The 53,067-nt window shown below is 68.9% G+C and carries 61 protein-coding genes and 2 pseudogenes (1 of these 63 only partly in view); 31 read left to right on the top strand and 32 right to left on the bottom strand.

Going from position 1 to position 53,067, the window contains the following annotated elements; all coding sequences use genetic code 11:
• From purH to ACMGFE_RS25545, 7 genes are all read left to right on the top strand, one after another.
• Positions 1 to 157: the final stretch of a bifunctional phosphoribosylaminoimidazolecarboxamide formyltransferase/IMP cyclohydrolase gene (gene purH / locus ACMGFE_RS25575; protein ID WP_436928102.1), read on the top strand. The gene continues 1,457 nt to the left of window position 1, outside the view; 157 of the gene's 1,614 nt are visible here — the last part of the coding sequence; the start codon falls outside the window, past its left edge; it ends in the stop codon at positions 155 to 157.
• Between the two features lie 88 nt (positions 158 to 245).
• Complete coding sequence (locus ACMGFE_RS25570; RefSeq protein WP_436928101.1) at positions 246 to 1,328, top strand: Gfo/Idh/MocA family protein; 1,083 nt, start codon at positions 246 to 248, stop codon at positions 1,326 to 1,328.
• Between the two features lie 94 nt (positions 1,329 to 1,422).
• Positions 1,423 to 1,998, top strand: coding sequence for an SHOCT domain-containing protein (locus tag ACMGFE_RS25565; RefSeq protein WP_436928100.1), 576 nt, complete (start codon positions 1,423 to 1,425; stop codon positions 1,996 to 1,998).
• A gap of 61 nt (positions 1,999 to 2,059) precedes the next feature.
• Positions 2,060 to 2,929: a hypothetical protein gene (locus tag ACMGFE_RS25560; protein ID WP_436928099.1), complete on the top strand. Its 870-nt coding sequence runs from the start codon at positions 2,060 to 2,062 to the stop codon at positions 2,927 to 2,929.
• Positions 2,922 to 3,227, top strand: a complete 306-nt coding sequence (locus tag ACMGFE_RS25555) for a DUF7538 family protein (protein WP_436928098.1) — start codon at positions 2,922 to 2,924, stop codon at positions 3,225 to 3,227. Before ACMGFE_RS25560 ends, ACMGFE_RS25555 begins: the two co-directional genes overlap by 8 nt.
• Before the next feature lie 116 nt (positions 3,228 to 3,343).
• The gene (folP, locus tag ACMGFE_RS25550) at positions 3,344 to 5,908 is read left to right on the top strand and encodes a dihydropteroate synthase (protein ID WP_436928096.1); all 2,565 of its coding nucleotides are present in this window, start codon (positions 3,344 to 3,346) and stop codon (positions 5,906 to 5,908) included.
• Positions 5,909 to 5,981: 73 nt separating this feature from the next.
• Positions 5,982 to 6,650: a class I SAM-dependent methyltransferase gene (locus ACMGFE_RS25545; protein ID WP_436928095.1), complete on the top strand. Its 669-nt coding sequence runs from the start codon at positions 5,982 to 5,984 to the stop codon at positions 6,648 to 6,650.
• Positions 6,651 to 6,763: 113 nt separating this feature from the next.
• On the opposite strand, the gene ACMGFE_RS25540 is transcribed toward ACMGFE_RS25545, so the two are convergent.
• Positions 6,764 to 6,916, bottom strand: coding sequence for a hypothetical protein (locus ACMGFE_RS25540; RefSeq protein WP_436928093.1), 153 nt, complete (start codon positions 6,914 to 6,916; stop codon positions 6,764 to 6,766).
• Between the two features lie 102 nt (positions 6,917 to 7,018).
• Here ACMGFE_RS25540 and ACMGFE_RS25535 point away from each other — a divergent pair, with 102 nt between their 5' ends.
• Positions 7,019 to 7,375, top strand: a complete 357-nt coding sequence (locus ACMGFE_RS25535; RefSeq protein WP_436928092.1) for a VOC family protein — start codon at positions 7,019 to 7,021, stop codon at positions 7,373 to 7,375.
• Positions 7,376 to 7,384: 9 nt separating this feature from the next.
• Here ACMGFE_RS25535 and ACMGFE_RS25530 read toward each other — a convergent pair whose 3' ends face one another.
• Entirely contained in the window at positions 7,385 to 8,443 is a 1,059-nt protein-coding gene (locus ACMGFE_RS25530; RefSeq protein WP_436928090.1) for a glycosyltransferase family 4 protein, read from the bottom strand.
• Positions 8,444 to 8,598: 155 nt separating this feature from the next.
• Here ACMGFE_RS25530 and ACMGFE_RS25525 point away from each other — a divergent pair, with 155 nt between their 5' ends.
• Positions 8,599 to 9,330, top strand: coding sequence for a zinc metalloprotease (locus ACMGFE_RS25525; RefSeq protein WP_436928089.1), 732 nt, complete (start codon positions 8,599 to 8,601; stop codon positions 9,328 to 9,330).
• Between the two features lie 23 nt (positions 9,331 to 9,353).
• Here ACMGFE_RS25525 and ACMGFE_RS25520 read toward each other — a convergent pair whose 3' ends face one another.
• Positions 9,354 to 9,641, bottom strand: a complete 288-nt coding sequence (locus ACMGFE_RS25520; protein WP_436928088.1) for a hypothetical protein — start codon at positions 9,639 to 9,641, stop codon at positions 9,354 to 9,356.
• Between the two features lie 198 nt (positions 9,642 to 9,839).
• On the opposite strand from ACMGFE_RS25520, the gene ACMGFE_RS25515 reads away from it, so the two are divergent.
• The 5 genes from ACMGFE_RS25515 (at position 9,840) to ACMGFE_RS25495 (ending at position 15,294) form a co-directional block, all read left to right on the top strand.
• Positions 9,840 to 11,669, top strand: a complete 1,830-nt coding sequence (locus tag ACMGFE_RS25515; RefSeq protein ID WP_436928087.1) for a S9 family peptidase — start codon at positions 9,840 to 9,842, stop codon at positions 11,667 to 11,669.
• Entirely contained in the window at positions 11,666 to 12,235 is a 570-nt protein-coding gene (locus ACMGFE_RS25510; RefSeq protein WP_436928086.1) for an NUDIX hydrolase, read from the top strand. The genes ACMGFE_RS25515 and ACMGFE_RS25510 overlap by 4 nt, the downstream gene beginning before the upstream one ends.
• Positions 12,236 to 12,312: 77 nt before the next feature.
• Positions 12,313 to 12,879 (top strand): NUDIX hydrolase, encoded by a 567-nt coding sequence (locus tag ACMGFE_RS25505; protein WP_436928085.1) that lies wholly within the window; start codon positions 12,313 to 12,315, stop codon positions 12,877 to 12,879.
• A 73-nt stretch (positions 12,880 to 12,952) separates the two neighbouring features.
• The gene (locus ACMGFE_RS25500) at positions 12,953 to 13,702 is read left to right on the top strand and encodes an ABC transporter ATP-binding protein (RefSeq protein ID WP_436928084.1); all 750 of its coding nucleotides are present in this window, start codon (positions 12,953 to 12,955) and stop codon (positions 13,700 to 13,702) included.
• Positions 13,699 to 15,294 carry a hypothetical protein gene (locus ACMGFE_RS25495; RefSeq protein ID WP_436928083.1) on the top strand — a complete coding sequence of 532 codons (1,596 nt, stop codon included), beginning with the start codon at positions 13,699 to 13,701 and terminating at the stop codon, positions 15,292 to 15,294. Before ACMGFE_RS25500 ends, ACMGFE_RS25495 begins: the two co-directional genes overlap by 4 nt.
• Before the next feature lie 18 nt (positions 15,295 to 15,312).
• Here the strand turns inward: ACMGFE_RS25495 and ACMGFE_RS25490 are convergent, their stop codons facing one another.
• From ACMGFE_RS25490 to ACMGFE_RS25480, 3 genes are all read right to left on the bottom strand, one after another.
• On the bottom strand, positions 15,313 to 15,819 hold the full coding sequence (locus ACMGFE_RS25490) for a hypothetical protein (RefSeq protein ID WP_436928082.1): 507 nt from the start codon (positions 15,817 to 15,819) through the stop codon (positions 15,313 to 15,315).
• Positions 15,820 to 16,004: 185 nt separating this feature from the next.
• The gene (locus tag ACMGFE_RS25485; protein WP_436928081.1) at positions 16,005 to 17,063 is read right to left on the bottom strand and encodes an NAD(P)-dependent glycerol-1-phosphate dehydrogenase; all 1,059 of its coding nucleotides are present in this window, start codon (positions 17,061 to 17,063) and stop codon (positions 16,005 to 16,007) included.
• An 88-nt stretch (positions 17,064 to 17,151) separates the two neighbouring features.
• Entirely contained in the window at positions 17,152 to 18,141 is a 990-nt protein-coding gene (locus tag ACMGFE_RS25480) for an NAD-dependent epimerase/dehydratase family protein (RefSeq protein ID WP_436928080.1), read from the bottom strand.
• A gap of 139 nt (positions 18,142 to 18,280) precedes the next feature.
• Between ACMGFE_RS25480 and ACMGFE_RS25475 the strand changes: the two genes are divergently transcribed.
• Together ACMGFE_RS25475 and ACMGFE_RS25470 are read left to right on the top strand one after the other, a co-directional pair.
• The gene (locus ACMGFE_RS25475; RefSeq protein ID WP_436928079.1) at positions 18,281 to 18,463 is read left to right on the top strand and encodes a hypothetical protein; all 183 of its coding nucleotides are present in this window, start codon (positions 18,281 to 18,283) and stop codon (positions 18,461 to 18,463) included.
• 43 nt (positions 18,464 to 18,506) lie between these two features.
• A complete protein-coding gene (locus tag ACMGFE_RS25470) occupies positions 18,507 to 19,004 on the top strand; it encodes a LabA-like NYN domain-containing protein (protein WP_436928078.1) in 498 nt (165 codons plus the stop codon).
• Positions 19,005 to 19,080: 76 nt separating this feature from the next.
• On the opposite strand, the gene ACMGFE_RS25465 is transcribed toward ACMGFE_RS25470, so the two are convergent.
• Entirely contained in the window at positions 19,081 to 20,613 is a 1,533-nt protein-coding gene (locus tag ACMGFE_RS25465; protein ID WP_436928077.1) for an HVO_2922 family protein, read from the bottom strand.
• 149 nt (positions 20,614 to 20,762) lie between these two features.
• Positions 20,763 to 20,948 carry a hypothetical protein gene (locus ACMGFE_RS25460; RefSeq protein WP_436928076.1) on the bottom strand — a complete coding sequence of 62 codons (186 nt, stop codon included), beginning with the start codon at positions 20,946 to 20,948 and terminating at the stop codon, positions 20,763 to 20,765.
• 182 nt (positions 20,949 to 21,130) lie between these two features.
• On the opposite strand from ACMGFE_RS25460, the gene ACMGFE_RS25455 reads away from it, so the two are divergent.
• Positions 21,131 to 21,613 (top strand): PUA domain-containing protein, encoded by a 483-nt coding sequence (locus tag ACMGFE_RS25455; RefSeq protein ID WP_436928074.1) that lies wholly within the window; start codon positions 21,131 to 21,133, stop codon positions 21,611 to 21,613.
• A 327-nt stretch (positions 21,614 to 21,940) separates the two neighbouring features.
• Here the strand turns inward: ACMGFE_RS25455 and ACMGFE_RS25450 are convergent, their stop codons facing one another.
• Entirely contained in the window at positions 21,941 to 22,306 is a 366-nt protein-coding gene (locus ACMGFE_RS25450) for a DUF7344 domain-containing protein (protein ID WP_436928073.1), read from the bottom strand.
• A gap of 176 nt (positions 22,307 to 22,482) precedes the next feature.
• A complete protein-coding gene (locus tag ACMGFE_RS25445; RefSeq protein ID WP_436928072.1) occupies positions 22,483 to 22,977 on the bottom strand; it encodes an Lrp/AsnC family transcriptional regulator in 495 nt (164 codons plus the stop codon).
• A gap of 144 nt (positions 22,978 to 23,121) precedes the next feature.
• Here ACMGFE_RS25445 and ACMGFE_RS25440 point away from each other — a divergent pair, with 144 nt between their 5' ends.
• Complete coding sequence (locus tag ACMGFE_RS25440; RefSeq protein WP_436928071.1) at positions 23,122 to 23,514, top strand: nascent polypeptide-associated complex protein; 393 nt, start codon at positions 23,122 to 23,124, stop codon at positions 23,512 to 23,514.
• Positions 23,511 to 24,239: a methyltransferase domain-containing protein gene (locus ACMGFE_RS25435; protein WP_436928070.1), complete on the top strand. Its 729-nt coding sequence runs from the start codon at positions 23,511 to 23,513 to the stop codon at positions 24,237 to 24,239. The genes ACMGFE_RS25440 and ACMGFE_RS25435 overlap by 4 nt, the downstream gene beginning before the upstream one ends.
• Positions 24,240 to 24,280: 41 nt before the next feature.
• On the opposite strand, the gene ACMGFE_RS25430 is transcribed toward ACMGFE_RS25435, so the two are convergent.
• The 10 genes and pseudogenes from ACMGFE_RS25430 to ACMGFE_RS25385 all read right to left on the bottom strand — a co-directional run bounded on the left by ACMGFE_RS25430 (position 24,281) and on the right by ACMGFE_RS25385 (position 31,035).
• On the bottom strand, positions 24,281 to 24,910 hold the full coding sequence (locus ACMGFE_RS25430) for a DUF6517 family protein (protein ID WP_436928069.1): 630 nt from the start codon (positions 24,908 to 24,910) through the stop codon (positions 24,281 to 24,283).
• 24 nt (positions 24,911 to 24,934) lie between these two features.
• A complete protein-coding gene (locus ACMGFE_RS25425; RefSeq protein ID WP_415380933.1) occupies positions 24,935 to 25,261 on the bottom strand; it encodes a transcription factor S in 327 nt (108 codons plus the stop codon).
• A gap of 69 nt (positions 25,262 to 25,330) precedes the next feature.
• Positions 25,331 to 26,212 carry a cell division protein CdpA domain-containing protein gene (locus ACMGFE_RS25420; RefSeq protein ID WP_436928068.1) on the bottom strand — a complete coding sequence of 294 codons (882 nt, stop codon included), beginning with the start codon at positions 26,210 to 26,212 and terminating at the stop codon, positions 25,331 to 25,333.
• A 259-nt stretch (positions 26,213 to 26,471) separates the two neighbouring features.
• Positions 26,472 to 26,771, bottom strand: coding sequence for a hypothetical protein (locus ACMGFE_RS25415; protein ID WP_436928067.1), 300 nt, complete (start codon positions 26,769 to 26,771; stop codon positions 26,472 to 26,474).
• A 14-nt stretch (positions 26,772 to 26,785) separates the two neighbouring features.
• Positions 26,786 to 27,310: a DoxX family protein gene (locus tag ACMGFE_RS25410; protein WP_436928066.1), complete on the bottom strand. Its 525-nt coding sequence runs from the start codon at positions 27,308 to 27,310 to the stop codon at positions 26,786 to 26,788.
• Positions 27,311 to 27,570: 260 nt separating this feature from the next.
• Positions 27,571 to 28,056: pseudogene (locus ACMGFE_RS25405) on the bottom strand (alkaline phosphatase family protein); the annotation flags it as partial.
• 306 nt (positions 28,057 to 28,362) lie between these two features.
• Positions 28,363 to 29,478: pseudogene (locus tag ACMGFE_RS25400) on the bottom strand (alkaline phosphatase family protein); the annotation flags it as partial.
• 93 nt (positions 29,479 to 29,571) lie between these two features.
• Positions 29,572 to 29,757: a hypothetical protein gene (locus ACMGFE_RS25395; protein WP_436928065.1), complete on the bottom strand. Its 186-nt coding sequence runs from the start codon at positions 29,755 to 29,757 to the stop codon at positions 29,572 to 29,574.
• Positions 29,758 to 29,911: 154 nt separating this feature from the next.
• Positions 29,912 to 30,082, bottom strand: coding sequence for a hypothetical protein (locus ACMGFE_RS25390; protein WP_436928064.1), 171 nt, complete (start codon positions 30,080 to 30,082; stop codon positions 29,912 to 29,914).
• A gap of 419 nt (positions 30,083 to 30,501) precedes the next feature.
• Positions 30,502 to 31,035 (bottom strand): inorganic diphosphatase, encoded by a 534-nt coding sequence (locus ACMGFE_RS25385; protein ID WP_415380939.1) that lies wholly within the window; start codon positions 31,033 to 31,035, stop codon positions 30,502 to 30,504.
• A gap of 222 nt (positions 31,036 to 31,257) precedes the next feature.
• Here ACMGFE_RS25385 and ACMGFE_RS25380 point away from each other — a divergent pair, with 222 nt between their 5' ends.
• The gene (locus ACMGFE_RS25380) at positions 31,258 to 31,620 is read left to right on the top strand and encodes a PadR family transcriptional regulator (RefSeq protein ID WP_436928063.1); all 363 of its coding nucleotides are present in this window, start codon (positions 31,258 to 31,260) and stop codon (positions 31,618 to 31,620) included.
• 4 nt (positions 31,621 to 31,624) lie between these two features.
• Here ACMGFE_RS25380 and ACMGFE_RS25375 read toward each other — a convergent pair whose 3' ends face one another.
• Positions 31,625 to 32,245, bottom strand: coding sequence for a DUF7108 family protein (locus ACMGFE_RS25375; RefSeq protein WP_436928062.1), 621 nt, complete (start codon positions 32,243 to 32,245; stop codon positions 31,625 to 31,627).
• 4 nt (positions 32,246 to 32,249) lie between these two features.
• Positions 32,250 to 32,843, bottom strand: a complete 594-nt coding sequence (rnhA, locus tag ACMGFE_RS25370; RefSeq protein ID WP_436928061.1) for a ribonuclease HI — start codon at positions 32,841 to 32,843, stop codon at positions 32,250 to 32,252.
• Positions 32,844 to 33,038: 195 nt separating this feature from the next.
• On the opposite strand from rnhA, the gene ACMGFE_RS25365 reads away from it, so the two are divergent.
• The 4 genes from ACMGFE_RS25365 to ACMGFE_RS25350 all read left to right on the top strand — a co-directional run bounded on the left by ACMGFE_RS25365 (position 33,039) and on the right by ACMGFE_RS25350 (position 36,788).
• On the top strand, positions 33,039 to 34,001 hold the full coding sequence (locus ACMGFE_RS25365) for a transcription initiation factor IIB (RefSeq protein WP_436928060.1): 963 nt from the start codon (positions 33,039 to 33,041) through the stop codon (positions 33,999 to 34,001).
• Positions 34,002 to 34,058: 57 nt separating this feature from the next.
• Positions 34,059 to 34,991 carry a M48 family metallopeptidase gene (locus ACMGFE_RS25360; protein WP_436928059.1) on the top strand — a complete coding sequence of 311 codons (933 nt, stop codon included), beginning with the start codon at positions 34,059 to 34,061 and terminating at the stop codon, positions 34,989 to 34,991.
• 112 nt (positions 34,992 to 35,103) lie between these two features.
• Complete coding sequence (nreA, locus tag ACMGFE_RS25355) at positions 35,104 to 36,354, top strand: DNA repair protein NreA (protein ID WP_436928058.1); 1,251 nt, start codon at positions 35,104 to 35,106, stop codon at positions 36,352 to 36,354.
• Between the two features lie 83 nt (positions 36,355 to 36,437).
• On the top strand, positions 36,438 to 36,788 hold the full coding sequence (locus ACMGFE_RS25350; protein ID WP_436928057.1) for a hypothetical protein: 351 nt from the start codon (positions 36,438 to 36,440) through the stop codon (positions 36,786 to 36,788).
• 82 nt (positions 36,789 to 36,870) lie between these two features.
• On the opposite strand, the gene ACMGFE_RS25345 is transcribed toward ACMGFE_RS25350, so the two are convergent.
• Positions 36,871 to 37,323 carry a DUF302 domain-containing protein gene (locus ACMGFE_RS25345; RefSeq protein ID WP_436928056.1) on the bottom strand — a complete coding sequence of 151 codons (453 nt, stop codon included), beginning with the start codon at positions 37,321 to 37,323 and terminating at the stop codon, positions 36,871 to 36,873.
• A 95-nt stretch (positions 37,324 to 37,418) separates the two neighbouring features.
• Entirely contained in the window at positions 37,419 to 37,562 is a 144-nt protein-coding gene (locus ACMGFE_RS25340; RefSeq protein ID WP_436928055.1) for a DUF7331 family protein, read from the bottom strand.
• A gap of 267 nt (positions 37,563 to 37,829) precedes the next feature.
• Here ACMGFE_RS25340 and ACMGFE_RS25335 point away from each other — a divergent pair, with 267 nt between their 5' ends.
• From ACMGFE_RS25335 to ACMGFE_RS25325, 3 genes are all read left to right on the top strand, one after another.
• Entirely contained in the window at positions 37,830 to 39,794 is a 1,965-nt protein-coding gene (locus ACMGFE_RS25335) for a COG1361 S-layer family protein (RefSeq protein WP_436928054.1), read from the top strand.
• 4 nt (positions 39,795 to 39,798) lie between these two features.
• The gene (locus tag ACMGFE_RS25330; protein ID WP_436928053.1) at positions 39,799 to 42,246 is read left to right on the top strand and encodes an efflux RND transporter permease subunit; all 2,448 of its coding nucleotides are present in this window, start codon (positions 39,799 to 39,801) and stop codon (positions 42,244 to 42,246) included.
• Positions 42,247 to 42,362: 116 nt separating this feature from the next.
• Entirely contained in the window at positions 42,363 to 43,769 is a 1,407-nt protein-coding gene (locus ACMGFE_RS25325) for a dihydrolipoyl dehydrogenase family protein (RefSeq protein WP_436928052.1), read from the top strand.
• Positions 43,770 to 44,297: 528 nt separating this feature from the next.
• Here the strand turns inward: ACMGFE_RS25325 and ACMGFE_RS25320 are convergent.
• The 3 genes from ACMGFE_RS25320 to ACMGFE_RS25310 all read right to left on the bottom strand — a co-directional run bounded on the left by ACMGFE_RS25320 (position 44,298) and on the right by ACMGFE_RS25310 (position 46,324).
• Entirely contained in the window at positions 44,298 to 44,855 is a 558-nt protein-coding gene (locus tag ACMGFE_RS25320) for an NAD(P)/FAD-dependent oxidoreductase (RefSeq protein ID WP_436928051.1), read from the bottom strand.
• A 238-nt stretch (positions 44,856 to 45,093) separates the two neighbouring features.
• Positions 45,094 to 45,543, bottom strand: a complete 450-nt coding sequence (locus ACMGFE_RS25315) for a pyridoxamine 5'-phosphate oxidase family protein (RefSeq protein ID WP_436928050.1) — start codon at positions 45,541 to 45,543, stop codon at positions 45,094 to 45,096.
• Positions 45,544 to 45,850: 307 nt separating this feature from the next.
• Positions 45,851 to 46,324: an SRPBCC family protein gene (locus tag ACMGFE_RS25310; protein ID WP_436928049.1), complete on the bottom strand. Its 474-nt coding sequence runs from the start codon at positions 46,322 to 46,324 to the stop codon at positions 45,851 to 45,853.
• A gap of 107 nt (positions 46,325 to 46,431) precedes the next feature.
• On the opposite strand from ACMGFE_RS25310, the gene ACMGFE_RS25305 reads away from it, so the two are divergent.
• The gene (locus tag ACMGFE_RS25305) at positions 46,432 to 46,944 is read left to right on the top strand and encodes a DUF21 domain-containing protein (RefSeq protein WP_436928048.1); all 513 of its coding nucleotides are present in this window, start codon (positions 46,432 to 46,434) and stop codon (positions 46,942 to 46,944) included.
• A 46-nt stretch (positions 46,945 to 46,990) separates the two neighbouring features.
• On the opposite strand, the gene ACMGFE_RS25300 is transcribed toward ACMGFE_RS25305, so the two are convergent.
• Together ACMGFE_RS25300 and ACMGFE_RS25295 are read right to left on the bottom strand one after the other, a co-directional pair.
• The gene (locus tag ACMGFE_RS25300) at positions 46,991 to 48,244 is read right to left on the bottom strand and encodes a Glu/Leu/Phe/Val family dehydrogenase (RefSeq protein ID WP_436928047.1); all 1,254 of its coding nucleotides are present in this window, start codon (positions 48,242 to 48,244) and stop codon (positions 46,991 to 46,993) included.
• Between the two features lie 138 nt (positions 48,245 to 48,382).
• Positions 48,383 to 49,243 (bottom strand): HpcH/HpaI aldolase/citrate lyase family protein, encoded by an 861-nt coding sequence (locus tag ACMGFE_RS25295; RefSeq protein WP_436928046.1) that lies wholly within the window; start codon positions 49,241 to 49,243, stop codon positions 48,383 to 48,385.
• A 99-nt stretch (positions 49,244 to 49,342) separates the two neighbouring features.
• Here ACMGFE_RS25295 and ACMGFE_RS25290 point away from each other — a divergent pair, with 99 nt between their 5' ends.
• A complete protein-coding gene (locus ACMGFE_RS25290; RefSeq protein ID WP_436928045.1) occupies positions 49,343 to 49,807 on the top strand; it encodes a MaoC family dehydratase in 465 nt (154 codons plus the stop codon).
• A gap of 87 nt (positions 49,808 to 49,894) precedes the next feature.
• On the opposite strand, the gene ACMGFE_RS25285 is transcribed toward ACMGFE_RS25290, so the two are convergent.
• The gene (locus tag ACMGFE_RS25285) at positions 49,895 to 50,260 is read right to left on the bottom strand and encodes a DUF5658 family protein (protein ID WP_436928044.1); all 366 of its coding nucleotides are present in this window, start codon (positions 50,258 to 50,260) and stop codon (positions 49,895 to 49,897) included.
• A gap of 173 nt (positions 50,261 to 50,433) precedes the next feature.
• Positions 50,434 to 50,805, bottom strand: a complete 372-nt coding sequence (locus ACMGFE_RS25280) for a DUF5658 family protein (protein WP_436928043.1) — start codon at positions 50,803 to 50,805, stop codon at positions 50,434 to 50,436.
• A gap of 219 nt (positions 50,806 to 51,024) precedes the next feature.
• Here ACMGFE_RS25280 and ACMGFE_RS25275 point away from each other — a divergent pair, with 219 nt between their 5' ends.
• Positions 51,025 to 51,669 carry a chemotaxis protein CheC gene (locus ACMGFE_RS25275; RefSeq protein WP_436928042.1) on the top strand — a complete coding sequence of 215 codons (645 nt, stop codon included), beginning with the start codon at positions 51,025 to 51,027 and terminating at the stop codon, positions 51,667 to 51,669.
• Positions 51,670 to 51,684: 15 nt separating this feature from the next.
• Positions 51,685 to 52,392 (top strand): 5-formyltetrahydrofolate cyclo-ligase, encoded by a 708-nt coding sequence (locus tag ACMGFE_RS25270; RefSeq protein WP_436928041.1) that lies wholly within the window; start codon positions 51,685 to 51,687, stop codon positions 52,390 to 52,392.
• Positions 52,393 to 52,473: 81 nt separating this feature from the next.
• Here the strand turns inward: ACMGFE_RS25270 and ACMGFE_RS25265 are convergent, their stop codons facing one another.
• Positions 52,474 to 52,854, bottom strand: coding sequence for a DUF8147 domain-containing protein (locus tag ACMGFE_RS25265; protein WP_436928040.1), 381 nt, complete (start codon positions 52,852 to 52,854; stop codon positions 52,474 to 52,476).
• Between the last annotated feature and the right edge of the window lie 213 nt (positions 52,855 to 53,067).

Here is a 53,067-nt window from a genome sequence, read left to right as displayed (position 1 = left end):
CCCGTTCCCGGACGGCATCGAGACGGCCGCCGAGGCGGGCATCGAGGCGGTCATCCAGCCCGGCGGGTCGAAGAACGACGACATCGTCGTCGAAGCGGCCGACGAACACGACGTGGCGATGGTCATGACCGGCCAGCGCGCCTTCCGCCACGACTGACCGGCGGGACGGAGTTGCGGTCACACCGGAGCAGGCGGGCGGTTCCGCGATCGCACCATTTACGGTCTGATGGCGTGCGCGATAGGGTATGACGTACCGCGTTATTCAAGTGGGGACCGGCGGGCAGGGCGCCCGCTGGTGCGAATCGTTCCTGCCGCCACACGTCGAACAGGACCGGATCGAGGTCGTCGCCGCTGTCGACGTCGACGCATCGGCGCACGAGAACGCCGTCGAGCATCTCGACCTCGACGAGAGCGACTGTTACACCGACACCGAGACCGCCTTCGCCGAGAACGACGCGGACTTCTGTACCGTCGTGACGCCGCCGTGGACACACGAGGAGGTCGTCGACGCCGCCGTCGAGCACGACCTGGACATCCTCTCGGAGAAACCCATCGCCGACACGCTCGAAGCGTCCGTCCGCATCGCCGAGAAGGTTGACCGCGCGGGCCTGAAGATGGGCGTGACGATGAGCCACCGCTTCGACCAGGACAAGACGACCGTCCGCCGTCGCCTGCGCTCGGGCGAGCCCGGCCCGCTCGACTACCTGGTCGGGCGGTTCACCTGTAACGCTCGCACCTACGGCCGGTGGGGCGCGTTCCGCCACGAGATGGACAACCCGCTGCTCGTCGAGGGCGCGGTCCACCAGCTCGATTTCCTCGCGGACATGGCCGGCGCGAAGTGCGAGCGGCTGTACGCCGACACGTGGCTCCCCGAGTGGGCCGAGTACGAGGACGACGTGCAGGCGACGGTCCAGATGCGCTTCGAGAACGGCGTCCGCGCCACCTGGGAGGGCGCGAAGGCCAACGCGACAACCCTCAACGGCTGGCACAGCGACTACCTCCGCGCCGAGTGCCGGGACGAGACGCTCGTCCTCGACGGCCGGGAGATCACCCGCTACCCGTACGACCAGGACGAGGAGACGGTCGTCGGGACGAACGAAGTCGCTGGCGAAGCGGTCCCGCTGGACGAGCAGGAGTTCTGGGCGAACGCGTGGCTGGTCGAGCAGTTCGTCGAGTGGCTCGACACAGGCGAGCCGATGGCGACCGACGTGGAGTCGAACCTCCAGTCCGTCGCGCTCGTCGAGGCAGCCATCGAGAGCAGCGAACGCGACGAGGCCGTCGACGTGCAGGAGCTGCTCGCCGAAGCGCGCGAGAACGTCGAACTGTAAATTCCGCGGCCGATCGATCGCAGAGCGGTTCCGCCGACCGCCCGACCGTGGACCGGCCGGTGTCCTTAGGTGCGCTCGCGACGTTGGCACGCCCATGGGACTCTCCGACTGGGCGCGCGACCACCTCCTGGCGACGGTCGCGCTCTCGCTCGTCTTCGGCACGCTGACGGCGATTTCGCTGTTCGGTGTCGCCGCGTGGGCGCTCTGGGCGCTGCTCGGCCTCGGCGGCGCGTCGACGCTCGGGACGCTCCTGCCGCTCTTCCTGTTCGGGCTCGTCGTCGGCGTACCGGGGACCGCAGTCGCGCTCGTCGCAGCAGCGGTCGGGCTGGCGACGCGGGCCTCCTCGGCGGTCAGCGACCGGACGGAAGTCGTCGGCGTCCGCGTCGGCCAGGTCGCCTCCTACGTCGAGCGCGAGAGCGAACTCGCGCGGCTCGTCGGCCTCTCGGACCTGGTGGAACACTTCGACTCGCGCTCGCCCGACCGGCGCGCGGACGACCGGATCCAGCGCCTGAAAGACCGCTACGTCTCGGGTGACCTCTCGGAGTTCGAGTTCGAGGAGCGGATGCAGCGGGTCATGGACGAGGAGGGCGTCCACCGCGACCGCGTCTCCGCCATCGACGACGAACTCCGGGCCGCGGTCGACGACCAGCGCGTCGTCGAGCGGAACTGACGGCGGGGCCGGGCCGCGTCGACCACGCAGTTATTTCCGGGAGACGCCCCAACGACGTGACATGGGAAAGACGCTGCTGGGGATCGACCTCGACGAGTCGCCCGTGGGGGGTCTCGTCGAGCGTCTGCTCTCGGAGGAGGAGTTGGAGAAACTCACCGACGGCGGGCGCGATCCGCGCGACGAGAGCGGCGCGAGCGGTCGCCGCGACGCCGACGAATCGATCGACGACTTCGACGCGACCGAAGACCTCGACGCGACCGACGACGCCGGCACCGACCTCGTGGACGACGCCGTCGAATCCGACGACGGATCGGACGCGCGCATCCCGGTGGGAACCACCACTAGCGCGGACGCCGGACCCGACACGCCGAGCCCCGGCGACGAGCCGACGGGACTCACCGGTCGCGTCCCGTCGCCGGGAGACGAGGAGACGGACGACGAGGGCGGCTGGAAGGAGAAGCTCAAACCGATCCTCCTGAAGGGGAGCGTCGCGCTCGCCGTGCTCGCCGTCGTCGGGTTCCTCGCCTACCGCTACCTCGGATCGGCGAAAGACGCCGTGAGCGACAAATTCGGGAGCGACGACGAGGAGTCCACCTCGCCGGCGCCCGAAGACGTCAGCGGCGACGTCCCCGAGGCGCGACGCCGAGCGAAAGCGCCGAGTCGCGACCGGGAGGAGTACGCCGACCGTCCCCTCGACGAGACCGTCCGCCACGCCGAGGACGCGACCGGGGCCGAAGCGGACGAGGAAGGCGAGGGCGAGGACCGCGACGAGCCCGAGACCGTGGGCCGGCCGAGGGACGACTCGGACGTGGGCGCGCTCGTCGGCCTCGCGGCGCTCGCCATCGTCGCGGCGGCGGTCCGGAAGTTCGGCGAGGACCCCCCGCGGGACCCGCTGGTCGACGGACCGGCCGACGACCGCGACGATGAGTGAGGGCCCGGGGAGCGGGGCCGGTTCGAGCGAGTCACTCGGCGGCCTGGCCGAGCGCGAGGGGTGGCGCGTCGAGGGGCCGGCGGCGCGGGTTCACTACGAGGGCGAGGGAGACCGCTACAGCGTCGAATACTACGCCCCGAGCGACTGCGTGATCTACTGGAAGGTGCCGCCCGAGGGCGACGGCGAGACGGCCGTGCCGGTCGGGCGCGACACCGTGCCGACGCCGCTTCGCGAGCGGATACGGCTGGATCTGGACGCAGCGGGGATCGACCCCGGGGTCGAGCGGCGGAACCTGTAGCCGGGGCGCTCGCACCCGGTGTCCGGGGCGGGTCCGTGGCGACTGTGTCGACCGTCGCGACGCACACGTTGGTGAGTCCGACAGGTCTAAGCGGACCCATCTGGAACCGCACGTGCATGGAGTTTCACGAGGCGGCGGACTTTCTCTTCGATCTGCGCCGGTTCGCGCCGCGGCCGGGGTTAGCCCCGACGCGGGAGCTGCTCGCTCACCTCGACGACCCCCACGAGGGCCTGCCGTGCGTCCAGGTCGCGGGGTCGAACGGGAAGGGGAGCACCGCCCGGATGGTCGAGCGCGCGCTCCGGGAGGCCGGACTCTCCGTCGGGCTGTACACCTCGCCCCATCTCTCGGACGTCCGCGAGCGAGTGCGCGTCGACGGCCGGCCGATCACGGAGGCGGCGGTCACCGACTTCGTGGGGGAGTTCCGCGAGTACGCCACCGACCGGGCGGCCGACGGCGAATCGCCCACGTTCTTCGAGACGGTCACCGCGATGGCCTGCTGGGAGTTCGACCGACAGGAGGTGGACGTGGCCGTCCTCGAAGTCGGCATCGGCGGGACGCTCGACGCGACGAGCGTCGTCGATCCGATCGCCAGCGCAGTGACGGCGGTCACGCTCGAACACACCGACCTCCTCGGCGACACCGTCGCGGAGATCGCCCGCGACAAGGCGGGCGTCGCGCCCGCGGACGCGCCGCTCGTGACCGCCGCGACGGGCGACGCGCTGGCGGCTATCCGCGACGAGGTCGACGACGTGGTGACCGTCGCCGACGAGGACTGGACCGAGGCCGAGGACGAGTCCGACGTAATCGTCAGCTACGGCGGCCGCGAGGGACTGGAGGGGGCGGTCGAGATCGACGGCAGTGAGGGCGCCGACGGCACTGCGAACGACGCCTGGCGCGTCGAGACGCACCTCCCGCTCCTGGGGGCTCACCAGGCTCGCAACGCGGGCGTCGCCGCGGCGCTCGTCCGGCAGGTCGCCGATCGTCTCGACGTGGATCTCGCGACCGAGACCGTCGAACGCGGGTTCCGCAACGCCCACTGGCCGGGCCGGTTCGAAGTGATGGGGAGAGACCCGCTCGTCGTCCTCGACGGCGCGCACAACCCCGGGGGGTGCGAGACGACGGCCGACGTGCTGGACTCGTTCGACTACGACGACCTACACCTCGTCGTCGGCGCGATGACCGACAAGGACCACCGCGGCATCGCGGCGGCGTTCGCCGACGCGAGCCTGTCGCGGGTCGTCGCCTGTCGCCCGGACCACGACCGCGCCGAGTCGGAGACGGTCCTCGCGCGTGCCTTCGAGGAAGAGACGGACGCGACCATCGACACGCACGAGGCGGTCGCGGGCGCGCTCGACCGCGCGCTCGACGCGGCCGGCCCGGACGACGCCGTCGTCGTCGCCGGGTCGCTGTACGCCGTCGCCGAGGCAAGGACCCGATGGGCGCGACCCACGATCCCGGCGCGAGTCGACACGCTCGCCGACGCACGGGAGACGCTCGGGCGGGCGCACGTGTCTGAAGCCGACGCGGCCGAGGCGAGCGGCGACGCCGTCCACCGCCTCCTGCGGACGCGGCTCCGCCCCGGGCAGGCGCGTCGACTACAGTCCGAACTCCGCGCGCTCGGCGGCGAGTGCGCGCTCTCGGCGCTGGCCGACCAGGACGAGGAACCGGTCGACGCGGTGCTGATGGCGACGCGGGCGCAGTTCGACCGGCTCGTCACCGACCTGGCCGACCGCGAGGACGACCTCGAACCGCTCGTCGACGAGATCCGGGTCGCGCTGGAGGGACGGCCCGGCCCGAACGACGCGACGGCGGTCGCGGCTCGCGGTGGGGACTCCGGCGCAGACGAGGCCGGGACCGGCGACCGCGAGTACCCCTGGGAGGACGGGACCGCCGTCATGGGCATTCTGAACATCACGCCGGACAGCTTCCACGACGGCGGCGAGTACAACTCGGTCGCCGACGCGCGCGAGCGCGCCGAGCGGATGGTCGAGGCGGGCGTCGAGATCCTCGATATCGGCGGTGAGTCGACCCGGCCCGGCGGCGAACCCGTCCCCGCCGACGAGGAGCTCGACCGCGTCGTCCCGGTGATCGAGGAACTAGCCGACCTCGACGCGATGATCTCCATCGACACCCGCAAGGCCGAGGTGGCTCGCGCGGCGCTCGACGCGGGCGCGGACCTGCTCAACGACGTGTCGGGCCTGGAAGACCCGGAGATGCGGCTGGTCGCCGCCGAGTACGACGCGCCGGTCGTCGTCATGCACAGCATCGAGGCGCCGGTCGACCCGACGACGAGCGTCGAGTACGACGACGTGGTCGACGACGTGATCGACTACCTCGCCGAGCGCGTCCTGCTCGCGGAGAAGGCGGGCCTGGACCGCTCGCAGGTCCTCGTCGACCCCGGTCTCGGGTTCGGCAAGTCCGCGGCGGAGAGTTTCGAGTTGCTCGGTCGCCTGGACGAACTCGCGGCGCTGGGCTGTCCGATTCTGGTGGGTCACTCCCGGAAGTCGATGTTCGAACTCACCGAGAGCGGGCGCGAGGGGGCGCTCGACGAGACGGTGGCGGGGACGGCGCTGGCCGCCGAACGCGGCGCCGACGTGATCCGCGTCCACGACGCCCACGAGAACGTCGCCGCCGTCCGCGTCGCCCAGGCCGCGGCCGACCCCGACCGGTTCGACGACTGAGCGGACCGTCGGCGTGTGACCGGCTGACGGGCGCCCGACAGGCTTTTCTCGCTGTCTTCCGGCACTCGGAGACATGAACGACGAGACGCCGCCCGAGGAGCCGTCGACCGACGACGCGCGCGACCACGACGAGTGGGCGCGCGCCGTCATGCAGGGGTACGACGGCGTGGCCGACGCGTACGACGCGGACCGGGAACCCGCGGCGGAACTGCCGTTCGTCGAATCGATCGCGGCCGACCTCCCGGACGGAGCGCGGGTCCTCGACGCCGGCTGCGGCGGCGGCCGCGCCGTCCTCGAAACGCTCGGCGACGAGTACGAGGCGGTCGGCGTGGACGTCTCTTCGGCGCAACTGGCGCTGGCCGACGAACGCGCTCCGGCGGCGCGTCTGGTCCGCGGCGACCTGGCGAGACTGCCGGTTGACGACGACGCCGTCGACGCGCTCACGGCGCTCCACTCGGTCATCCACGTCCCCCGGGAACACCACGAGGCCGTCTTCCGGGAGTTCGCTCGCGTCCTCCGACCGGGCGGCCGCCTGCTCCTCACCACCGGCGTCGGCGAGTGGGAAGGCGAGACCGACGACTGGCTCGACAGCGGGGCCGGGATGCAGTGGAGCTTCCACGGCCGCGAGCGGAGCCTGGAACTGCTCGACGAGGCGGGTTTCGCGGTGGAAGACGACTCGGTCGTCGACGACGAACTCGGCGGCGGCGAGTGGCTGTTCGTCCGCGCGCGGCTGCGCGAGTGAGCGCCGCGACGGCAGATGCTCGCGTCGATCGAACGGCGACCCGCGGGATCGACGCTGGGGGCCCGACGTCGGCCAGGGACCGACGGCGTGCGGTCACCGTCCGGCCGTCTCCGTTAGTTGAGAACCGGGCTGTCGACCGTCCGGAATCGGTGGGCGCAGCGGGGACACTCGACGAGGCGCCGTCCGTCGTCGTGGACGGTGGCGAAGCTTCGAGACAGGCCCCAGTGGCCGCAGTCCGGACAGCGGCGGACGAACGGGGGGATCATCGGTACTCGCCCTCCCTACGTGCCCGAGCGTGAAGGGCACGTCGGCGACCGAGCGCCCCGTCCGCCCGAACCGTTTTCACGAGGGGGGACCACCCGACGACCATGAGCGGGATCGTGTTCTTCAGGACACAGGACGAGGAGCGGGTCGTCGAGTTCTACCGCGAGCGGGTCGGCGCCGAGATGTGGATCGACCAGGACGGCTGTACGATCCTCCGCCACGGCGAGTTCAAGTTCGGCTTCTGCGGCCGGGAGACGGTCGACGACTGCGGCATCGTGACCTTCTACTACGACGACCGAGAGCGCGTCGACGAGATGTACGAACGCCTCGAAGCCCGGGCCCGCGGCCCGCCCGAAGTCAACGAGCAGTACGACGTATACCAGTTCTTCGCCGAGGACCCGGACGGGCGGACCGTGGAGTTCCAGACGTTCCTGCACCCGTTGCCCGGCGACGGGGAGTGACCGGGCCGGTCAGAACAGGCCGTACTCGGCCTGCAGGTCGCGGTAGGTCTGAAGGTAGCGTTCGAGGACGGGCGTGTGGTCGTAGTCGCTCCAGCTCTCGTCGACCGTGAGGCGTTCGAACTCGCCGGCGTCGACGATGGCGTCGGCGATCTGCTGCGGATTGGTCGTCCGGAAACTCCGCTCGACCCCCTCGATGAGTTCGTGGGCGCTGGACTCGGCCTGGTACTCGACGATGCCGACGCAGCCGCAGGCCATCGCCCAGAGGAGTTCAGTGGCGAAGTACTCGCGGTAGGCGGTCTGGACGAACGCGTGGGCGCCCCTGTAGAGCGCGACGCGCTCCTCGCGGTCGCAGGCGCCGGCGAACGTGACGCGGTCGTCGATCCGCAGGTCGCTGACCTGCCGTTCGTACTCCTCGCGCCGGTCGCCGTCGCCGATGACGGTCGCCGTCCACTCGCGGTCGCGCAGCTCGGCGAGGCCGAGCAGGAGGCTCTCCAGGTTCGCGCTCTCGTCGAGCGGGTGGGCGAAGACGACGTCGACCTCGTCGGCGGGGTCGACCTCGCGGACCGTCCCCATGTCGATGCTCTCGGGAACGACTCGCGTGGCCGCCTCGGTCGCGCCGAGTTCGCGGACGCGGGTGCGGACCATCTCCGAGGGGGTGACGACCGTCTCCGGGAGCGTCGCGGCACGCCGGTGAAAGCGCGACGTCTCGACGGAGGCGTCGCCGAACCACTCGACGACGAGCGGGGCCCGGGCCAGCGTCCCGCCGAGGCTGGCGGCGAGGACCGTCACCGGGGGGTCCGGGCGGGCGTGGACGACGTCGGGGTCATAGAGCGCGAGCAGGGCCGGGATCCGGACGGCGAAGGACGTGAGCGCGGGCGCGATGGTCACGCCGCGGTAGGTGACGCCGTCGCGTTCGACCGTCTCGTCGGTGCCGTCCCACCACTGCGTGCAGAAGACGGTCACGTCGTGACCGCGAGCGGCCAGGTGTCGTGCGACGCGTTCGAACCGGCGTGCCCCTTCGGTGTCGCGGTAGTGTGTCGTCTCCATCGAGACGAACGCGACGCGCATACGACCGAGGAGGGTACCGGGTGTCAAAAATCCCCTCCATCACACCGACTCACGGTAAGACCGCAGTACCGCGGCGGTATCGTCTCCGCGCATCGGCGTAGGACCGACCTACTCGGCCACAACGTTTATGAGAGATACTGGGTATCGGTGGGGTAGTGAACAGACGGGGGTTCCTCGCGAGTGCGGGTGCGGCGCTGTCGCTCGGAGTCGTCGGGAGACGGGCCGCGCGGTCGCCGGACCCGGTCGTCGTCCGCGTCTGGTTCAGCGACGCGGCCGCCGCGCACGACGGACTCGAAGCCCGCGTCGAGGGGTACCTCGGCGCCGCACTCGAAGCCGCCGTCGGCGCCGTCGAGATCGACTTCGCCCCCTCGCCCGTGTCGCTCCCGGCGGAGAACGGACGCCGCGTCCTGGCGGTGCACTGGCCCGCGAAGGTCGTCGAGGGCGCGGTAGGGATGGGTGACGTCGACCCCGTCGCCGACGTGAACCTGCTCGTCACGGACGGCGACCCGCGGGAACAGCCCGCGGGATACGCACGCCCGCGCGTCGCCGCGGTGACGGGCGCGAAGTACGTCGCCCGGATGTCGCCGGTCGCGGAGACGCCACCGGTGGTACCGTACTCGGTCAGGGCCGCGGCGACGCAGCTACTGCTCCACGAGGTCGGCCACGCGCTCGGGATCGGGCACGAGAACGGGTCGGCCGAGCGCGACGGCGACGCCCTCGTCGCGAGCCCGATGATCGGGAGCTACCTATGGGCGCCGGTCGAACTCCGGGAGAAACAGGTCCCCGCCAGCAACACCTGCGGGGCGTCGATTCCGGAGGACCCGTCCGCATCGGAACGGCGGTTGCGCCTGCGCTACGGCGACTGCGAGGCGCAGGCGTTGCGATGAACTGACGGTGAAAAGGGGCCGTCTCAGCTCTCGGCGGTCTCAGTTTCGGTCTCGGTCTCGTCGCCCATTCCTTCGTCGGTCTCGGTCTCAGTTTCGTCTCCCAGTCCTTCGTCGGTCTCGGTTTCGGTCATCAGTCCTTCGTCGGTCTCGGTCTCGTCACCGATCCCCCCGTCGCCGTCCGTTGGGGAATCGTCGACGCCACCGTCTGCCCCGACGCCGGGCGTTTCTGTGTCGGCTCCGGGACCTGGTCCACCGCAGCCTGCGAGGGCGACCAGGGCGACTGTGAAAACTATCGCGAGTGCACGGTACATGCGATCTCACGTACGATAGTCCGCCGTTTCGTTATTCAGGGCCCATCGGAGAAGGGACACAACGTTTCCCGAGTTTCGACAGTTTCGGCGGCAAAACCGCGACTTACCGGGACGCTCTCACACGCCTACCGTCGGCGTCTCGCGTCCAGCGGTCGAACGCCCGGAAGGACTTTCTCCGTCCCACCGTTTGCCCGGAACATGTACGACCTCGACCGGTATCTCAACGTCCGGAGCGCGTACGGTGCGTCGTTCGCGCCCGACGGGACGCTCTCGTTCATGCTGGACGCGACCGGGACGCCGCAGGTCTGGACCCTGGACGCCCCGGAAGCGTGGCCGGTCCAGCGCACGTTCTACGAGGAACGGGTCACCTTCGCGTCGTGGTCGCCCGAGCGCCGCGAACTCGCGTTCGGGATGGACGAGGGCGGCAACGAGCGCGCGCAGCTCTACCGGCTCGACGCCGCCGACGGAACCGTCGCGAACCTGACCGCCCATCCGGACGCGAAACACCGCTGGGGCGGCTGGTCCCACGACGGCGACCGGTTCGCCTTCGCCTCCAATCGCCGCGACGAGTCCGTCTTCGACGTGTACGTCCAGGACCGTACCGAGACCGGCGACGCGGCGACGCTCGTTCACGAGGGCGACGGCTGGCTGTCGGTCGGCGGGTGGGCGCCCGACGACGACCGGTTGCTCGTCTCGCAGGCCCACTGGAACTTCGACCAGGACCTGTTCGTTCTGGATCTCGACACCGGCGAGATGCGTCACCTCACGCCCCACGAGGGCGACGTGCGGTTCACGAGCGCCCAGTGGAGTCCCGAGGGGGACGCGCTGTACCTGACCACGGACTACGAGTCGAACACGAAGTACCTCGCCAGGCTCGACCTCGACGCGCTCGGGGCGGACCCCGACGAGGCCGACCTGGCAGCGGCGCTCGACACCGTGGCCGACGGCGGCGAGTGGAACGTCGGCGGCGTCGCGCTCGACGACGAGACGGGTCGGCTGGTCTACTCGCGCAACGTCGACGGATACACGGACCTCACCGTCGGCGAACTCGCCGGGCCGACCGACATCGACGAGTTCCCGACGCCGGCGCTTCCGGGGAACCTCGCCGGCGGGGTCGCCTTCGACGACGACGCCGAACGGTTCGCGCTGTCGGCCAGCGGCCGCACGGAGAACACGAACGTCTACGTGGTCGAGATGGAATCGGGCGACGTCGAGCGGTGGACCGACGCCTCGACGGCCGGCATCCCGAAGTCGACGTTCGTCGAGGCCGACCTCGTGCGGTACCCGACCTTCGACGACCGCGACATCCCGGCATACTTCTCGCTGCCCGACGAGTGGGAGCCGGGCCGGACGCCCGTGATAGTGGACATCCACGGCGGGCCCGAGAGTCAGCGCCGCCCCTCCTTCGGCGGCCTGACGCAGTACTTCCTCTCGCGGGGCTACGCGGTCTTCGAACCGAACGTTCGCGGGTCGACGGGGTACGGCCGCGAGTACACGCACCTCGACGACGTGCGAAAGCGGATGGACTCGGTGGCGGACGTCGCGGCCGCCGTCGAGTGGCTCACCGACCACGAGGCCGTCGACCCCGACCGCGTCGTCGCGATGGGCGGCTCCTACGGCGGGTTCATGGTGCTCGCGGCGCTGACGGAGTACCCCGACCTGTGGGCGGCGGGGGTCGACGTCGTCGGCATCGCCAATTTCGTCACGTTCCTGGAGAACACCGGGCCGTGGCGCCGCGAACTGCGCGAAGCCGAGTACGGGTCGCTCGAGGAGGACCGCGAGTTCCTCGAATCGGTCTCGCCGATCAACAACGTCGAGGCCATCGCGTCGCCGCTGTTCGTGCTCCACGGCGCGAACGACCCCCGCGTCCCCGTCGGCGAGGCCGAACAGATCGCCGAGGAGGCCGCCGCACAGGGCGTCCCCGTCGAGAAGCTGGTCTTCGACGACGAGGGCCACGGGATCTCCAAGCGCGAGAACAAGATCGAAGCCTACACCGCGGTCGTGGACTTCCTCGACGAACACGTATGAGCGACGAGACGGAACGGCCGGCGGAGCGCGACCTCGCAGCCCGTTCGCGCGAGCGGGTGGACGACTGGCTGGGGGACCTGCGCGAGCGCGACGACGGGTTCGAGCGCGTCGAGAAGCGCTGGGAGATGTCGCCCGCGGCCTACGACCGCGACCGCGACCGCATCGCGGAAGGCGCGAACGGCGGTGCGGGCGTGTGGATCACGAACGACGACGGCGCGGTCCTCCTCGTCCGCAACGAGGGCGACGAGGGGTGGGCCGACCCCGGCGGCAAACGCGAGGCCGGCGAGTCCTTCGCGGAGGCGGCCCGCCGCGAAGTCCGCGAGGAGACGAACGTCCGGTGTCAGGTCACGGGGATCCGCGAGGCGCACGTCCTCGAACTCGTCGACGAGACCGACCCCGACCGTCCGGCGCTCGCGAGTCTCATCGTCATCTTCGACGGGACGTACGAGGGCGGGGAGCCCCGCCCGCGCGAGGGCGAGATCGCCGACGTCGCGTGGTTCGAGTCGCGTCCGGACGCGGCGCTCTACCCGGAAGTCGTCGAGCGGCCGTTCCCGGCCAGCGAGTGACGAGTCGCGACATCGAGGGCTCCGCGCGGGCTGAACGAACAGACGGGTTTATTGGGGAGTACGCGCAGATGCGGACGATGTCCGTGGCCGAGGGTTCCCGGGACCGGGTGGAAGAGCGGCTGGTGGCACTGGAGGAGGACTACAGCGGGTTCCCGGTGAACCAGACGACGCTCGCGGTCCCGCGCGAAGCGTACGAGCGCACCGGCGAGCGCTGCAGACGGGGTATCGTCGACGCGTACGTGCAACTGTACAACGAGCGCGACGACGTGCTCCTGGTCGAGAACGACGGGGAGTGGGTCGTGCCACACGGCGAACCGCGGGCGAGCGAGCGGGTCGTCGCCGGCACCGAACGGGCGATCCGCGATCGGACCGGCGTCGACTGCGATCTCACCGACCTCGCGCGGGTGACTATCCTCGGAATCCGCGACGAGTCAGACTCCGAGCGCCCGCCGGTCTACCGGCTGATTGCGGTCTTCACGGCGGAGACCGACGGCGAGGGACCGGCCGTCACGGACGGCGCTGCGGCCGTCGACGAGGAGGCGGCCGCCGACGGGGGCGACGACTCGGCGGTCGAGCGCGAGGCGCCACCCGACGGCGTCCGGTGGCACCCGACCCTCCCCGACTCGGCCGTCCCCACGCACTGACCGGCGTCCCAGCGGGCGGCGTGAACGGCGCCACCGGAACACTTAGCACTGCGCTGGCTCCTACTCCCCGGCAGTGGCAGCCATCGAGACCGACGGGCTCACGAAGCGATACGGGTCGGTCGCCGCCGTCGAGGGGCTGGACCTGACGGTCGAGCGCGGGACCGTTTACGGCTTTCTCGGCCCCAACGGCGCCGGCAAGACGACGACGATGCGCCTGTTGACCGGGCTGACCAGACCCAGCGAGGGGACCGCGACCGTCGCCGGCGTGGACGTGCGCGAGCGCGACCGGCTCGGCGAACACATCGGCTACGTCCCCGACACGCCGCCGCTCTACGAGAAACTCACCGCGCGCGAGCAGCTCTCGGCCGTGGCGGACGTGCGCGGCCTCGACCGCGATACGGCCCGTGAACGTATCCCGGCCCTGCTGGAGCGGTTCGAACTCGACGCGGCCGACGACCGCATCGAGACCTACTCCAAGGGGATGAAACAGAAGACGAGCGTCGTCCAGGCCATCGTCCACGAACCGGCCGTGGTCTTCCTCGACGAACCGACCAGCGGCCTCGACCCCAACGCGGCACGGACGCTCAAGGCCGTCCTCACCGAGCTGCGAGACGCGGGCACGGCCGTCTTCCTCTCGACGCACGTCCTCCCGGTCGTCGACGAACTCGCCGACGTCGTCGGCCTCCTCTACGACGGCGAACTCCTCGCGGAGGACGACCCCGAGCGGCTCAAGGCCGACCTCGACGGCGAGACGCTGGAGGACGCCTTCGTCGAACTGACGACCGAGGACGACCCGACCGCGCGCCTGCGAGAGCGACCATGAGGACGGCGGGACCGGCGGTCGTCGTCACGCGCACCGCGCTCAGACAGACCTACCGGAAGGTCCGCGAGTCGCCGCGGATGACCGCCTTCTTCGTCCTCATCCCCGCCTTCTTCGCCCTCCAGATCTCGGGCGTCGTCGGCCCGGGCGCCTACGACCTGGGCCGCCAGTTCGCCAGCGGCGACGCCGCCGAACCCGTGGCCAGGGTCCGAGCCGTCGCCCTGTCGGGGCTGGTCCTCCTCTCGCTGATGGGCGTGCTCGGGGCCGCCGGCGGCAACAGCGAGTTCAAGGACCGCTACGTCGCCTTCCTGACCGCGACGAGCACCCGCGCCGTCGTCGTCGGGAGCGTCGCCCGCCAGACCGCCGTCTGGACGGCGCTGTTCTGGCCCGCGGCGCTGACGGCCGGGGTCGCCTTCGCGCTCGGGGCCGGCGAACCGCTCGCCGCCGTCTCGCTCGTCGGCGGCAGCCTCTGGCTGTTCGTCGTCGCCGGCGTGGTGACCTCCCCCGTCGGCTTCGCCGCCCGGTGGGTCCTCGACGGCTACGACCTCTCGAAGAACGCCCGCTTCGGCCTCGGCGTCGGCATGCTCGGCCTCTTCTACCTCGTCCTGTTCACCCGCGAGTACGTGAGCACCGCCCTCTCGGTGACCCCGCTCTCGTGGGCCGGCGACCTCCTGCTCGTGACCGTCCCTGGCGCGGGCGCGTCGCCGGCGCTCGCCGGCGGCTTCCTCGCGGTCTCGCTCGCGCTGGTCGTCGTCGCCGTCGCGGCGTCGGTCGCCCTCGCGGAAGCGGTCTGGTACGGCGACCACACCGTCGGATCGAGCGACGAGTCCGACCCGACCGAAACCGGGATCGAGACGCCGGTCCGCGACGTGCTCGCGTCGGTCGTCCCGCGGCCCACCGCGACGCTCATCGACGTGACGTGGCGCCGCGCCAAACGCACGCCGAAGATGCTCTGGTACGTCTACCCGGGGATCTTCGTCGGGCTCGTCATGGGCGAGCAGCTGGTCTACAGCGGCCCGTTCTCGGCGGCGATGTACCCGCCGATCGTCGCGTTCGCCGGGTCCCTCGCGGCCGGGAGCGGGTTCACCCTCAACCCGCTCGGGACCGAGGGCGACGCGCTCCCCGGCCTGCTCACCTCCGGGCTCGCCGGCGAGACCGTAGTCCGTGCGAAGGCGCTCGCGGTCGCCCTCCCGGCGATGCCGCTCGTCGTCGGCGCCGCGCTGGGCGTCGCCCTCGGCGCCGGGCCGCGGCTCCCCCTGTTCGTCGCCGCCGTCGGCGCGTTCGCGGTCTCGCTCGTCCTCCTCGCGCCGCTGCTGTCGCTCGCGCTCGGGATGCACTACCCCCCGGACTCCGAGGGCCTGCTCGGCACGAGCGTGAAGATCCCCAACAAATCGGCCTCGGCAGTCTACACCCTCGGGATGGTCGCGATCGCCGCGCCCGGCTTCGGGGCCATCGGCGTGTTCGCCCTGTCCGGACGGCTCGACCCTCCGACGCTGGTCGGCGGCGTCGGCGTGACCGTCCTCGCCGCGCTCGCGGTCGGTCGCCTGGCGTACCGCCACGCTGTCGCCGAACTCGACGGCTACTCGGTGGAGTGAGCGACGCGGGCTCTCGCGTCAATAGGTGCGGGATAGCCCGTCGCTCTGGGCGCTGTTCGTCGTGTAGTCGATCAGTCCGACCATCTCGCGGACCGTGACGAAGTTCGTCCCCTCGCTCGACCCCTCGGGGAGGTGGTATCGGACGGTCTCTTCGGAGGACGTCGCGACGATGGCCTTGTGGACGGCCGGGTGGTCGCGCAGCAACTCGCGGCGGATCGCGTCCAGGTCCTCGTTCGAATCGTCGTACTTGTCGCGGAGGATCGCCTGCCGAATCTCGTCCTGCGCGTCCCGGTCCACGCCGCTCGGACGGTACGCCCTCGGCATCCCGAAGTCGTTCGCGACGAACACGATCAGGTCGCCGGTGACCGTCTCGTTCAGGCGACGGAGCGTCCTCCCGACTGCCTCTTCGTCGAAGAATTCGATGTCGTCTCTCCGTCCACGGAGTCGGGAGATCTCCGCGCGGAGGAGCTCGTACTTCCGGTTCAGGTCGTCCGTGTCTGTGTATTCCGCGATCCAGTCGGTCACTGACGGTACTCACTCACCGTGTCGACCAAAGGCCTTGGGACCGGGAGGGAATCGGGAGGGTACCATTCGAATCGGTTGCACACGTGGCTCGCTGAGGAGAGATCTCCACCCGAGACGGTACTCGCTCTCGGAGTGCCGATCGTGCCGTCAGCTTCGGCTCTCCGCGGCGGGTCGTCGCATCGCTCTCAGATGACGCCGGTCACGCGGGCTGCTTCGCGGGCGGCCTCCTCGCTCATGCCGTCGCCGAGGATGGTGTAGCGGTCGCGGATCTCGTGGGCGGTCGTCAGCGCCTCGATGACGGTGTCGCCGTCGATGCCGAGTTCGTCGGCGGTCGTCGGCGCGTCGATGCTCGCGAGGGCGTCCCGGATGTCGCGCCACTGGCCCTTCGGGCCGGAGTGGAGGTACTCGGTCATGATCGAGCCGACGCCGACCTGGTGGCCGTGGTAGGCCTTTCCGGGCGCGATACGGTCTAGCTGGTGGGAGATGAGGTGTTCCGCGCCGGAGGCCGGCCGCGACGACCCGGCGATGGACATCGCGACGCCGGAGGAGACCAGCGCCTTGGTGACGATCCAGGCGGACTCCTCCAGTTCGGGCCGAATCGAGTCGGCGTTCTCGACGAGCATCTCGGCGGTCATCCGCGAGAGCGCGCCGGCGTACTCGTGGTACTCGACGTTCTTCAGGCGGTGGGCGAGCTCCCAGTCACGGACGGCGGTGAAGTTGGAGATGATGTCGGCGCAGCCCGCCGTGGTGAGCTCCCAGGGGGCGTCGGCGAGGATCTCGGTGTCGGCGACGACCGCCAGCGGCGGTTCCGCGGCGACGCTGTGGCGGGTGTCGCCCTCGGGGATGGAGGCGCGGCCGGAGACGATGCCGTCGTGGCTGGCGGCGGTCGGGACGGAGACGAACCCCTTGTCGACGTCCTCGGCGGCCATCTTCGTCACGTCGATGACCTTGCCGCCGCCGACGCCGACGAGGTAGCCCACGCTCTCGGCGGCGGCGACCTCGATGACCGCCTCGACGGCGCCGAAGGTCGCCTCCTCGATGCGGACGACCTGCGGGTCGAATCCGGCGTCGGCGAAGCGCTCGACGACCCGGTCGCCGGCCACTTCCGCCGGCGTCGGGCTCGTGACGATCAGCGGGTCGCCTGCGAGGTGAAGTTCGTCGACGGCCGCCACGGTGTCGTCGAGGACGCCGTGGCCCACCACCACGTTCCGCGGCAACCGGATCCAGGTCGACTTGTCGAACATACACTACCTCTCGCGGGAGGCCTGAAAAATGGTTTCGTCCTCGCGATCTCCCGTCGAAGTCCCCGAGGAGCCGCGGTCCCGAGTGAACTCAGAGGGTGTCCAGCACGCCGAGCACCCGCTCTTCCGCCTCGCGATCGGGGCCTTCTTGCGCCTCGTCGGCATCGCGCTCGGGTGAGGCCTCGACGGTCTCGGCGATGGCTTCCTCCGGAGGGACGGGATCCCAGCCGAGCGACCGGAGCTTGTTCGTGTCGAGGACGTGCGGCGGATCGCGGTAGAGCGGGAAGTCGTCGAGTTCCAGCCCGGCGGCGGCGAGTTCGCGGTGGCCGGCGGTGACGACGTCCACGTCGGTCTCCAGGGCGTCGGCGACGGTCTCGACGGTCTCCCGGAGCGTCTGGAGGCGCCAGTCGCCGACGTTGTACGCCTCGCCGGGCGTTCCTTCCTCGGCGACGGCTCGAAGACCGCGCGCGACGTTCTCGACGGCGACGCGGTGCCAGAGATTGGTGCCGTCGCCGGGGACGAGCACGCGGTCGTAGTTGGCGACGCGCTGGATCCAGTAGTCGAACCGGCGGGTGTAGTCGTGCGGGCCGTAGACGACGGGCGGCCGGAGGCTCAGCGCGTTCACCCCGTCCTCGGCGGCGGCGAACACCGCGCGGTCGCCCTCGGCCTTCCGTGGGCCGTAGGTCTCGTAGGAGTCGTCGGTCGCCTGGTCGTCGGAACAGGGTTCGAGCGCCGTCTCGCCCTCGCGCTTGGGGACCTCCTCGGCGCCGTAGGCGGCGCCGCTGGAGACGTAGACGTAGGCGTCGACGTCGTCGAACACCCGCGTCGCCGTGCGGACGTCACGGGGTTTGTACGCGACGAGGTCGACGACGACGTCGGGGTCGACGGCCGCGGCGTCGGCGAGATCGCCGTCGTCGGTGCGGTCGCCGCGCACGTGGTCGACCCCGTCGTCGTCGGCGAACGGGCTCTCGTGCTCGCCGCGGTGGAACAGCGTCACGTCGTAGCCGGCGTCGCGGAACTCGCGGACCGCGTGGCGCCCGATGAACCGGGTCCCGCCGACGAACAGCGCCTGTCGAGTCATACCGGCGATTGGGACCTCTCGCGCTTAAATTCGGGTGGCCTGCGGACGACCTCGGCCCAGCCCCGAAGAACCCGAGATCTGCGACGTGAACGGGTTTATACGCCGTATAACAATGGGTGGTCCGGCCGCGGTGTGGACCATGCAGTGCGCAAACTGTCGGGACGAAGGGGCACCGGCGTACACGCTTCGGGCACACGTCGACCGGGGCGCCGACGCGGACGACCAGGGCGACAGCGGGGCGAAAGCGCGCACGGACGGCGGCGAGCCGGCGACGGTGGACCTGCCGTTCTGTTCGCTCGAGTGCCTCAGGACGTGGACCTGACGGGAGCCAAAGAGCTATCCGGGCGGCCCGTCCACCCACACGCATGGAAAACGTCCATCCGGGACAGCGCGTCGCGGTCCTCGCCGACGCGCAGAACCTCTATCACACGGCTCGCAGTCTCTACACTCGCAACATCGATTACTCGTCCCTGCTCGACGAAGCGGTCGCCGGCCGCCAGCTCACCCGCGCCGTCGCCTACGTCATCCGCGCCGACTCCCCCGAGGAGGAGACGTTTTTCGAGGCCCTGGTCGACATCGGTTTCGAGACCAGGATCAAGGACATCAAGACCTTCGGCGACGGCTCGAAGAAGGCCGACTGGGACGTTGGGATGAGCCTCGACGCCGTGACGCTCGCCAACCACGTCGACACCGTCGTGCTCGCCACCGGCGACGGCGACTTCTCGCGGCTGTGCTCGCACCTGCGCCACGAGGGCGTCCGGACCGAGGTCATGGCCTTCCAGGAGTCGACCGCCGAGGAACTGGTCGCCGCCGCCGACCACTTCACGGACATGAGCGAAGACACAGAGCGGTTCCTCCTCTGAATCGCCCTCCCGGCTAGCGCAATCCTCGCCGTCGAAATCGTTTCCCGACGGTGAAATCAAAGAAAACAGCGATTCGTCAGTGCTGGCCGTCGGCGTCTCCGGCGTCCCCGACGTCCTCGACGTCGTCGGCCGCGTCCAGGTCGTCGAAGTCGGCGTTCGGCGCGTTGCGCTTGACGCTCTGGAGCCCGTTGATCGCACCGGTCCGGGACGCGTAGCCCTCGCCGCTGTCGCCCAGGATCTGTCCGTTCTCGTGGAGGAGCCGCCAGCGGTACTCGCCGGCGCCGTCCTCGTAGACCTCGAAGGCGGCGCCCGTGTAGTCCAGCGCGTTGGCTCCGGTGGCGTACTCCCGGACTCGCTCGACGGAGTCGCGAGCGCCCCGCTCGGACGCGAAGCCTTCGCCGCCGTCGGCGACGATCTCGTCGTTGCTCGCGCGGAGCCGCCAGCGGAACTCGCCGGCTTCGTCCTCGAAGATCTCGAAGGCGTCCTCGTCGCCGACGGTCTCGCGGACGCTCTCGACGCCGTCCTGTGCGTTCGTGCGTTCGGCGTAGCCCTGGCCGCTGTCGGCGAGGATCTCGCCGTTGCGGTGGATGAGCCGCCAGCGCCACTCGTCGGCGGCGTCGCGGTACACCTCGAACGCGGTCGGGTCGACCCTGAGGTAGTCGGCCGCACCGACGTAGTCGCGGACGCGCTCGACGGCGTCCTCGACCGCACTCCGGTCGGCGTACCCCTGGCCGCCGTCGGCGACGATGTTCCCGTTGGTGTGGACGAGTCGCCAGCGGTACTCGCCGCCGGCGTCCTCGTAGACCTCGAAGGTCCCCTGGCTCTCGCCCTCGGGGTAGGGTTCGACGGCGGGGTCTTCCTCCGCCTCGACTTCGACTTCCTCGCGGACGACGGGGGCGCCACCGGCGTTACTGCGGACGCTTTCGAGGCCCTGCTCGGCCTTCTGCCGGGAGCTGTACCCCTGGCCGCCGTCGGCGACGATGTTCCCGTTGCGGTGGCGGAGCCGCCAGCGCCACTTGCCGCCGCGGTCCTCGAAGACCTCGAAGCGGGCCTTGCTCTCCGCGGGTTCGTCGGCGGCTTCGGGTTCCGGGTCGGGGTCGGGCTCCGCGGCCGCGACCGAGTCGGTCTCCGCTTCTGCGGCGGCGGCGGTCTCTGCCTCGGGGACCCGTCGCGTGCCCCCGACGATCGGGACGAGCGCGGCGCCGACGGCGATCAACACGAGTCCGAAGGCGTACAGCGAGATCACCGGGATGGCCAGCCCCGACTCGCGCCACCCGGGATAGGCCGTCAGGAAGCCGGCGACGCCGAAGAGCGCCACCGCCCCGCCGGCGTACGAGACGAGGGTGGCCGTTCGCCGGAGCGGCAGGCGGATCACTGGTCCTATCATCAGGAGGACGAGCGATATCGCCGCCAGTCCGATCCCCGCTTTCCCGACGGTCGTCGCGGTCCCGACGTCGCTCGTCAGGAAGAGCAGGATGCCGAGTATCCCGAGCAGGATCCCGAAGACGAACACCCAGTATCCGTACACCTCGTCGTCGGTGGTCGGCTCCGCGATCCGATTGCGGTACCACTGCACCATCACGTCCGGATTTGACCGTTCGCCTGACATGTGTCGTAACTACTAGATGTATTCCGGGCAGTTAAAGGTGCACAACCATTCAACCACCGCGCGCGTGGCTATCGACGCTCGAAATCGCCGGAGAGAAAGGGAGAGGCGGGGAGAGTTCCGCAGCGGGGCGACAGACCGCGACGGTCGGTTCAGACCGGGCGGCCGTCCGAGGAGGTGCCGACGAGCAGTGCGCCGGCGGCGAGCCCGAGCGTGCCCGCGGCGATAGCGGCGAAGGGAACGGCGGCGCCGAGCGTCCCGGGACCGAAGATGAGGACCGTGCTGACCGCCAGCAACACGAGGCCGAACGCGACTTTCCGTGTATCCGTCTCTGTCATAACAGGCGCAGTTTGGTAATCGATCCGTATAAATTCTCCTGAAACCCCGTCACAGGGACACGATCGATCGTGAAAGACATCGGACATCACGTGGCGTGGTATCGATGTGCACGATCGCCGACCGGGCCGGCCCGTATCGGAGTGAGACAGATACAAGGCGGGGCGTAGCGAACGTGAGAGCGATGGACGAGCGCGACAGAGCGATGCTGACGCGGGTGGCCGACTACCAGTGGGGCGGGGGCGCCGGGGCGGCCCTGTTCGCCGACGGCGACCTGGAGGTGACCCACACGAGTTCCGGACGCCCGCGGCAGGTCATCGGCGAGGACGGTCGCCTCGTCACCTACGCCACGGACGGGCGGTTCACCCTCGGCGTCGCCGGAGGGCGACGGCTCGACGAGGGGCTCCCGGACGGCTGCTACCGGGTCGTCGTCGGCGACGAGAGCGAACCGTTCGTCCGCGACGGACGCAACGCGTTCGCGAAGTTCGTCGGCGCAGCCGACCCCGCGATCCGCCCGGGCGACGAAGTCGTCCTCACGCACGAACGCGGCGAGGTGCTCGCCGTCGGCCGCGCGGAGTTGAGCGGCCAGGGGATGCTCGACTTCGAGACCGGCGTCGCCGTGTTCGTCCGGGACAGCGTCCCGTCTACGGACGCCGGCGAAGAGTAGCTCGAAAACTGCCCTCCCGTCGTTCGCAGATTTGCGCAACCTCCCCTGAACCGAAACCGCCGGGCCCTAGTCGAACGCCGCTTTCCGGCGCGACCGACGCCGTTCGGTCCGGCGAGGAGTCGATCCTTTCGACGACCGTCTGGCAGGTCCCACGGGTTCGTCTGTCGATGGCGACGGACACCGCCTCGCGGTCCGGGCACTGAAACAGTGGCGCCGCCGGCCCCACCCGTGTCGGCCTCCCCGGGCCCGTCGGTGTCTCTTCGTCCCCGTCGACGCCGCGAGCCTTCCGCCCGACCGCTCTGCCCCACTCGGTGACGGACTGTATCGTCAGTCGTCCGCGACGGTCTGGAGGTGTTCGCTCGCTTCCGACGTTCGGTCCGCCGTCGCCACCGTCTGCTGGGCGTCGTCGTACTCGACGAGCCCCGCCTCCGCTAGCATCGGGAGGTGGTTGTGAACGAGAGCCACTTCGATCGCGTCTTCCCCGGAGCCAGATCGTTCGGACTCCGGTCGCTGACGGTTCCACGCCACGATGTCCGCCGCCAGTTCGTCGACGGGGATCGGGTGTTCGATCGTCTCGAGAGAATGCAACACGAATCGACGGCGCGAATCAGACAGCGCGGCGAACAGGTCGTCCGTTCGGTCGCTCCCCGCGTCGAACGATCGTGGATCCCTTGCAGGATGTCGGTTTGTCACACCTACGGGGAACGCGTTGACGGGGATAAGTATTGCTCGTCATATATATTATGTATTATACATTCCCCAATCTCGGGCGTTTGAATTGGGGATCTCACAACAGAAGATGCGATTCCAGTCATTCTACTCCGTTAAATTACGAATTCCACACACCGGTGCCGATCGGAGGACTGGGATCAGTCCTCCCCGTTGTCGTCTCCGTCGGCGTAGGGATCGGTGAAGAAGAAGTGGTTGAATGGCTGGACTTGGCGCTGGCGGAGGATCTCGGAACTCTCGATCGAGAGGCCCATCGCGTGCATCGAATCGGAGATGCGGACGGTGTCGGTGGTGCTCGTGCCGACGGCCTCGACGTACAGGTTCCGGCGGCCCGTCAGCGTCTCCCGGACGTCCACGACGCCGCGGATGTCGAGGATCTGGTCGACCATCTCCGACCGCTCGGTCGGCGGCGCCGTACAGACGAACATGATCTGGAGCGGGAGGTCCGCCTTCTCGTAGTCGATCTTCGGGTGATACCCTTCGATGACCCCGTCGCCTTCGAGCTCGGCGATTCGGTTCCGGACGGTGCTGGCGGACACGTCTACCTTGTCGGCAATCTCCTGGGCGGTTCGGTTGCGCGCGTCGAGCTGGAGCTCGTGCAGGATTCCCCGATCGACGTTGTCCAGTTTGACCATACAGTAATCCCGAGTGCCACACTGAAAGGTCTCGCGTCGGTCATCTCTCGGCTGTGAGGTTCCAGCGGTAGGTCCAGCGCGAGCGACCCCGAGCCAAAAAGCTGGTTGGCCAGGCTTTTTGCTCAGGGGACCGGACGTGGGGGTATGTTCCCAGGAGGCGGCGGCATGAACGACCGCAAGATGCAGCAGATGATGAAGCAGATGGGGATCGACATGCAGGACCTCGACGCCGAGGAGGTCATCATCCGGACGCCCGACGAAGAGCTCGTCTTCACGGACGCGGACGTCCAGCGCATGGACGCCCAGGGCCAGCAGACCTACACCATCGTCGGCGAGCCGGACTCGCGCGCGCTCGGCGAAGGCGGGAGTGACGAGTCGGTTATCGAAGAGAGCGAGGGCGACAGCGGGGCCGCGGAGATCCCGGACGACGACGTCGAACTCGTCGCGACGCGGGCGGGCGCGAGCGAGGACGAGGCGCGCGAGGCGCTCGAAGAGACGAACGGCGACCTGGCGGCGGCCATCGAGCGGTTAGAGTGAGCCTGCTGTTCGTCCACGAGGCGGAGGGCCGCGAGTACCTGCTCTCGCCGGGCGAGACGCTGGAGTGTGACCTGGGCGTGCTGGAAGTGCCCGGGGACGTCGAACCGGGCGAGATCGTCGAGTCGCACATCGGCGAGCCGTTCAAAGTCCGGAAGCTCCGCGGGCCGGACCTGTTCAACCACTTCGAGCGGACGGGCGCGCCGATGATGCCCCGCGACATCGGGCTGATCGTCGGCCACACCGGCGTCTCGTCGGCGGACCACGTTCTCGACGCGGGGACGGGGACGGGCGTCCTCGCCGCGTATCTCGGCCGGTGCGGCGCGACGGTGACGACCTTCGAGCGCGATCCCGAGTTCGCCGAAGTGGCGCGCGAGAACATGGAACTGGCGGGCGTCGCCGACCGCGTGGACGTGCGCACGGGCGACGTGACCGAGCAACTGGGCGACCTCGACCGCTACGACGTGGTGACGCTCGACACCGAAGACGCGGCGACGATGGTCGAACGGACGCCGAATTTGCTCCGCGACGGCGGCTACGTCGCGGTCTACTCCCCGTTCGTCGAACAGACGCGCGAAGCGGTCTCGGCCGCCCACGACGTCGGACTGACCGAGGTCGAGACGCTGGAGACCATCCAGCGCGAGATGGACTTCGACGACCGCGGGTCGCGACCCTCGACGGCCGGCGTCGGCCACACCGGCTACCTGACCTTCGCCCGCCGGGTGTAGCGACTCGCTGGGCTGTTCTCCCCGTTCGCGTCCGAGACCGGTTAGCCGACCGCTCGAAGGAGGTCGAAGAGGGTCTCCCGGTAGCCGGTCGGCCGACGGCCGAGGAGTGCGTGGTCGCCGGCTTCGACGCCGAGTCGGTCGGCCAGCGAGACTCGCGGATACGCGCCGCCACCGACGGTGATCTCGCCGTCGTACCAGACGCCGATCCACCCTTCGACGGGGACCGACTCCTCGCCCTCGAGATCCACCTCACCGGTCACTTGCCGGAGTCGCCGTCGGCTCCCGGTCTCGGCCCTGACGCGTTCGCGGCGGCCGCGCTCGACGTCGACGACACCGCGGGCTCGCAGGTCGTGGGCGAACTGTCTGACCGCCTCGCTTCGTACCGACGGCAGGACCATCGTCGGCCCGATACCGGGCGCGAGTGGCGGGCGAAAGGCGAGTCTGGTCGCGAAGGCGAAGCGCCAGGACTGGTCGACGGCGCCGTCGGTCGCGGCGCGGACCGCCGCTCGAAGGTCGGTGTCCTCGTAGACCAGCGTTCGGCCGCGCACGTCGGCGCCCTCGACGCCGAACAGCGTCTCCGTGGTGTCTTCGACGCGCTCCCAGCCGTCCCCGAGCAGGTCGTCGGGGACGGCAGGCGCGGGCACGCCGCCGTCCAGGGCGCGTCGTGGCATGTCCAGGGGCGAGTCAGCGGGCGGTCAGTGGTCGTCTTCGCGCCACTTGTGCTCGCACTCGGTGCAGGTGAAAAAGCGCGTCTCGCTCTCGTCTGCCGCGCGGATCTGTTTCATCTCCCAGAAGGCCCGGTCGTTGCCGCACTCGGGACAGCGGGCGTCGGTCGTCGGGCCCATGTCCTCGGCGCTCACGTCCGAGGTGTCGATGACCTCGGTCTCTTCCTGTCCCTGCGTGGTGACGGCGGTCTTGGCTTCCTCGGCCTCGTCGCGGGACTCCTCGTAGCCGCAGCTCCCGCAGACCCAGGCGTCGCCCTCGGTCTTCATCATCGAACCGCATTCGTCGCAGAACTTCATACCCGCCGTACACGACCACTCATTGAAAAGTGTCCGGATCCGCGGTGTGCGAGCGGGGCGCTCGCCCGGTCAGTCCGCCTCGGACCACTGGTCGCAGGCGTCCATGTCCTCCATGAGCTCGTCGTGGAGGCCGCAGTAGGGGGTGATCTTCTCGTCGACTTTGACGTACTCGAAGTGGGCGCAGTTGCCGCAGTAGGCGTCCGGGCGACCGCGCTGGCTGGCGGCTTCGATGAACTCGGCGTCGGTGCGGTCGTCGACCGTCGCCGATCCCCCGTCGGCGGTGGGCGCGGGGCCCTGGCCCGGGCCCGAGAGTATCTCGGCGTCGCGTCCACTGGTCTCCTCGGCGCTGGGCTGGTCCTCGCGGTTGGTCTGCGTCCGGACCTCGCCCTGGGGATCGTTGCCGAAGAAGCCGACGCTCCCGAGGCCCCCGGCGGGCTCGGCGTCCTCGACGAGCCGGACGTTGCCGGACTCGGTAATCTCCATGCGCGCGGTGCCGCCGGGGTCGTTGCGAGTCTTGAACGTGGCGAGGCCGGCGAACAGGCACGACAGGGTCGTCATCGCGCCGAAGAAGTAGACGACGACCGTCGCGATCGCGAGCGGGTCGCCGGCGCCGAACCACTGGTCGGGGTAGGCGACGCGGAACAGGGCGACGCCGAGGACGCTGACGCTCGCGCCGATGACGGCGGCGGCGCGGGTCGTCCTCCCGGAGGGGAGGACGGCGAAGACGCCGAGGACGGTCGCCGGGAGGCCGAGCCCGGCCAGCGTCCCGGCGAGCGTCCGCGCGGCGATCCGGTCGAGTCCGAGCGATGCCCCCGCCGTCGTCGTCGATACGGCGATGCTCCCGACGACCATCGCCGCCCCAGCCGCGAAGAGACTCGCCCCCGTGTAGAACCGACGAGAGGTCGTCACCGTCCGCAGGTGCCCCTCGTACACTTCCGTCAGGCTTGCCATACGTGACCGTCACCGTGAGAGACCAAAACAACCCGTCAGACGCACGTCAGACCGGGGCGGCGCGGTCGCTCCGCGAGGGAATCGGGGCCGGGAACGGTCGAAAAAACGGTCGAACGAGTCGAACGCGGTCAGCCGGCGGCGGGTCGTCGGTCGAATGCGGCCAGTCGGCGGTCGGACGCCGTCGGTCGGCGGTCGGACGCTATCGGTCGACGGTCTGTCGACGTTCGGCCGAACGCCGTCGGTCGGCGGTCGGACGCGGTCAGTCGGCGGTCACGTCGGCCCGCTGGTCGGTGCGTTCGCGCTCTGGCGCCGCGGTCATGCGGTAGAGCTGCCAGAGCAGCAGCACGAGCAGGCCGGCGATCACGAGGCCGGTCCGGATGTTCGGGTCGACCAGCGGCGTGGCGATGATGTCGCCGGCGTCGTTGGTCAGCGGCGCCGCCCCGTAGGGCTGGCCGGCGAGCGTTTCGACGATGCCCAGGACGACGACCCCGAGCAGGATGAGGCCGCCCCCGAGTGCCATCGCCGCTCTGTCGATCGGGTTCGTGGTGGTGTTTTGCATTGGTGGTCACCTCGTCAGCCGAGCAGGTATTTGAGCTTCGGGCGCTGTTCGACGAACCGAGTCCGCTCGATCACGGCGTCGAGGCCGTAGTAGCGGCCGGCGGCCAGCGCGGCCATCGTGACCATGAGCAGCAGGCCCATGAGGTCGCCCGTGACCAGCCCGTGGCCGAAGCCGGCGTTGCCGACCCAGAACAGGGTCATGAAGAACGCCCCGCCGAACGCGGCGAGCCGCGTCAGGACCCCGAACATGATGCCCAGGCCGATGAGCGTCTCGAACACCGGGACGCCCGGCTCGATGAGCCACGCCAGGTTGTTGCCCATCCAGACCGGCAGCGGACCGAGGGCCGTTCCCTCCATGCCCTGCATGTAGATCGGTCCGTACGTGTACGCCAACCCGTTCTCGATTAGTTTCGTCGCGCCCGCGTGGAAGAACCACCAGCCGGTGATCACACGCAGGATCGCGACCCAGTACGTCGCGATCGGCCCGCCGATGTCGAACGCGAACTCCTCGTCCAGTGGGTTCGCCGCTTTGGTTGCCATAGTCGTCACCTCACATATGCAGCTTGCGGCCGAGAACACATATAAAGAGACGCGCGTTCCCGGGCTCTGAAAATCCGCAGACGGCGCGGGGGCTGATCCGCTGCACACATAAAAGACCCTTCGAACGGGCGGTTCGCGGGGACGAACGCTGTCGCGGCCGCCGGCGCGGATCCAGCGGCTCGGAGGGGGGCGACGAGCCACGGCCGAGACGACGCGGTGAGAGAATCGGTCCGCGAACGGTGCGGCGACGGTGGCGGCCCTCAGACCAGCGAGGAGCCGTCGAACTCGCCGCGCTCGAAGTCGATGTCCATCAGGTCGAGGATGGTCGGCGCGATGTCGAACAGGTCGACGTCGGAGACGCGAGCCTCCTCGTCGTCGATAAGGAGCGTCGCGTTGTCGAAGCTGTGCATGCCGTTTCGGGCCGAGAACTCGACGAACGGGTCCTTTCGGCCCTTGAACCCGGCCTTCAGGTCGAAGCCGTGGTTCGGGACGATGGTCAGGTCGGGGGCGATGTCGTCGTGGTCGCCGCGGAAGGCGTCTTCCTTGGTGACGACGCGCTCGGCGACGGGTTCGCCGTTGGGACCTTCCAGTTCCTCCAGTTCGGCCTTGAGTTCGGCGCGGACCTCCTCGTACTCCTCCTCGGGGACGCTCCCGCGGGGCTCGCGGCCCTCGAGGTTGAGGTAGAAGCGTCCCGGGATGAGCGAGTACGCGTCGGCTTCGTCGGCGATGTCGGGCAGTTCGGTGTGGGTGTACTCGAGGATGTCGCGGTCGGGGTCGAGGTCGGTTCCCAGGTCGACGCCGTCGGCGGCCGTGAGGGTGATTCGGAACCCGGAGTCGGTCTCCTCGACGGTCACCTCGTCGAGCAGGGACGTGGTATCGGCCTTGTCGACGCCGAGCGATTTCGGCGTCGCGCCCTCCAGGCCCTCGACGACGTAGTCGCGGGCCTCCTCGGTGAGCGCGACGATGCCGTTGTCCGCGACGTAAGCGTCGCCCGACGCGCTCACGAGGTTCGCTTCGACGTGGTACTCCTCGCCGTCGTCAGTCCGGTGCGTATCGACGTCTACGTCGTCGACGTCGACGACGACGGCGCGCTCCTCGCCCTCGTCGACGACGGCGGGCGTCACGTCCTGGAGGGTAGCGACGGCCTCGTCGCGGGCGTCCTCGGTGTGAGCGACGAGTCGGCCGTCTTCGAGGGCGGCCGCGAGGGTGTCGGGGTCGATCAGGTCGTCGAGGTCGCCTGCGAAGTCGGGGTCGTACTCCAGGCGGTCGCCCTCGCGCAGCCAGGCGCCGACCTGGAAGACGTAATCGCCGTCCTGTTCGAAGGAGAGCCAGCCGTTCTCGCGGAGCCAGGCGTTGCAGTTGACCTCGTAGTCGAGCGACGTGAACCCGTGGTCGGAGGCGACCATCATCGTCACGTCGTCGGGGAGCAACTCGCGGAGTTCGCCGAGGTACTCGTCGACCTTGCGGTAGAACTCCATGAACTCCTCGCTGTACTCGCCGTTCTCCTCGTAGTCGCGGAAGAGGAAGTGGTTGACCCGGTCGGTGGTCATGTAGACGCCGAAGAACAGATCCCAGTCGTCCTCCTCGACGTAGTGTTTGAACGCCTCGTGGCGGGCGTCGATCGTCTCGTGGGCGTCCTCCATGAACTCCCCCTTGTCCGTGTGGCCGAGACTGGCGTTCGTGTCGATGCGGTAGTTGATCCCCTTGAGGTAGTCGCGGAAGTCGTCGGGGTAGGCCGCCTTGTCGACCTGCGGCGAGAGGAAGCCCGAGACCATCCGCTGGACGTCGCGCTGGGGCGGGAACGTGGTGACGACGTTCATGACGGTCGCCTGGCGGCCGGCCTCGTGGACGCGGTCCCAGACCCGTTTGGTCTGGACGTCACGCCGCATCGGGACGTACGTTTCGTAGGAGCCGACCTCGCGGTCCTGGAAGCCGTAGACCCCGGTCTCGCCGGGGTTGACGCCGGAGGTGAGCGCCGGCCAGCAGGCCGAGGACTCGGGGGGGACGATGCTGTCGATGGCACCGGCCGACCCCTCGTCGATGAGCCGAGCCAGGTTGGGGAACTCCTCCCTGTGCTCGGCGATGAGGCTATACGGCACGCCGTCGATACCGAAGAAAGCGACCCGCGGGTCGTCGTCGCCGCCGCGGATACGGTCGAACAGTCCCATACCCCGGATTACCGCGGTGGGGCACAAGAAGCTTCTTCTCGCGGACAGTCTCGGGGTCTGTCGGTGACGCCCCGGTGTCCCCGCTCGTCGGCCTCACTCCCCGTCGGGCCGTTCGTCGTTGCCGGCACGTTCGTCGCCCTCGCCCGCAGACTCGTCGCCGCTCACCCGTTCGTCCACCCCGTCGCTGCTCGCCGCCGTCTCGTCGTCCGCCGCCGGCTCGAAGTTCTCGGGGACGACCGTCAGGTGGGCCATCCCAGTGGACGGGTTCCTGGTTGCCATACGTGATACTGTACGTTCGCGCGCCTCAAGTAATTACCCATGCTCATAATTCATGGGTCGACGCGGACCTGATGCGTGGGGAGCATACCGGTTCCCGCCGGTCGGGCGCCAGCGGGCGGGGACCACTGCGCGACAGTCCGAGCGGAGGCCGGCCTCAGCGCATGGTCTCGGGGTCGACGGCGTTGTCAGTGAGGATCCAGCTGTCGGGTTCGGTCGTGTCGAAGACGACGGTCTCGCCGTCGATCTCGACGGCGACGAACCGCTCGGAGACGGCGGATAGCTCTTCGCGCAGTGCGGCGGCGGAGGGGGGATCGCTGTTCTGCATCTGTGTCACCTCGGACGAGTCGGCCTACGGACGGCCGGGGCAAATAGGGGGACGATGTCGTCCGTCGTTTCGCCCGGCTTCAGACGAGTTCACGACCGTTCACATCGGCGCGTCGTCCGCCGATTAAACGGTAAAGCCGCCCTTGAACTCACGTGAAGAGTACGCGCCGGCTACCGTCCCCGCCCGCGGCGTCGCGGACCGGCGGCGGTACGGGGGGCCCGGTGGTCGTCGAAATAGCGACGGCTACCGGGGCGGTAGCTCCGTTCGGTCGGCGGTCGACCGCGGGGACAGCGCTGGATGGTGAGAACGGCGGTCGACCGCGGGGACAGCGCTCGACCGTCGGGACGGCGACGGTTCAGTAGGCGGCGAAAAGATCGGCGGAACGCTCGCGTCGAGCTCTCGCTACCGCGGAGATCGCGCTACTGGAACTCTTCCTCGTAGAGGTCCTGGGCGTGTTCGATGGCGTCGTAGGCGGACTGTTTGTCCTCCCAGCCCAGGGTCTCGACTTCCTTGCCTTCCTCGAGGTTCTTGTAGGTCGCGAAGAACTCGTCGATCTCGTCGAGTTGCTGCTGGGGGATGTCTTCGAGGTCCTCGATGTGGTCGTAGCGGGGGTCCTCGCTCGGGACCGCGATGACCTTGTCGTCCTGCTCGCCGTCGTCGTCCATCTTCATGAGGGCGACGGGGCGGGCCTCGATGACGCACCCGGGGAACGTCTGGTCCTCGACGAGGACGAGGACGTCGAAGGGGTCCTCGTCGTCGTAGTACGACTGCGGGATGAAGCCGTAGTCGGAGGGGTAGTGGACGTTCGAGTGGAGGACGCGGTCGAGGACGACGCCGGGGATATCCTTGTCGTACTCGTACTTGTTGCGCTCGCCTTTCAGGCACTCGACTACCGCGTAGATCTCCTCGGGCGGGTTCGGTCCCGTCTCGAGGTCTTCCCAGAGGTTGGACATCACTCGCGAGTCCTCTGGGCGGCGGCAAAGGCCTTTCGACCTCGGTCGCAGCGCGGTCCGAACGCCGGCGTGTCGGGTCCGAACCCCGAGTGCTATCCGATCGCGCATTGAATTATCATTCCGTGATATCGGCCGCGAAAGACTCGCCAGTCGCTTATAAATCCGGGCAATAACGGAAGAAAGTTAACAAGTGTTAAATAGCCAGATGACATTCCACTAACCATGTCAGAGGCACAATCGGTAACTGACACACCCGGAATCGCACGCGATCTAACCGCGTTCCAGCAGAACATCCTCGTTATTCTCGGCGAAGAACCGCGCTACGGCCTCGCTATCAAACGTGAACTCGAGGAGTACTACGACGACGAGGTCAATCACGGCCGGCTCTACCCCAACCTCGACGACCTCGTCGAGATGGGTCTGGTCGAGAAGAGCGAACTCGACAAGCGAACCAACCAGTACGCGCTGACCGACGAGGGCTACGAGACGGTCCTCGACCAGCTCTCCTGGGAGTTCTCGAAGCTCGTCACGAGCGAAGACCGCGCCGACGACCTCCGCGAGATCGTCGACGCCGTCCAGGAGTAACTCGCTACTCCAGCGGACACCGCTCGTCCGCGACCTCGAACGCCGCGACCACCGATTTTTCGACGACCGCTCGTTGCTCCGGCGTCGGCCACGCGTTCCGCCGATAGTACTCTTCGAGAAACTCCTCCAGTTCGGCGGCCGTCGCGTCGTGGATCGGCTTCGCGTAGTGGTTGCCCATGAAGTCTGCAAGCGCCGCGACGTTCGCGGCGTGGTCCTCGTCACGTTCCTCGCGCACCTCCGAGACGATCTCGCGGTTGTACTCGTCTATCTCCGCCCAGTCGTCGCCTTCGCCGGGTCCCGAGAGCGGGACCTCGATCCCGCGATCGACGTCGTCGACGCGTTCGGTCCGGATCTGGCCGTCCTCGACCCACTCCTCGGGGTGGAGGACGAGCACGTCCCGGGTCTCGTCCTCGCGGACCCGTGCGGTGTAGTCGTGGGTCGCGAGGCGCTCGTCGCGGTCGGTGCGATAGGCCTCGGCCTCCTCGTCGACGACGGCCTCTCTGGCCAGTTTCGTGAGTCGTTCGGCTTCCTCGACGACCGATTCCGGGGGAAGGTCGTCAGGGTCGCCGTCGTCGTCGGCGAGGACGTCCGGCGCTTCGCTCGGGTCGGGTGATTCGTCGGGCATGGGTTCAGGCGTCGTCCAGCGCTTGGTTGGCGAGTTCGTCGGCGCGGTCGTTAATCTCCCGCGGAACGTGTTCCAGCGACCACTCGTCGAAGTCCATCAGCAACTCGCGGACGGTGACCCGGTACTCGCGCAGGTCGGGGTCGTTGGTGTCCCACTCGCCGCGGACCTGTTTGACGATGAGCTCCGAGTCGCCCCGCACGTCGATCTCGTCGAACCCGTAGTCGCGGGCGACCCGCACGCCCTCGATGAGGGCCTCGTACTCGGCCTGATTGTTGGTGGCGCGACCGATCGTGTGGCCGCCCTCCGCGACGATCCCGTCGCCGCTGACGATGACCCAGCCCACCGCCGAAGGGCCGGGGTTGCCCCGGCAGGCCCCGTCGAAGTACACGTGCGCGCGCCCCCCTCCCTCGCGGATCAGCCCCTCGAGTTCGGCGGGGTTGGCGCCCTGGATCACCACCTTGTCGTCGTAGGCGACCGCCGTCGCGTCGCCGCGCTCGGCGCGCCAGCGCTCGTGGTCGGTGTTGCCCTCCCTGATCGCCACGCCCGCGTCTTCGAGACGCGAGCGGGCAGCGTCGACGTCGCACTCGACTGTCGGCATCGTCCGGTGGTCGCCCGCGCCCGGCCAAATGCGTTCGGATCCCGACCGGCACTGGACCGGACGACTCGGTTGCCGAACGGCGATCGCGGACCGCGACGACCTCCGGACGCGTCGCACGTATCGGCAAATTACTGCGAGGTCACAAGATATATCACCAAGGGTTTAAACGGTGTCACCGATTAGCACACGGGTGCGATGACACGGTCCAGCCGCCAGCGGGAACGCACTCCCGAACGCACGAGCGAGAGCGAGGACGAGCGCGTAGAGCGAGCGTGTCCGGACTGTGGGTCCGAGGAGCTGGTCACGAGCGCGGACCGCGGGGAACTAGTCTGCGACGAGTGCGGGCTGGTCGTCGAGGAGGGGACCATCGACCCGGGACCGGAGTGGCGAGCGTTCACCCACACCGAGCGCGAGGAGAAGTCGCGGGTAGGGGCGCCGACGACCCGGACGATGCACGACAAGGGACTGACGACCCAGATCGACTGGCGGGACGAGGACGCGTACGGTCGCACGATCTCCTCGCGGAAACGGAGCCAGATGCACCGCCTGCGGAAGTGGCAAGAGCGCATCCGCACGAAAGACGCCGGCGAGCGCAACCTCCAGTTCGCGCTCTCGGAGGTCGACCGCATGGCCTCCGCGCTGGGCGTCCCACGTTCGGTGCGGGAGGTGGCCTCCATCGTCTACCGGCGCGCCCTCGACGAAGACCTCATCCGCGGTCGGTCCATCGAGGGCGTCGCCACCGCCTGCCTGTACGCCGCCTGCCGCAAGCAGGGGATACCCCGGAGCCTGGAGGAGATCGCCGACGTGTCCCGCGTCGACCGGACGGAGATCGGACGCACCTACCGCTACGTCTCGAAGGAACTCGGACTGGAGATGGAGCCCGTCGACCCCAAGCGGTACGTCCCCCGGTTCTGTTCCGAACTCGACCTCGCCGAAGAGGTCCAGACGAAAGCCAACGAGATCATCGACCAGACCGCCGAACAGGGACTGCTCTCGGGCAAGTCCCCCACCGGATTCGCCGCCGCGGCCATCTACGCCGCCTCCCTGCTGTGCAACGAGAAGAAGACCCAGCGGGAGGTCGCGGACGTGGCGCAGGTGACCGAGGTCACCATCCGCAACCGCTACCAGGAACAGATCGAAGTGATCGGCCTCGGGTGACTGGCGGGAGGGGGCGACCGTTTTTGTCCGCGGGGACCCAACTACGGCCCGTCTCCCGTGTCGCTCACGCATCGACTCGACCGCCTCGCGGGTCTTCCGGCAGCGTACCGCCTGGTCGACGTCGGCTTCCTGACGACCCTCGCCGTCGCGCTCGCGGTCTGTTACGCGACGGGGATGCCGCTGGCCGGGGTCGCAGCCGTCGCGATCGCGGGCTTCGGTCTCGAGTACGCGATCAGCGGCGTCGTCACCGACGGGATCTTCCGCGGGGTCGAGTGGGCGGACGAGGCGCCCCCGCACCTGCAGCGGATCGTCGCCGAAGTGGCCGCGGACTTCGGGGTCGCCGCTCCGACGGTCGTCCTGGACCACGAGAGCCCCGGCGGCGTGAACGTCATCGGCGACGGGGACAGGACGGTCCTCATCGTCTCGGCGTCGCTCGTCGAGACGCTCGACGACGGTGCGCTCCGCGCCGTCGTCGCTCACGAACTCGCGCACGTCGCGCTGGGCCACCTGCGGCGGGTGCCCGTCCGCGAGGCGGTCACCCACGTCGCCGGCCTGGCGGCGTTCTGGGTGGTCGCGCTCCGGCACGTCCCACCCCAGGTCGCGATGCTCGCCGGCGGCGTCTTCCTCGTCGCCGGCGTCGCCCGCTCGAACTCGGTCAACGCCGTCGTCTACGTGCTCGCGAGCGCCGGCGTCGTCGTCCTCATGCGGGCCGCCGCGGCCCGCGCGAGTCGCCTCGAAGAGTGTCACGCCGACGACGTGGCGGTCGAACACGCCGGCGAGACCGCCTTCTGTACCGGGCTGTACGCCGTCGGATCGGTGGGCGCGACCGACGACGCCCTCGCCGGCGCAGCGCCCTTCGCGACGCGGCGGACGCACCTGGAGCGACTCACCGCCGTTCACCCCGCTATCGAGCACCGCCTGGCCCGACACGGCGTGGCCCCCGCGGACGTCGCCGACAGAGTAGCCCGTGAGCGGGTGGCCGACGATTGAGCATCGCGGGCGGGATAGTCACCGGCGATCGGGGCCGGCGCGTGGCTCCACCACGCGGTGCCACCGACTGATTCAAGCCGCTGGGGGCAGTACGGGGAGACCAATGGCGGGCATGCGCCTCGACGATTTCATCGAGGACTTCCAGCGCGACGAGGCGGCCGAGAAGCGCCGCCTGGCCGAGGAGAAGTCCTACGAGATCACGGAGTACCTCGACGACGTGGAGCGGGAGTTCCAGCAGGCCGTCCAGGGCGACTCGCTGTTCGGCTCCACGGCGCCGGAAGTGTTCGTCGGCCGGTCGGGCTACCCCGATGTATCGACGGGCGTCCTCTCCCCGATGGGAGGCGACGCCGATGCCGCCGACTTCGCGACCAGCGGCGACTGGTACCAGCAGGGCTATCAGATCGACGACGTGCTCCAGCGGCGGACGGGGATGCTCAACTCGACGCGCTCGACGAAGGTCGACGTCAACGACGTCTGGGACGGTTTCGTCGGCACCCAGCGCGAGGTGGCCATCGCCGACCACCCCGTCGACGTCGAGGTCGGCCTCGACGGCACGCCCGACATCGACCTGAGCCTCGACGACATCTCGACGCCGACGGGGCCGCGAGCTCGCGCGAGGAACGCCGACCTCGCCGAGAACCCGCACGTCCCCCGCGCGGTCGAGAAGACCCTGGAGGACGACGACTGGGCGGCCGAGGGGGCGATGACCTATCTCTACCGGCGCGGGTTCGACGTCTACGACGTCAACACCATCCTCTCGGCGGGGGCGCTCGGCCAGGGACGCAACCGGAAACTCGTCCCCACGCGGTGGTCGATCACGGCCGTCGACGACACGGTGGGGAAGTACCTGCGGGGCGGGCTCCAACACAGCGACACCGTCGACGAGGTCTCGGTCTGGACGAACGAGTACATGGGCAACCGCTACTGGGTGATCCTCGCACCCGGCAACTGGGAGTACGAACTCGTCGAGATGAAAGCCCCCGAGAGCGTCTGGAACCCGACCGCGAACGACTACTACCTCGGGAGTGCCCACGAGGGCTGGGAGGGCCGGACGAGCTACGTCGAGGAGACCGCGGGCGCGTTCTACGCCTCCCGGCTCGCCGTGCTCGAACACCTCCACGAGCGCGACCGGCAGGCCAAGGCGCTCGTGCTCCGCGAGGTGACCGACGAGTACTGGGCGCCGGTCGGCGTCTGGCAGGTCCGCGAGGGAGTCCGCCACGCCTTCGACGGCGAGCACGGCGTCGCCGAGAGCTTCCACGCCGCGTTGAACGGACTGGTCGACCAGTTGCCGATCGGGCTGGGCCACCTCCGCCGGAAGTCGAACCTCGTCGCGGGCCTGCAGACCTCGATCAGCGACTTCTGAGCGCGGAACGACGCTCGGCTCGCGTGCGGTCACGGTCGCGGTCCGACCCAACTGTTTTCGTGCAGTCGGCCGTATCCGGGAGCATGCTCCTCCAGTTCGGGATCCCCGGCGGCGTCGAGTTGCTCGTCATCCTCGTCATGGGTCTCGTGATGTTCGGCCTGCCGGTCCTGCTCGTGATCGTCCTGGGGGCAGTCTGGCTCCGCTCGCGGGAGGACTACGACGACCGCATCCGAGAACTCGAAACCGAGATCGCCCGCCTACAGACCCAGATTGCCGACGGCGGGGACGGCGCCGCGACCGGCGGCAGTTCCGCGGGCGACGCGACGACCGAGACGGGGACCGACACCACCGCCACCGACGACGTTGGCAGCGACCCCTCCACGGATGTCGGCAGCGACCCCTCCACGGACGGCGGCAGCGACGCTTCGCGGTGATCGCGCGTCGAGTGGGACAACAGTTCCCGGGGTCGAGCGCGGCGAGGCTCCGCGAGCGGTCGCGCTCGACGGACAGGGTGCGTCAGGTCCGCGCGTCGAGGTTCGCCCACGCCTCGTCGACCATCTCGCCTGTCTCGGCGACGATGTCGGCCCACTCGTCGGAGTCCGGGGCCATCCCGCTCAAGCGGGCGATCCGCATGATAGAGACGTGATAGACCGTCTGGACGCCGGGTTCTTCTTCCCAGACGACGACGCCGCAGGGGAACAGGCCGCCGATCCGGCCGTCGGATGCGTCGAGCGCTCGATCGGCCATCGCGGGGTTGCACGCCCCGAGGAAGTAGTAGGGGTCGCGCTCGGCGTCGACCTTCTCGTTGAGCAGTTCCGACGGGGCGAACTCCGCCGGGAACCCGAAGCCGGCGGCTTCGAACGCCGAGCGGACGTGTTCGACGGCCTCCTCGTGGTCCATCTCCAGTGTCGCGCGCTTCTCGCCGATGTCTCCGCTCGTCACCGCGGCGGGATCGAAGGGAAGTGTCATACGGGGACCTGACGGTCGCCGCCGCAAAAACTGTGACCCCCGGCGGGTCGCGAGATCTCGCCGGGCGTCGGACACGAATCCCGCGCGTCGGGGCGTCAGGCCATCTCGTCGCCGGTTACCGTCTGGTCCGACTGGATCCACGCCCGGTGGTTGTCGACGTCGTAGATGACGACGTCCCCGTTTGCGATCTCGAGTTCGTCGTAGCGGCTCGTCTCGGAGCGGGTTTCGTTGGTTGCCATTGGTAGTGTCCACGTTCCGTCGCTGTCTGCCGGTTCGACGCTGACGGTAACTACGTCCTATCCCTTGTTAAATGTTATCAATGTTCGAACGTCGGTCGTGCGAAAGCCGCTCCGGTCGTCGGTCGCGGCGTCGACCCGTTTTAAACTCTTAGATCGTTCACTCCTGTTTACAATGATTGACGGAGTTGGGGCCGAAATCGCCGGGTGACACCTGCGGCGCCGCCGTTGGTCCCCGCGGCACGGTGGGTGAGGAACGTGATTCCACGTATGCAACGCTCACAGGCTACGGTAGCCGCGACAGTCGTACTGCTGGTCCTCGCGCCGAGCGTCGCCGCCGGCGCGGTGAACGACCACGAGATCACCGGCCACCCGGGCATCGACGTGTCGGTGCCGGATACGGACTTCCGGCCGGGCGAGCAAACGTCGCTCCAGGTCGTCGTGCTCAACGACGGCAACGTCACCAGCGGGTCGCTGTCGAACCCGCAGCTGGAACAGCAGGTGACGAACGCGCGCGCTGTGCGCGTCAGCGTCGGTGACGACCACGACGCGCCGGTGACGGTCAAGACCAACGAACGCGCGATCGCGCAACTGCCCGACGGGTCGTCGGCGCCCGTCGAGTTCCGGATGAACGTCGACCGGAACGCCGACCCTGGCACCTACGAACTCCCGATCAACGTCAGCTACAACTACACGGAGTCGATCGACCCCGAGACGAGCGAGTACGAGCGCAACAGCACTACCAAGAACTTCAGCGTCGACGTGACGATCGAAGAGGCCGCGCAGTTCCGCGTGACGGACGTCGAATCGACGGCGCGCATCGGCGCGACCGGCACGGTCGACGTGACGCTCAGAAACACCGGGACCGCCGCGGCGCACAACGCCTCGGTCGCGCTCACCTCGCAGAACGCGGACATGACGTTCGGGCAGGCGTCGTCGTCGAGCCGCTACGTCGGCGGCACCTGGGAACCGGGCGATCGACGGACCGTCTCCTATCGGGTGAGCGCCGCCCCGTCGGCGAGCCAGCAGCGCTACGCCTTCGACGCGACGGTCAACTACGAGGACGAGGATAACACGCCGATGCAGTCCCAGCCGATCTCGCTCGGCGTCACGCCCGAACCCGAGCAGACGTTCAGCATCGTCTCGACCGAGAGCGACGTGGCCGTCGACGACGACGGGCCGGTCACCGTCAGGATCCGGAACGACGGCCCCGCCGAGGTCCGCGACGCCTCGGTCACGATCACCTCCGGCAGCAGCGCGCTCGTGTTCGGCGGGTCCGCCAGCGCGAGCCAGTACGTCGGGACGTGGAGCGCCAACGAGACCCGCGAGATCACCGTCGACACGACGGCGACGCCCGACGCCGAGGCCCGGAGCTACTCGCTCCAGGCGTCGGTCGCCTACGAGGACAGCGAGGGCGACCCCGGCGAGTCCGGCACGCTCCAGTTCGGCGTCGAACCCGACCCCGAGGTCGAGTACGAGTTCGCGGCGAGCAACGTGACCTCCTCGCTCCGCGTGGGCGAGGAGGGGACGCTCTCGGGGACGATCACCAACACCGGCGACGCGCGCGCCGACAGCGTCGTCCTCGTCTTCGAGAGCGAGAGCGCGAACGTCTCGCCGCTCGTACGGGAGTACTCCGTGGGGACCCTGCGGGTCAACCAGTCCAAGGAGTTCGCCTTCGACGTTGAGATCAGCGAGGCCGCGGAGGCGGGTCCGCGCCAGTTCACGCTCCGCCCGACCTATCGCAACGACGACGACGAGCGTCGCGAGGCCGAGAGCTTCGACGTGCGCCAGCGCGTCCGCCAGCAGCGCGACGTCTTCGACGTGAACGCCGGGAACGCGACGGTCGAGCGCGGCGGCGGCCGCGTGCTGGAAGTCACGGTCACGAACGACGGCAACACCGCCGTCGAGAACGTCAACGCGGCGCTGTTCGCGGACGATCCGATCACCATCGACGACGGCGAGGCCTACGTCGACCGGATCGAGCCCGGCGAGTCGCGGACGCTCACCTTCGAGGTGAGCGCCGGCGGGGGCGCGCTGACGAAGTCCTATCCCGTCGAGATGGACTTCCAGTACGACGACGCCGACGGCGACACGAAGCTCTCCAGCGGCTACACCTTCGCCGTCGACGTGATCGAACCCGAGGACGACGGCGGGAGCGGCCTGCCGCTGTCGGTGATCGCGGTCGCGGTGATCGCGGTGATCGTCGTCGTCGGCTACCTGCGCTTCGGCAGGTGACTCGATGGTCTTCGAGTGGTTCACCGACGAGGTCGGCGACGCCATCTCCGCCTATCCGGGACGGATCAGCCTCGCCTTCCTCCTGCTGACGGGGGTATTCCTCCTCGGTCTCGGGAACGTCGAGACCGAGTCCGGTAGTAACCAGTTCGTCGAGGACCTGGACTCCTTCGAGGCGTTCGAGGACATCCAGCGCGAGTTCGGGCCGAGTTTCGCCGAGAGCTCGACCACCACGCAGCTCCTCCAGCGCGAGCAGAACGTCCTCTCCAGACCGAGTCTGTTGCGGATGTTACGGGCACAGGAGCGGTTACAGGACCACGACGACCTGCGCGTGACGGACGTCGCCAGCCCCGCGCGAACCGTCGCGCAGCAGCTCGACCCGCAAGCGACGACGGTCGAGGCCCAGATCGACGCCGTGGAGGCGGCGACGGCCACGGAGATCGACGAGGCGGTCCGCCGCGCGGCAGAGACGCCGGGGTTCACCACGCAGCTCAGCGAGGACTTCGACCGACAGAGCGCGGCCGCGCGAGCCGCACAGGCCTCGGTCACCCACGACCGCGCCGTCGACTCGCGGGAGGAGCGCGTCGAGCGAGTCGTCGGGAGCGTCGGCGGGAACGTCGAGATCGTCGGGAGCGCGCCCGACACCATCGGGTCGTCGCTCGCGCTCGTCCTCCCCGCGGCGTTCATCCTCATCGTCCTCTTCCTGATCGTGGCCTACCGGGACCTGGTGGACCTCGTGCTCGGGACCGTCGCCATCCTGCTGACGCTGCTGTGGACCTTCGGCTTCCTGGGGCTGGCGGACATCCCGTTCAACCCGCTGCTGGTCGCGGTTCCCCCGCTACTGATCGCGGTCGGCATCGACTTCGGCATCCACGCGGTCAACCGCTACCGCGAGGAGCGCGAACGCGGCCAGCCCGTCGGGACGTCGATGATGGTGACGACCGAGCAGTTGCTCGTCGCCTTCTTCATCGTGATGGGGACGACCGTCATCGGGTTCCTCTCGAACCTGACGAGCGCGCTCGAACCCATCCGCGACTTCGGCGTCGTCGCCGCCATCGGGATCTGCTTCACCTTCCTGATCTTCGGGATATTCCTCCCGGCCGCGAAGGTCAAGACCGACCGGCTGCGCGCCCGCTATCCGATCCCGACGATGAGCGAGCGACCCCTCGGCTCGGAGGGCTCGGTGCTCGGTCGCCTGCTCAGTGGCGGCGTTGTCATCGCCCGACGCGCGCCGGCGCTGTTCATGATCGTCGTCCTCGTCGGGAGCGGCGCGGCCGGCGTCTACGCCACCGGCGTCGGCACCGGCTTCAGCGAAGACGACTTCCTCCCGCCGGAGTACGACGAACTGCCCGAGTGGCAGAAGAACCTGCCCGCACCGTTCGCCCCGCCCGAGTACAGCTACGTCGAGAAGAGCAACTACATCGACGACAACTTCCCGACGAGCAGTTCGGTCCTGCTGTTCGTCGAGACGCGGATGGGACGTGACGCGGCGCTCGACCAGGTCCACCGGATCGGACGGGATCCTCCACCGACCTTCGAGCGCGACGGTCGCTACGCGGAGAGCCAGTCCGTCGTGACCGTCGTGCAGTCCTACCAGGAGCGCGACCCCGAGTTCCGCGACGTCGTCGCGCGCAACGATCCGGACGCCGACGGCATCCCCGAGGACAACCTCGGCGAGGTGTACGGGTACCTCGAATCGGCGCCCGATAGCGGCGTGTCCGGTGTCCTCGCCGAGGACCGCCGGAGCACGCTCGTGACCTACTCGGTGGACCCCGACGCGACGAACCGAGAGGTCACCGCCGACGCCGAGGAAGTCGCCAGCGAGACGCCGCTGGACGCGACGCCGACGGGCAACGCCGTCATCTTCGAGGAGGCGTCCAACCTGATCCTCGACACCGTGGTCGCGAGCCTGCTCATCACGCTCGTCGGCGCCTCGGCGTTCCTGATCCTCGTCTACGGCGTGCTGGAGGGGCGCCCGTCGCTCGGCGTCGCGAACGTCGTGCCCATCGCCCTGACCGTAACCTTCGTCGTCGCGTCGATGCGCTACCTCGGCATCGACTTCAACGCGATCAACGGGGTGATCCTCTCGCTGACGATCGGGCTGGGGATCGACTACTCGGTCCACGTCACCCACCGCTTCGCCGACGAGTTCCACCGCACGGACATCGAGACGGCGCTCGACCGCGCCGTCCGCGGCACCGGCGGCGCGCTCACCGGCAGCATGCTGACGACCGTCTCCGGCATGGGGATGCTCGTGTTCGCGCTGAACCCGGCGATCGGCGCGTTCGGCGTCCTGACCGCCCTCTCGGTCGTCTACGCCTACATCGCGTCGATATTCGTCCTCCCGTCGACGCTCGTCCTCTGGGACCGCGTCGTCAACCGCTCGCGGCCGGCCCGGTGGCTCCGCGCCCGTCGGCAGGGGCGCGCCGCCCCGCGGTCGCCCGTCGAGGACTGAGAGCGCGCTGGTCACGGCGACGAACCCGCCTCCCGTTCCGCCGTGGCGCGGTCGCGGTGGCGGACCGGCCGCACACACGCCCCGAACGATTTACGACTGGTCCGCATACCGGAGGTATGGTTCACGTGGTCATCATCGGCGCGTACGGGAGCGCCGGCGCCGTCGTCGCCCAGGAACTCGCCGACGAACCGGACGTCGAACTCACCCTGGTCGACGACGGCGACCCCGGCGGCGGCCTCTGCATCCTCCGCGGCTGTATGCCCTCGAAGGAAGTGCTCTCGGCCGGCGCACACCGCTTCCAGGCGCGCCACGACGACCGCCTCCGTGGCGGCCCTCCCGAGGTCGACCTCGAACGCACGATCGACCGCAAGGACGACCACACGCTCGGCTGGGCGGGCCACCGCAGGGCCGCGATCCACGACCTCGCCGAGCGCGACGACGTGACGTTCATTCACGACACCGCCCGGTTCGTCGACGACCACACCGTCCAGGCCGGGGGTCGCGATATCGAGGCCGACTACGTCGTCGTCGCCACCGGGTCGGCGGTCAACATCCCCGACCTCCCCGGCATCAGAGACGTCGGCCACCAGACGAGCGCCGACCTGCTGGACGACACCGACCTCCCGGACTCGGCGATCGTCATGGGTCTCGGCTACATCGGTCTGGAGATGGTCCCCTACCTCAGCGAGGTCAGCGGGACGGACGTGACCGTCGTCGAGCACGACGAGCGCCCGATCGACGAGGCCGACCCCGCCTTCGGCGACGCCGTGCTCGACCTCTATCGCGAGCAGTTCGACGTGACCATCCCGACCAACTGTTACGAGAAGCGCGTCGAACCCACCGACGACGGCGGCGTCCGCCTCTACCTCGAACACGCCGACGGCGACGACGAAGTCGTCGAGGCCGACGAACTCTACCTCTTCACCGGGCGCCGGCCCTGTCTCGGCCGACTCGGTATGAAGAACACGCCCCTCCAGCCCGGCCCCGACTGGGTTCTCGACACCATGCAGGCCCGCGACGACCCCCGCGTGTTCGTCCCCGGCGACGCCAACGGGAAAGAGCAGATCCTCCACGTCGCCAAGGAACAGGGAGCCACGGCCGCAGAGAACATCCTCCGCCGCGAACGGGGCCTCCCCCTCGACGATTACCAGAACGTCACCCACCACGTCATCTTCTCGGGGCTCGGCGTCTACCCCTACGCCCGCGTCGGCATGACCGAACGCGAGGCCCGCGACTCGGGCTACGACGTCGTCGTCGCCAAGCGGCAGGCCAGCGACGACGGCGTGTTCAAGGCCAAGGACACCCCGGAAGGCCTGGCGAAACTCGTCGTCGACCGCGAGAGCGCGACGGTGCTGGGCTGGCAGGGCCTGCACTACCACGCCGACGTGATGGCCAAGACGATGCAGATCGTCGTCGAGATGGGCCTCGACGTGCGCGAGGTCCCCGACCGCGCCTACCACCCGACGACCCCCGAGATCATCGACGGCCTCCTCCGCGACGTGACCGCCGAACTGTCGGAGTGAGGAGCCGATTCAGCCGAGCGGAATTGCGAAATGGCGCGCGCTGTCGTGCGTGCCCGAGCAATGCGAGGGCCGCGAGACGTAGCCGTGCGAGGGATGAGCGAAGGAGCGGACGCGACTGAGCGAATCGGCTGGGGAGGTGTGTGGTGCGGTGTTGTGTCGTGCGGTCCTGGTGGACTGAAAGGGCGAGACGCGCTCGCGCCGCAGGGTAGTCGCTGGCCGGGCTCTATCCGAAGGAGCGTAGCGACTGAGGATATCCCGTCCAGCGACCGCGAGCGGGTCGAGGGCTTTCGTCGCTCGCTGTCTGGCACGGTCGGCACAACTGTTAGCGAGCGGGTCGAGGGCTTTCGTCGCTCGCTGTCTGCCACGGTTAGCACAACTGTTAGCGAGCGGGTCGAGGGCTTTCATCGCCGGCCGTCGTCTGCAGTCAAAACAACTCCTAGCGAGCGGGTCGAGGGCTTTCATTGCCAACCATCGTCCCCGGTCGGACTACCGTCGAAGAGCGACCTCGAACGACGCAGGCCGACCTTCCTACTCCGCGTCGTCGGGGACGTCGAAGTCGTGGAAGTGCTCGCCCTTTTCCTTCGAGAGAATGTCGAGGGCGGCGGCAGCGCCGTCGCCGGCGGAGATGATCGCCTGCCACTCCTCGGCGCGGACCATCGCGCCGGTGGCGTAGGCGTCGTGGATGTCTGTCTCCATGTCGACGTCGACGTCGACGACGTCCTCGTCGGTGAACGCGCAGCCGAGGTCCTCGGCCAGACCGCGGTTCGCCCCGGTGGCGAGGACCAGGTAGTCCGCGGCGAGGTCGTCCTCGTCGGTGACGACGCGGAACTGGTCGCCGTCGCGCTCGACGGTCTGGACCTGTTCGCCCTGTCGGCGGTCGACGCCGAAGCCGTCGACCTGCTCGCGGGCGTCCTCCAGGAACGCCGTCCCGTCCTCGCTTTCGATGCCGAGGTAGTTGAACAGGTGCGCCTTGTGCAGCCAGGTCTTGTCCGTGTCGAAGACGACGGTGTCGAGGTCGTTCTTGGCGGTGAACAGTGCGGCGCTCAGGCCGGCGGGGCCCCCGCCGACGACAGCTACGTCTGTCATACGCGAACAAAGAACAGGGAGTCGGAAAGTCGTTGGCCTACCCCGGTGCGATTTCCGGCAGTTGGAACCGGTCGATACTGTTCGGACAGGCATCCGGTGTCACGACGGCGATCCGATCTGTCCGGTCACGCTCCGTCGAATCGATCGACGCCCGTGTTCGCGCCCCCGGCGCGCCGCTTTTCGCTCCTCCGGCGGGAACGACGGGCAGACCACCACCAATTCCCCGACAGCGTGTGATTCAGGGTTCAGTTTGGACTTCTTTCCGCCCGGTCATCTGCGTGGGAACCAGGCGGAAGTCAGCGAACGTGACGTCTTCCCGCGGCTGCTCGAAGATGTCGACCTTCGGAATATCTACCGCCCACATGCCCTGAACGGCGATCGAATCGTTTGGAACGTCGGTCAGTTCTTCGAGGGTCCCCGTCGCGACGACGCTCTTCCACCCGTCTTCGGTCCGCGAATGCGACGCGAAAGAAACCGGCTTGTCGACGGCTTTTGCTTTCGTACTCCCGGGTGGGAAGGCGAGTTTGAAGTAAAAATTTTCCAGTCCTTCGTCGTACCCGTACGAAATCGGCAGTAAGAACGGAGGTTCATCGGCCCCCATCCCGAACGAAATGACGCCCGTTCCACCCCGACCGAGGAACTCGTCGCGTTCGTCCTTGCTCATCTGCACCCATCGAAGACCTTGCATACGATTTCGTTTCGATCCGACTCTGAAATCTGTTGGGTGACCGAGGAATAAGTCTCGCGGAGTGGAAGTCATCAGAGGCGATAGCCTCTCACGGACCGGGTGAAAGTGGGACGTAACTGATCGGTACGGCACACTCCCAGGGGCCCGCGACAGACCTCGACCGCCTCGAACCGCGGTGACTGTGCGCCCTAAAGAGAGTCTGCCGAGCGAAGCAAGCGACTCCCCGTCAGCGCAACGCGATGACGGTGATCTCACCGATGTTGCGGTCGGAGGGCCGCGGCGCGACCCCTCCGAGAAACGGACGGCGTTACTCCAGCAGTTCCCTCGTCTTCCGATGGCGGTAGCGGAACATGGGTTCGAAGCCGATCCACCCCAGCGGGCCGAGCAGGCCGCGGACGACGGGGAGTTCGTACTCGACGCGGTCGTGAACGCGCGTCCCTCCGTCGACGGCCTCGAAGGTGTGGGTGTGGACCCACTTCGGGAAGGGGCCACGCATCATCTCGTCGCGGAACATCGCCGTGCCGTCGCCTTCCTCGCGGGCGGCGACGTAGGAGATCCACCGCTGGCGCGGCGCGACGCCGAACGGAACGATGGTCGACACGATCTTCGAACCGGTCTCCAGGGTCTCGGGGTCCGGTTCCCCGTCGGGACCGACCGCCGACTCCACGCGCAGGTGCATCCAGTCGGGCGTGAGCGCCTCCAGTCCGGAGTGGTGGGAGTGGAACGCCCACACCTCCTCGAAGGGGGCGTCGACGACCGTCTCTCGCTCGTAGACTGGCATGGTCGAACGTTCGGCTCGGCGAGGCATAACGGATGGGACGAATCCCGGGACGAACACCGCGTGGACCAGTCCCGGGATACTTCCGACGGGGTGGAGAACGGGGTGGCATGGTAGACCTCTCAGTCGCGGTGGCGGGTATCGCGGCGACGATACTCTTGCTCGCGTGTAGCGCCTTCTTCTCTAGCTCCGAGACCGCCATCTTCTCGCTCCCGAAAGCGTGGGTCGACGAACAGGCCGAACACAGCGAGCGAGCGCGCGTGTTGCAGGAACTCGTCGACGACCCCCATCGCCTGCTCGTCACCCTCCTCGTCGGGAACAACGTGGTCAACGTGGCGATCTCGAGCATCGTGACCGTGCTCGTCACCAGCTATCTGGAACCCGGACCGGCGGTGGTCGTGGCGACGCTGGTCACGAGCACGCTCGTCCTGCTGTTCGGCGAGATCGTCCCGAAGTCCGTCGGACTGGGGAACGCGGAGCGGTGGGCCGTGTCGGTCGCCCCGGTCGTCCGGGGGGTCGAGACCCTGCTCGGACCGGTCATCACCGTCTTCGACGTGGTCACTCGGCGAATCGGGACGGCGTTCGGAAGCGACGAGGCGATCGAAGCGCCGTACGTCGACTGACGCGGCCTGGCTGACCCCTCGCGGGCGGGTCCGTTCTGGTCGCCCCCTACGGCCACGTACCGCCCTGCTCGCTGGCGGTCAACACGCGCTCGATGGCGACGACGTACGCGGCCGTGCGGAAGTTCGGGAGGTCGCGCTCTTCGAAGACCGACGCCAACCGGTCGAAGGCGTCGACGACGACGGTCTCCAGTTCCTCGTTGACGCGCCGTTCGGACCAGTAGAAGCGCTGGCGGTTCTGGACCCACTCGAAGTACGAGACCGTGACGCCACCGGCGTTGGCGAGGATGTCGGGGAAGACGGCTACGTCCCGGTCGGTCAGCACGTCGTCTGCGTCGGGCGTTAGCGGCCCGTTGGCTGCCTCGACGATCACGTCGGCCTCCACGTCGCGGGCGAGGTCCGCGTCGATCGCGTTTTCGAGCGCGGCCGGAACCAGCAGGTCCACGTCCAGCGTGAGCAACTCCTCGTTCGTGATCGTCTCGGGCGCGTCGTAGTCGGTCACGTCGCCGGTCTCGATCTTGCGGGCCTTCGCGGCGCGGGTGTCGAGGCCGTTCGGGTCGTAGACGGCGCCCGAAGAGTCCGAGACGGCGACGACGCTCGCGCCCAGGTCTTCGAGGAGTTTGGCGGCGATCGAGCCCGCGTTCCCGTAGCCCTGCACGGCGACGGTCGCGCCCTGAATGTCCTCGCCCAGGTAGTCGAACGCCTCCCGCGCCGTGAGCATCACGGAGCGACCGGTCGCCTCGACGCGGCCCGCCGACCCACCGCTGTCGGGCGCCTTGCCGGTGACCACGCCGGGTTCGGTCGCGTTCACCAGCGTCTCGTAGGTGTCTTTGATCCAGTTCATCTCCCGGCGACCGGTGTTGACGTCGGGCGCGGGAACGTCCTTGTCCTCGCCGATGATCGGCCGTAACTCGGTGGCGAAGGCGCGCGTGAGCCGTTCGAGTTCGGCTTCGGAGTAGTCGTCGGGGTCGACGGCGATGCCGCCCTTCCCGCCGCCGTAGGGGATGTCGACGACGGCGCACTTGTACACCATCCAGCCCGACAGCGCCTTCACCTCGTCGCGGGAGACCTGCGGGTGGTAGCGGATGCCGCCCTTGTAGGGGCCGCGGGCGCCGTTGAACTGCGACCGGTAGGCGCGGAAGACCTCGATCGACCCGTCGTCGAGCTCGACCGAGAGGTTGGCCTCGAGGACCCGCTCGGGACGCTTGAGGCGTTCGAGCGCACCGCCGTCGACGTCGAGGTACTCGGCCGCGTCGTCGACCTGCTCCTGGAGGCTCTCGAAGGGATTGGCATCCGCGGACATGCCGACTAGAAGGTCCAGCGCGCTGAAAAGCGTTCGGCCGATCGCCGATCGACCGGACGATCAGCCACTGAATCGGCGGATATCCATCGCTTCGTCACATCTGTGAGAGGTCGTCAACTCCGGCCGAACCGGCGTCGCTCACTCGGGGCCGCCGTCCGCCGCGCGGGCCCGTTCCAGCACGCGCTCGGCCTGCGCGACCAGCGGCGCGTCGACCATCTCGCCGTCGACGGCGAAGACGCCCCGCCCCTCCGCGTCGGCCTCCTCGCGCGCGGCGAGCACGCGTTCGGCCCACTCGACGCGCTCCGGGACGGGCGTGAACGTCTCGTTGATCGGCCCGACCTGCGAGGGGTGGACGGCGAGTTTCCCGTCGTAGCCCAGTTCGAGCGCGAACTCGGTGTCCGCCCGCAGGCCGGCCTCGTCCTCGAAGTCGGTGTGCAGCGTATCTATCGCGTCGACGCCCGCGGCCGACGCCGCGAGGACGACGTGCTCGCGGGCGTGGAGCACTTCGGTCCCCTCCTCCGTCCGGGTCGCTCCGACGTCGGCGGCCAGGTCTTCGGCGCCGAATATCAGGGCGTCCGTGGGCCTCGCGGCTGCGATCGCCTCGGCGTGCAGGATCCCCGCGGCCGTCTCGACGAGCGCGAGTATCGGGAGGTCGGCGTCGCGTTCGGCCGCGAGATCGGCCAGCTCCTCGACGTCGCCAGCGTCGTTCGCTTTCGGCAGGACGAGTGCGTCGAGCGCGGCCCGCGCGGCGCCCTCGTCGAGGATCCCTTCGAGGTCGTCGCTCGCGCCCCGACCCGGTGGCTGAACGCGCACGCAGACCTCGCAGTCGGCGTCGAGGTCGGTGAGGACGCCGCGGACCGCGTCTCTTGCCTCCGCTTTCCTCCCGGGGACCACCGCGTCTTCGAGGTCGAACACGACCGCGTCGGCCCCGGTAGTCGGCGCTTTCCGCATGAGTTCCGGCTGGTCGCCCGGCGAGAACAGGACGCTCCGGCGTGGCATGTCCGGGTGTGGGTCGGCCAGCGGTTTGTAGCTACGGGCGCCGGGCCGTCGAAGCGACTCGGCCAAATCGTTAACCACCGCCGAACCGAGGGTTGATCCATGCCAGGGCGCTACTACGAGGAGTTCACCGAGGGCGAGACGATCGCCCACGACAAGCGCCGCACGATATCGGAGTCGGACAACCAGCGCTTTTGCGACCTGACGATGAACCAGCAGCCGCTGCATCTGGACGCGGAGTTCGCCGAGTCGACGCAGTTCGGCGATCGTCTCGTCAACGGCCTCTACACGATGAGCCTCGCGGTCGGGCTCTCGATCCCCGAGACGACCGACGGGACCATCGTCGCGAACCTCTCGTACGACGACGTGGAACATCCCGAGCCGGTGTTCCACGGGGACACGATCCGGGCGGCGTCGACGGTCATCGACAAGCGGGAGACGAGCGACGGCGAACGGGGGGTCGTGACGATGCGCGTGGAGGTGTACCGCGTCGAACCGGGGGACGACACGCTGGTCTGTTCGTTCGAGCGGACCGTGCTGGCGAAGAAGCGAGCGAGTGACGAGTGACGGCGTGCCCGTCTGTGGAGTGGTTCGGCGCTGTCGGAACGGATCCCACGGCCGTTCCGGGGGGCCGGCGGGCACGCGACGGGTCGCTCAGACTGACGCGAGTACGACGGCGTTGACGAGTACGGTCACCGTCCACGGGAGCGCGAGCCCCAGGGCGATGGCCGTTCCGTGACGGGGTCGGGCCGCCCGGAGGCAGACCGCGCCGCCGACGACGAGGAGTTTCGCCGCAGCGAGCGCGGCGAACCCGACGCCGTCGATGGCCCAGCGCATCACCGGGTTCCCCTCGGTGAGCCCCATCGACAGACCGAGCCAGGTGGTCGAGACGTCCAGCGCGAGCGACGCGAGGACGAGCGACCACAGCACTCTCTCGACGGCACGGCCGTCGGTACCACCGACGGACCGCCCCTCGAACACCCACGATCTGTCTGTACTCGTTAGTAGTGAACCGCGCATCGTACCCACCGCACGCTACCCCCCACCCAGAGGGGTGAGTCGTGCGTGTGCCATCTCGTCACAGGCCGCTAAAAAAGGATCGTTTCGATTTCACCTGTCGGTCCGGTCGAGTCTGTGCGGCCGGGAGTGGAGTGTCACCGGCCGGTCCGGGACTGGCCCGAGGCGAGCCGCGATCAGAGCGACGCCAGCAGCGCCGCGTTGAAGACGACGGCCAGTACCCAGGGAATCGCGAGACCGATCGGGGCGACGAGCGCGTACTCCGGCCACAGGGTCCGGAAGCCGAGTGCGACGGCGACGGCGCCCGCTTTCGCGAGCGCGAGCGCGCTCAGGCCGAACACGTCGAGCGCTTGCCGCATGAGCGGGTTCCGTTCGACGAGGCCGATCGAGAGGCCGTACGCCGTCAAAACGATGTCGAGTACGAGCGCCCAGCAGACCAGCACCCACAGCAGCAGTTCCAGGTCGGACACGGAACCCGAAACTGCGCCGAGGTACTCGTCGATAGCCGACGAATCGAAGGCAGTTGGATCGGTCGTGAACAGCGGCATGTGTGGGGTCTCGACGGGTTGGTCGGTCGCCGGGGGTACGCCGAACCGCCCACCCGCCATCTCATATCGCGTCCGACATCCCCAAGAGTATACGTCGCTTATGTATCAGGAACTGTGGTACTCGGAAACTACCGGTAGAGCGGTCCCGCGCCGTTCGAGGGCGATCCGCGCTCGCCGGGTCCCCAGAGCGTTTACAATGGTCGAGACCCACGGAAGGGTATGGATTACGAGGTCGACGTGCGGAAACTGGCGCTTTTCAACGAGATGGCCAGGGAGGGAGCGACCACCGTCTCGGCCCACCTGAACCAGCTGTCGGGGCTGAACACGGAGATCGAGGTGTCAAAGATAAGCTTTCTCGACATGACGGACGTCAGGACCCACCTGGGCGATCACGAACAGGTCGGTATCTACGTCGAACTGACCGAGTCGCCGTACGGCTACGTCCTCTTCATGCTCGAACCCGCCGGGAGCAAACGGCTCGCGCAGGGCATGGTCGGCGACATGGGAAGCGACGACGCCGCCGACGGCCTGTTCACGGAACTCGAACGTTCGGCCATGCAGGAGATCGGGAACATCATGACCAGCGGCTTCATCGACGGCTGGGCGAACGTCCTCGACACCACCATCGACATGTCGACGCCCTCGTTCATCTTCGGCCCTGCGAGCGACATCGTCGACGAGATGGGCGGCTGGCCCGACGAAGAGATCGCCTTCGTCGTCGACTCCCACATCGTCGCCAGCGACGCCGACGTGGAAGTCACCGTCTACACCTTCCCCCAGCTGGCCGACCTCGTCCAGTTGATCCAGAACATCGACGTCGCCACCGACGTGCAGACGGACACCGCCGCCTCCGACGTCATCTGACCCCGGTGAGAACGCGTGGACAAACAGGCCCTCCGCGAGACCGTCTGGGACGAACTCGAAGACAGCGGCGAGGCCCGCTTCCCCTTCCCTCCGCACGGTCGCATTCCTAACTTCGCCGGCGCCGACGCCGCCGCCGAGCGCCTCGCCGGCCTCGACGAGTGGGTCGACGCCCAGCGGCTGAAGACCAACCCGGACGCGCCGCAACTCCCCGTCAGACGCGGGGCGCTCGACGCGGGCAAGACCGTCTTCATGGCGGTACCCCGGCTCCGCGACGAACGCTGCTTCTACCGGCTCGACCCCGCAGAACTCGCCGATCCAGACGCCGCAGCGACCGTCTCGGGCGTCGACTCGCACGCCGAACGGGTCGGCCCGGAGGCCGTCGACCGGGTCGACCTCGTCGTCGTGGGGAGCGTCGCCGTCTCGCCCGACGGCGCTCGTGTCGGCAAGGGCGAGGGCTACAGCGACCTGGAGTTCGCCGTGCTGACGGAACTCGGGCTGGTCGACGCCGGGACGACGGTCGTCACGACCGTCCACGAGTTGCAGGTCCGCGAGGGGATCGCGGTCGACGCCCACGACGTCCCGCTGGACGTCGTCGTGACGCCCGAGCGCGTGATTCGGACGGAGACGTCCTACGAACGGCCCCCTGGCATCGATTGGGACGCACTGGACGACGAACGCATCGAGGAGATCCCCGTCCTCGAACGGTTCGCGCCTGACGGGTGAACCCGGCCGAGTCCGTCGTCGACGTATCAGCCCACGAGTACCGCCGTTAGGGCGTCACCCGCGAGTACCGCCGTTGGGGCGTCAGCCCGCGAGTACCGCCGTCTCCGCGTAGTCGAGCGCGAACGCGCCAACGCCGGAGATCACGCCGACCGCGCCCGCGAGGACGAGCGCGTGGGAGTTGCGAACGGAGAACGCCCCCACAGTGACGACGAGGACGAGCAGAAAGAAGACGCCGAAGGTGGCGAACATGACGGCGATCCGGCGCAGCAAGTGCGACGCCTCGGTACCGAGGCCGACGACGACGAGCGCGACCGCGGTCAGGCCGGCGAGGAGGCCGACGGGGAGCCCGACGAACAGCGAGAACTCGATCCACCGGAGCGCGACCTCCGTGACCGCGACCCCGACCGCGAGGAACGCGGCCAGTCCGGCCGCGAGCGCGAGTGCGAGTGTGCGGATGCGCATGACGGTACTTCGCAGGGTTCGGTGAAATACCTCTGCCTCTGTCGCGGTGTTCAGTATCAGTTGCGAACTGACCACTGGCATTCGCGCGAGCGGAGCGAGCGCGATTCACTGAATCCGAGCGAAGCGAGGATTCAGCCTTTTTCACCCATGTTTTTCGAGGAGTGGTGCCCGCAGCGAGCGGAGCGAGCGAGGACACCCGACGATGAAAAAGAT

Origin of the sequence: Halosimplex amylolyticum, assembly GCF_051414035.1 — an archaeon.
GTDB lineage: Archaea > Halobacteriota > Halobacteria > Halobacteriales > Haloarculaceae > Halosimplex > Halosimplex amylolyticum.
This window is presented reverse-complemented; position numbering and strand designations above follow the sequence as displayed.

Bases quoted from the DNA above. Each gene is read 5' to 3' on its own strand.
- ACMGFE_RS25375 (WP_436928062.1), bottom strand. From the start codon at position 32,245: ATGCCCGACGAATCACCCGACCCGAGCGAAGCGCCGGACGTCCTCGCC.
- ACMGFE_RS25470 (WP_436928078.1), top strand. From the start codon at position 18,507: ATGGAAAACGTCCATCCGGGACAGCGCGTCGCGGTCCTCGCCGACGCG.
- folP (WP_436928096.1), top strand. From the start codon at position 3,344: ATGGAGTTTCACGAGGCGGCGGACTTTCTCTTCGATCTGCGCCGGTTC.
- ACMGFE_RS25455 (WP_436928074.1), top strand. From the start codon at position 21,131: ATGGACGAGCGCGACAGAGCGATGCTGACGCGGGTGGCCGACTACCAG.
- ACMGFE_RS25300 (WP_436928047.1), bottom strand. From the start codon at position 48,244: ATGTCCGCGGATGCCAATCCCTTCGAGAGCCTCCAGGAGCAGGTCGAC.
- ACMGFE_RS25415 (WP_436928067.1), bottom strand. From the start codon at position 26,771: ATGCAAAACACCACCACGAACCCGATCGACAGAGCGGCGATGGCACTC.
- ACMGFE_RS25430 (WP_436928069.1), bottom strand. From the start codon at position 24,910: ATGCCACGACGCGCCCTGGACGGCGGCGTGCCCGCGCCTGCCGTCCCC.
- ACMGFE_RS25485 (WP_436928081.1), bottom strand. From the start codon at position 17,063: ATGTTCGACAAGTCGACCTGGATCCGGTTGCCGCGGAACGTGGTGGTG.
- ACMGFE_RS25440 (WP_436928071.1), top strand. From the start codon at position 23,122: ATGTTCCCAGGAGGCGGCGGCATGAACGACCGCAAGATGCAGCAGATG.
- ACMGFE_RS25475 (WP_436928079.1), top strand. From the start codon at position 18,281: ATGCAGTGCGCAAACTGTCGGGACGAAGGGGCACCGGCGTACACGCTT.
- ACMGFE_RS25350 (WP_436928057.1), top strand. From the start codon at position 36,438: ATGCTCCTCCAGTTCGGGATCCCCGGCGGCGTCGAGTTGCTCGTCATC.
- ACMGFE_RS25395 (WP_436928065.1), bottom strand. From the start codon at position 29,757: ATGGCAACCAGGAACCCGTCCACTGGGATGGCCCACCTGACGGTCGTC.
- nreA (WP_436928058.1), top strand. From the start codon at position 35,104: ATGCGCCTCGACGATTTCATCGAGGACTTCCAGCGCGACGAGGCGGCC.
- ACMGFE_RS25545 (WP_436928095.1), top strand. From the start codon at position 5,982: ATGAACGACGAGACGCCGCCCGAGGAGCCGTCGACCGACGACGCGCGC.
- ACMGFE_RS25295 (WP_436928046.1), bottom strand. From the start codon at position 49,243: ATGCCACGCCGGAGCGTCCTGTTCTCGCCGGGCGACCAGCCGGAACTC.
- ACMGFE_RS25520 (WP_436928088.1), bottom strand. From the start codon at position 9,641: ATGTACCGTGCACTCGCGATAGTTTTCACAGTCGCCCTGGTCGCCCTC.
- ACMGFE_RS25570 (WP_436928101.1), top strand. From the start codon at position 246: ATGACGTACCGCGTTATTCAAGTGGGGACCGGCGGGCAGGGCGCCCGC.
- ACMGFE_RS25290 (WP_436928045.1), top strand. From the start codon at position 49,343: ATGCCAGGGCGCTACTACGAGGAGTTCACCGAGGGCGAGACGATCGCC.
- ACMGFE_RS25315 (WP_436928050.1), bottom strand. From the start codon at position 45,543: ATGCAAGGTCTTCGATGGGTGCAGATGAGCAAGGACGAACGCGACGAG.
- ACMGFE_RS25280 (WP_436928043.1), bottom strand. From the start codon at position 50,805: ATGCCGCTGTTCACGACCGATCCAACTGCCTTCGATTCGTCGGCTATC.
- ACMGFE_RS25445 (WP_436928072.1), bottom strand. From the start codon at position 22,977: ATGGTCAAACTGGACAACGTCGATCGGGGAATCCTGCACGAGCTCCAG.
- ACMGFE_RS25515 (WP_436928087.1), top strand. From the start codon at position 9,840: ATGTACGACCTCGACCGGTATCTCAACGTCCGGAGCGCGTACGGTGCG.
- ACMGFE_RS25535 (WP_436928092.1), top strand. From the start codon at position 7,019: ATGAGCGGGATCGTGTTCTTCAGGACACAGGACGAGGAGCGGGTCGTC.
- ACMGFE_RS25425 (WP_415380933.1), bottom strand. From the start codon at position 25,261: ATGAAGTTCTGCGACGAATGCGGTTCGATGATGAAGACCGAGGGCGAC.
- ACMGFE_RS25540 (WP_436928093.1), bottom strand. From the start codon at position 6,916: ATGATCCCCCCGTTCGTCCGCCGCTGTCCGGACTGCGGCCACTGGGGC.
- ACMGFE_RS25265 (WP_436928040.1), bottom strand. From the start codon at position 52,854: ATGCGCATCCGCACACTCGCACTCGCGCTCGCGGCCGGACTGGCCGCG.
- ACMGFE_RS25480 (WP_436928080.1), bottom strand. From the start codon at position 18,141: ATGACTCGACAGGCGCTGTTCGTCGGCGGGACCCGGTTCATCGGGCGC.
- ACMGFE_RS25410 (WP_436928066.1), bottom strand. From the start codon at position 27,310: ATGGCAACCAAAGCGGCGAACCCACTGGACGAGGAGTTCGCGTTCGAC.
- ACMGFE_RS25275 (WP_436928042.1), top strand. From the start codon at position 51,025: ATGGATTACGAGGTCGACGTGCGGAAACTGGCGCTTTTCAACGAGATG.
- ACMGFE_RS25530 (WP_436928090.1), bottom strand. From the start codon at position 8,443: ATGCGCGTCGCGTTCGTCTCGATGGAGACGACACACTACCGCGACACC.
- ACMGFE_RS25325 (WP_436928052.1), top strand. From the start codon at position 42,363: ATGGTTCACGTGGTCATCATCGGCGCGTACGGGAGCGCCGGCGCCGTC.
- ACMGFE_RS25385 (WP_415380939.1), bottom strand. From the start codon at position 31,035: ATGTCCAACCTCTGGGAAGACCTCGAGACGGGACCGAACCCGCCCGAG.
- ACMGFE_RS25495 (WP_436928083.1), top strand. From the start codon at position 13,699: ATGAGGACGGCGGGACCGGCGGTCGTCGTCACGCGCACCGCGCTCAGA.
- ACMGFE_RS25285 (WP_436928044.1), bottom strand. From the start codon at position 50,260: ATGCGCGGTTCACTACTAACGAGTACAGACAGATCGTGGGTGTTCGAG.
- ACMGFE_RS25460 (WP_436928076.1), bottom strand. From the start codon at position 20,948: ATGACAGAGACGGATACACGGAAAGTCGCGTTCGGCCTCGTGTTGCTG.
- ACMGFE_RS25420 (WP_436928068.1), bottom strand. From the start codon at position 26,212: ATGGCAAGCCTGACGGAAGTGTACGAGGGGCACCTGCGGACGGTGACG.
- ACMGFE_RS25330 (WP_436928053.1), top strand. From the start codon at position 39,799: ATGGTCTTCGAGTGGTTCACCGACGAGGTCGGCGACGCCATCTCCGCC.
- ACMGFE_RS25305 (WP_436928048.1), top strand. From the start codon at position 46,432: ATGGTAGACCTCTCAGTCGCGGTGGCGGGTATCGCGGCGACGATACTC.
- rnhA (WP_436928061.1), bottom strand. From the start codon at position 32,843: ATGCCGACAGTCGAGTGCGACGTCGACGCTGCCCGCTCGCGTCTCGAA.
- ACMGFE_RS25345 (WP_436928056.1), bottom strand. From the start codon at position 37,323: ATGACACTTCCCTTCGATCCCGCCGCGGTGACGAGCGGAGACATCGGC.
- ACMGFE_RS25510 (WP_436928086.1), top strand. From the start codon at position 11,666: ATGAGCGACGAGACGGAACGGCCGGCGGAGCGCGACCTCGCAGCCCGT.
- ACMGFE_RS25335 (WP_436928054.1), top strand. From the start codon at position 37,830: ATGCAACGCTCACAGGCTACGGTAGCCGCGACAGTCGTACTGCTGGTC.
- ACMGFE_RS25310 (WP_436928049.1), bottom strand. From the start codon at position 46,324: ATGCCAGTCTACGAGCGAGAGACGGTCGTCGACGCCCCCTTCGAGGAG.
- ACMGFE_RS25320 (WP_436928051.1), bottom strand. From the start codon at position 44,855: ATGACAGACGTAGCTGTCGTCGGCGGGGGCCCCGCCGGCCTGAGCGCC.
- ACMGFE_RS25555 (WP_436928098.1), top strand. From the start codon at position 2,922: ATGAGTGAGGGCCCGGGGAGCGGGGCCGGTTCGAGCGAGTCACTCGGC.
- ACMGFE_RS25560 (WP_436928099.1), top strand. From the start codon at position 2,060: ATGGGAAAGACGCTGCTGGGGATCGACCTCGACGAGTCGCCCGTGGGG.
- ACMGFE_RS25465 (WP_436928077.1), bottom strand. From the start codon at position 20,613: ATGTCAGGCGAACGGTCAAATCCGGACGTGATGGTGCAGTGGTACCGC.
- ACMGFE_RS25340 (WP_436928055.1), bottom strand. From the start codon at position 37,562: ATGGCAACCAACGAAACCCGCTCCGAGACGAGCCGCTACGACGAACTC.
- ACMGFE_RS25390 (WP_436928064.1), bottom strand. From the start codon at position 30,082: ATGCAGAACAGCGATCCCCCCTCCGCCGCCGCACTGCGCGAAGAGCTA.
- ACMGFE_RS25380 (WP_436928063.1), top strand. From the start codon at position 31,258: ATGTCAGAGGCACAATCGGTAACTGACACACCCGGAATCGCACGCGAT.
- ACMGFE_RS25565 (WP_436928100.1), top strand. From the start codon at position 1,423: ATGGGACTCTCCGACTGGGCGCGCGACCACCTCCTGGCGACGGTCGCG.
- ACMGFE_RS25365 (WP_436928060.1), top strand. From the start codon at position 33,039: ATGACACGGTCCAGCCGCCAGCGGGAACGCACTCCCGAACGCACGAGC.
- ACMGFE_RS25505 (WP_436928085.1), top strand. From the start codon at position 12,313: ATGTCCGTGGCCGAGGGTTCCCGGGACCGGGTGGAAGAGCGGCTGGTG.